Source organism: Mycolicibacterium austroafricanum (assembly GCF_902705885.1).
Lineage (GTDB): Bacteria > Actinomycetota > Actinomycetes > Mycobacteriales > Mycobacteriaceae > Mycobacterium > Mycobacterium vanbaalenii_A.
In genome coordinates, this window is the sequence record NZ_CACSIP010000014.1 from 57,672 (window position 1) to 111,304 (window position 53,633).

Below are 53,633 nucleotides of genomic sequence, written 5' to 3' on the forward strand. Positions count from 1 at the left end.
CCGGCCAGTAGAACTTGCCGTCACGCTCGACGACCTCGGCGGCCGGCACGTAGGCACCGCGGGCGTCGGTGTAGGCGAACGCCTGGATGTAGCCCTGGTTCACCAGTCGCCGGTAGGGCTCGCGGGAGCTGACGTGGCCCAGGTCGTAGAGCACCTTGTGCCAGAACCGCGAATAGAGCAGATGCAGCACGGCATGCTCGACACCGCCGACATACAGGTCGACACCACCGGGGTCACGGGGGCCGTGCTCGGCCGGTCGGGGCCCCATCCAGTACGCCTCGTTCTCCTTGGCGCACAACTCTTCTTTGTTGTACGGGTCGGTGTACCGCAGCTCATACCAGGAGCTGCCCGCCCACTGCGGCATCACGTTGGTGTCCCGGGTGTAGGGCTTGCAGCCGTCGCCGAGGTCGAGTTCGACGTTCACCCAGTCGGTGGCCTTCGCCAGCGGCGGTGACGGCTCACTGTCGGCGTCCTCGGGGTCGAACAACACCGGCGAGTAGTCGGGGACGTCGGGCAGCTCCACAGGCAGCAGTGACTCCGGCAGCGCGTGAGCGCGGCCGTCGGCGTCGTAGACCACCGGGAACGGTTCCCCCCAGTACCGCTGTCTGGCGAAAAGCCAGTCACGCAACTTGTATTCGACCCGCTCCCGGCCGCGCCCGTCGGCGGTCAGCCGCTCGGTCATCGCATCCTTGGCGGCGGCCACGTCCATCCCGTCGAGGAAACCGGAGTTCACCATGACGCCGTCACCGGTGTAGGCTTCGTGCGAAACATCACCTCCCGCAACGACTTCGATGATCGGCAGACCGAACTCGGTGGCGAAGTCCCAGTCCCGCTGATCACCGCCGGGCACCGCCATGATCGCACCGGTGCCGTAGCCGGCCAGCACGTAGTCGGCGATGAACACCGGGATCTGTTGCCCGTCCGCGGGATTGGTGGCGTACGCGCCCAGGAACACCCCTGTCTTTGCCTTGTTCTCCTGGCGCTCCAGGTCGGATTTGGCCCTGATCGCGCTGCGGTAGGCCGCGACCGCCTCGGCCGGTGTCGCCGCGCCGAAGGTCCACCGCGGGTCCACCTCCGACGGCCACGCCTCGGCGACCAGCCGGTCCACCAGCTCGTGTTCCGGAGCCAGCACCATGTACGTCGCGCCGAACAGCGTGTCCGGTCGGGTGGTGAACACCTCGATATCACTCGCGTTCGGTCCCGAACCTGCGGCGAAGAACACAGTCGCGCCGGTCGAACGGCCGATCCAGTTGCGCTGCATGGTCTTGACCTTCTCCGGCCAGTCCAGCACGTCCAGGTCTTCGAGCAGCCGATCGGAGTAGGTGGTGATTCGCATCATCCACTGCCGCAAGCGTTTCCGGAACACCGGGAAATTGCCGCGCTCGCTGCGACCGTCCGAGGTGACTTCCTCGTTGGCCAGCACCGTGCCCAGACCCGGGCACCAGTTCACCACCGAGTCGGCCAGATAGACCAACCGGTGTCCGTCGACCACATCGGCGCGCTCGCCACTGTCCAGGTCTGACCAGCTGCGTCCGTCACCGACGGATCTGGTGCCGGCGTCGAACTCGGCGATCAGGTCGGCGATGGGGCGGGCTCTACCCGCAGCCGGGTCGAACCACGCGTTGTAGATCTGCAGGAAGATCCACTGGGTCCACTTGTAGTAGTCCACGTCGGTGGTGGAGAAGCTGCGCCGGGAGTCGTGGCCGAGGCCCAGCCTGCCGAGCTGGCGCCGGAAGTTGACGATGTTGGCCTCGGTCCGGGTGCGCGGATGCGTGCCGGTCTGGATCGCGTACTGCTCGGCGGGTAGCCCGAAAGCGTCGAAGCCCAAGGCGTGCAGCACATTACGCCCCGTCATCCGGTAGAAGCGGGCGTACACATCGGTCGCGATGTAGCCCAGCGGGTGGCCGACGTGCAGGCCCTCCCCGGACGGGTACGGGAACATGTCCTGGACGAACATCTTGTCGGCGGGCACCGGGGCGCCGTCTGGGGGCGCCAACGAGCCGACGGGATTGGCCACGTCGAAGGTCCCCGACTGCACCCAACGCTGCTGCCACGCCTGCTCGATCTGGCCTGCCACCTCCGCGGTGTAGCGGTGTTGCGGGATGTCAGCGGCAGCGGCGGGCTGTCCGGACGAGCGCTCGCGCGAGGACTGCGTTCCAGTCGGCGTTTCGGTCACGCCACCAGGGTATAAGCCGCCCGATCTCGGATTTCCCGGCCTCGGCTTGGTCTCGGTTCCGTTGCGGATGCGTCAGGGGTTGGTTCCAGGTCGATCCCGGGCCTGGCAACCACGCGTCCGCCGTGGATACATTCGTCGCCTGACGCGGGAGCGATGTTCCCGGGCGGTTGGGGAGAGGACTCGGAGGAATTCAGTCGATGAGCGAAATCGCCCGCCACTGGCGGGTTCTGGCAGGCGGCATCGCTGCTACCGCAGCCGGTGCGATCGGTGTGCTGGGCGTTGCGGGAACCACGGCGTCGGCCCAGCCGATCGTCCCGCCGCCGCCGCAGCCCGCCCCGGCGACCGTGACGCAGACCGTCACGGTGGCACCCAACGCCACGCCACAAGCCGTCGGCCAGCCCGGTGTGACGACCGCCACCGGCCCCGCCGCGGTCCCCGCCGGCGTCACGGCTGCCGTGCCGGCCGCGCCCGCACCGCCGACGGTGACGATCACCCCGGCCACCTCCGGAACGCTCACCGAGTACTTCGCCGCCAAGGGCATCACCATGGAACCCCAGTCCAGCCAGGACTTCCGTGCGCTGAACATCGTGCTACCGATGCCACGCGGCTGGGCGACCATCCCCGACCCCAACGTGCCCGACGCGTTCGCGGTGATCGCCGACCGGGTCGGCGGCAACGGTCTGTACTCGTCCAACGCGCAGGTGGTCGTCTACAAGTTGATCGGGCAGTTCGATCCGGTAGAGGCCATCAGCCACGGCTTCGTCGACAGCCAGCAGCTACCGGCCTGGCGGTCCACCGACGCGTCGTTCGCCGACTTCGGCGGCATGCCGTCGTCGCTGATCGAAGGCACGTACCGGGACAGCTCCCTGACGCTGAACACGTCGCGGCGCCATGTGATCGCCCCGTCGGGGCCCGACCACTACCTCGTGTCGCTGGCGGTGACCACCAGCGTCGATCAGGTGCTGCCGGCCGCCGACGCCACCGACGCCATCGTCACCGGGTTCAAGGTCAGCGCGCCCACCGCAGCACCGCCGCCGCCAGCACCGGAGGCCGCCCCGGCGGGCGCCGCACCCGGTCAGCCGGCACCCCCAGCTCCCGCAGTCCCGCTGGTGGCCTCGCCACCGCAGCCTCTGGGACTGCAGGGATAAGACGACGTCCCCCGGGCGAAGCCTGGCGCCCGGGGGGCGCCCCAATCCGCAGGACGTATTCTGTGGCCCATGTTGGTGGCCGCGGTCCTGTGTCTGGTTGCGGCCGTCGTGACCGCCGCACAGGGCGTGTGGTCGCTGACCCGCCCGCCGTCGGCCGACTACGTCCGGCAGGTGCTGCGCGCCGTGGCGCCGGTCCAGTTGGCGGCCGCCGTCATGCTCGCCGCCGGCGCGGTCGTCGCGCTGGCGGCAGCGCCGCCGGTGACGACGGTCGTGCTCATCGTGTGTGTCATCGGCGCCGTGGGCACGGTGGCAGCCGGGTGCTGGCAGAGCGCCAAGGCCGTGGTGCGCAAGGAGCAGCGCACCCTGGCGGCCGCGGACGCGTCGAGCTGCGGCGGCGGCGCCTGTGCGACGTGCACGCTGTCCTGCGGGAGCGCTAGTTCCGGCTGATGTCGATCGGGTGCGTGGCCAGCAGGGACAACGGCATCGGCTGGCGCCGCAACACCTTGGACCACAGATCGACGCGAGGCTCGACCAGCACGTCGGCGGGCAACGCGGACAGCACGATCCAGTCGTCGCGTTCGATCTCGCCTTCGAGCTGCCCGATCGTCCACCCGGAGTAACCGGCGAAGATCCGCACTCCCTCGACCATCGGTGCGATCGTGTCCGGTTCGGCGTCGAGGTCGACCATCGCGATGCGGCCCTGCACGTGCCGCAGCCCCGGCATCTCGCCGGGGTCCACCCCGACACGCAACGTCGCCAGGCACAGCGCCGCGTCGCGCTTGACCGGGCCGCCGATGAACATCGTCTTCGGCTTGGTCGACAGCTTGGCCCACTGCGGCAGAACGTTGAACACCGCCGTCTCGCTGGGCCGGTTCAACACCACCCCCAGCGTGCCGCCGTCGTTGTGCTCGACGACGTAGATGACGCTGCGCCGGAACGTGGGCTCCAGCAGGTCGGTGTTGGCCAGTAGCAGTGTGCCGGCACGCACCCGGTGGGCCGCGGGCGCGACTCCCTCTCTGAAGTCCTCCGGATCCTCTGGGTGAGCCACCCGACCATCATGACACCACCGCTGGGCGATGGTGGCGAACAAGCGCCGCCCGCCCCCATATTTGTACTGTGGGCCGGTCCCTAAAAGATCCACCACGGACGCCGCATGTGACCGGCGCTCCCACTCACCCCAGGACGTGAACCCCGTGGCCGACGCCCGTGCACCCGTTGCGTTGTGGCGCACCGTGCGGGCCCTTCCCGAGTTCTGGCGGCTGCTGGAACTGCGTGCGGTCAGCCAGTTCGGTGACGGCCTCTTCCAGGCCGGCCTGGCCGGTGCGATCCTGTTCAACCCCCAGCGGGCCGCGGATCCGTGGGCGATCGCCGCGGCCTTCGCGGTGCTCTTCCTGCCCTACTCGGTGCTCGGGCCGTTCGCCGGCGCGCTGCTGGACCGCTGGGACCGGCGGCGGGTGCTGATCGGCGCCAACAGCGGACGGTTGGTGCTGGTGGTGGGCGTCGCCGCGTTGCTGGCCGCCGGCGTTGCCGACCTGCCAATCCTGTTGGGCGCGTTGATTGTCAACGGATTCACCCGGTTCGTCTCCTCCGGCCTGTCCGCCGCCCTGCCGCACGTGGTGCCCCGCGAGCGGGTGGTGTCGATGAACGCGGTCGCCGCGGCCACCGGGGCCGCGGCTGCGTTCTTCGGTGCCAACGCGATGCTGCTGGCGCGCTGGCTGTTCGGTGCCGACGACTCCGGTGCCGCCACAATCATTTTGAGCGTCACGGTGCCGGTGGCGCTGGCCCTGTGGCTGTCGGTGCGGTTCCCGCCGCGCTCGCTCGGACCCGATGACACGGCGCGCGCCGTGCACGGGTCCGTCGCCTACGCCGTCGCCACCGGGTGGGCGCACGGCGCACACACTGTGCTCGCGGTGCCCACCGTCGCGGCCACCCTCGCGGGGCTGTCGGCGCACCGGATGGTGTTCGGCATCAACACACTGCTGGTGTTGGTCATGGTGCGCCACAGCGACACCGCGGCGGTCGCCGGGCTGGGCACTGCGGTGCTGTTCGTCGCGGCCACCGGCTCGGGGTCGTTCCTGGCCACCGTCATGACGCCCGCGGTGGTCAAGAGGTGGGGCCGCTATACAGCCCCCAATGCGGCGCTGACGTTCGCCGCCGTGGTCCAGCTGTTCGGCGCGACGCTGGCGCTGCCGGTGATGGTCGTCTGCGGGTTCTTCCTGGGGGCCGCCGGCCAGCTGGTCAAGCTGTGCGCCGACGCCGCGATGCAGGTCGACGTCGACGACGCGATGCGGGGACATGTCTTCACGGTTCAGGACGCACTGTTCTGGATGGCGTTCATCACCGCACTTGCCGCCGCGGCCGCGGTCATCCCGCCGGACGGTCACGCCCCCGGGCTCGCGGTCGCCGGCACCGGCATCTACCTCGTGGGCCTGACCGTGCATGCCACGGTCGGCAGGCGATGAGCGCGAAGATCAGACGACCAGTGAGCGTTCGCGTGACGACGGCGCCGATAGGCTGGTCGGCATGGCCGGTGCAGCCCCCGTGGTCGACGATCTGCGCGCTGAGAGCGACGACCTGGACACGTTGGTCGGCGACCTGGAGCCGGCGCGGTGGGGTACCGACACTCCCGCGCCCGGGTGGACCATCGCCCATCAGATCGCGCACCTGCTGTGGACCGATCGGGTCGCGTTGACCGCGGTCACCGACGAGCCCGGCTTCGGGAAGGTGCTCGAGCAGGCGGCCGAGAACCCCACCGGCTTCGTCGACGCCGGCGCCGAGCAGCTCGCGACGCTGCCTCCCGAGCGGCTCCTGGACGAGTGGCGGTCCACCCGCGCCGCGCTGCACGACGCTCTGTTGACCGTGGCCGAGGGCCGCAAGCTGCCCTGGTTCGGGCCGCCGATGAGCGCGGCCTCGATGGCCACCGCCCGGTTGATGGAGACGTGGGCCCACGGCCTCGATGTCGCCGACGCACTGGGCGTGACCCGCCGCCCGACCGCCCGGCTGCGCTCGATCGCCCACATCGGGGTTCGAACCCGCGATTATGCGTACGCGGTGCACGGACTCACCCCGCCGGCTGAACCGTTCCACGTGAAACTGAACGCGCCCGACGGGTCGGTGTGGACCTGGGGGCCGGAGGACGCCGCGCAGCGGGTCAGCGGCTCGGCCGAACACTTCTGCATGCTCGTCACCCAGCGCCGGGCCCGATCGGCGCTGGACATCGTCGCGGTGGGCGCCGACGCCGAGCACTGGCTCACCATCGCGCAGGCGTTCGCCGGACCGCCGGGACCTGGCCGCTAGCCCTCTTCCCAACGGCGACTGCGACGTTTTGTACGTCCGATGCGGCGCGGCGGCGTACCGACACGCGCGCTCGCGCTAGAGGGTGGCGGCGCTGTCTGCCAGGCCGTCGCCGTCGCTGTCCGCGAGCCGGACATCCCAGCGACCGTCGCCGTCGGTGTCCACCCATGCCGTGCCGGCGCCCAACGCCCGGTCCGCCAGGCCGTCGCCGTCGGAGTCAACCAGCTGCTCCCCCGGCGACCCGTCACCGTCGAGATCGACCGGCACCACCGGACCCGCACCCGGATGTTCGGTGCCGTCGAGCCCGAACCAGCGCAATCCGCCACCACGATCGGCGCTGACCGCCCAGGTCCCGGTGCCGTCGTCGGTGAAGAACCCCTCCGGCAGCCCGTCGTCGTCACCGTCGAGCAGCACATGATCGGCCACCGCGTCACCGTCGAGGTCGAACAGCGTGTCGTCGGTGAGCCCGTCACCGTCGACGTCCACACCGTGGACCTGCGGGCCACCGTCGACCGTCCACATGGTGGCCGAACCATCCGGTTCCCCCAGGCAGTACTCCATGTTGATCAGACGCGCGGCGGGCCGTTCTCGTTCCACCACTCGCGCAGTTCCGCGACGGCCTCGTCATGGCTGAGGGGCCCACGGTCGAGCCTGAGCTCCTTGAGATGGCTCCATGCCCGCCCCACCAGCGGGCCCGCCGGAATGTTGAGGATCCGCATGATCTCGTTGCCGTCGAGGTCCGGGCGGACCCGGGCGAGATCCTCCTTGGCGGCGATCTCGTCGATGCGGTGCTCGAGGTCGTCGTAGTTGGCCTGCAACCGTGCCGCTCGGCGCTTGTTGCGGGTGGTGCAGTCGGCGCGGACCAGCTTGTGCAGCCGCGTCAACAGGGGGCCGGCGTCGGTGACGTAGCGGCGCACCGCCGAATCGGTCCACCGGCCATCGCCGTAGCCGTGGAACCGCAGGTGTAGGTAGACCAGCTGTGAGACGTCGTCGACCATCTGTTTGGAGTACTTCAGCGCCCGCATCCGCTTGCGCGTCATTTTCGCCCCGACCACCTCGTGGTGATGGAAGCTCACCCCGCCGTCGGGCTCATGCCTGCGCGTCGCGGGCTTGCCGATGTCGTGCAGCAACGCCGCCCAGCGCAACACCAGGTCCGGCCCGTCGGGACCCTCCAGATCGATCGCCTGGCGCAGCACCGTCAGCGAATGCTGGTAGACGTCCTTGTGCTGGTGGTGCTCGTCGATCGCCATCCGCATCGCCCCCACCTCGGGCAGCACCACCTCACCCAGCCCGGTCTGCACCATCAGGTCCACCCCGGCGACCGGGTCGGCGCCCAGCAGCAGCTTGTCCAACTCGTGGGCCACCCGTTCCGCGGTGATCCGCCCCAGCGCCGGCGCCATCTCCTCGAGTGCGCGGCGCACGCGGGCCGCCACTGTGAAGCCGAGCTGGGAGACGAACCTGGCCGCACGCAGCATGCGCAGCGGATCGTCGCCGAACGACACCTCCGGCGCCGACGGGGTGTCGAGCACCCCGGCGCGCAGCGCAGCCAGGCCGCCGAGCGGGTCGAGGAACTCCGCCGGCCCCGCCGGGGTGATCCGCACCGCCATCGCGTTGACCGTGAAGTCGCGGCGCACCAGGTCCTCGTCGAGGCTGTCCCCGAAGCGCACCTCGGGGTTACGGGAGACCTGGTCGTAGGAGTCGGCCCGGAAGGTGGTCAGTTCCAGCCGGTCGGCACCCTTGCCGACGCCGATCGTGCCGAACTCGATGCCGGTATCCCACAGCGCGTCTGCCCAGCCGCGCAGGAACCGCTGCATCTGCTCGGGGCGTGCGTCGGTGGTCAGATCCAGATCGGTGCCGAGCCGGCCGAGCAGCGCGTCGCGGACGCTGCCGCCGACCAGATACAGCTCGTGTCCGTTGTCGGCGAACAGCCGGCCGAGCGCGCGCAGCACCTCGCCGTGCCGGTTCAGCGACACCTGAGCAGCGGCCAGCAGTTCGGCTGCGTCTTCCTCGGAGGTGGGGTCAGGCACGTCCGAAGACCCTACTGGTCACAGCCGTGTCACCGACCGGCGAGTGTGGCGAGTGCTGCTGTTCATGCCAGCTACTATCGCTTGGGTGTCGGACGGCGAGCAGCCCAAACCCCGACGGCGCCGCGGCCGGCGCCGCGGCCGACGTGCGGCAGGCCCCCCCGAGGCCGCCGATGACCAGTCCAGCACTCACCGGAAACATCCTCCGCCGAACGGCTCCGGCGAGCAGTCCGCTCCGGCACCGAAACCCCAGAGATCGCGACCCCGACGGCCCCCGGAACGGCTGCGCACCGTGCACGAGACGTCGGCGGGAGGCCTGGTCATCGACGGTATCGACGGTCCGAAGGACAGTCAGGTCGCGGCGCTGATCGGCCGTATCGACCGGCGAGGACGGATGTTGTGGTCGCTGCCCAAAGGCCACATCGAGATGGGTGAGACCGCCGAGCAGACCGCCATCCGCGAGGTCGCCGAGGAGACCGGAATCCAGGGCAGCGTGCTCGCGGCGCTGGGCTCCATCGACTACTGGTTCGTCACCGAGGGCCGGCGCGTGCACAAGACCGTGCACCATTACCTGATGCGGTTTCTCGGCGGTGAACTCTCCGATGAGGACATCGAGGTCAGCGAGGTGGCCTGGGTGCCCCTGAGGGAGTTGCCGTCCCGGCTGGCCTACGCCGACGAACGGCGCCTGGCCGCGGTCGCCGACGACCTGATCGACAAGCTGCACACCGACGGGCCCGAAGCCCTGCCGCCACTACCCCGGACCACACCGCGGCGGCGCGGGCAGACCCACTCCCACACGCGTCGACACCGCAACGACCCCACCGCTCAACCACAGCCCGGCCGGCGGACGAACGGCTGCGGACCCGGGCCGTGACCGGCCCGCACGTACGGCTTCTCGTTGCGGTCGTCGCGCTGCTGTTGGCCGTCGCGCCTGGCGCCGCTCCCTACGTCGCCGGTGCCCAACCAGGCTCCACCGAGTTCCTGCAGGTGCAGATCGACAGCGTCACCCCCGACATCGTCACCACCACCAGCGAGCCGTTGGTGACGGTCACCGGCGAAGTCCGCAACGTCGGCGACCGCCCGGTGCGCGACGTCGTGGTCCGGCTCGAACGTGCCGCGGCCACCGCCACCTCGAGCGAACTGCGCACCGACCTCGCCGGCAACGTCGACCAGTACCAGCCGGTCGCCGACTTCATCACTGTGGCACCGGAAATGGCGCGCGGACAGGCTGTTCCGTTCCGGTTGGCCTACCCGATGCGGTCCCCCGACCAGCCGTCGCTGGACATCGAGGCCCCCGGCGTCTACCCCGTGATGATCAACGTCAACGGCACCCCCGACTACGGGGCGCCCGCCCGGCTGGACGACTCACGGTTCCTGTTGCCGGTGCTCGGCGTACCGCCGGTCGGGGGTTCGGATGCCAGCGCCAGCGAGGCCCTCGACTCCGCCGTGCCACCCGACACCACCAGACCCGTCGGGCTGACCATGTTCTGGCCGCTGGCCGACCGTCCCCGACTGGCCGCCGGCGCGCCCGGCGGCACCACCCCGGTCCGGCTGATCGACGACGTCCTCGCGACGTCGCTGGCCCCCGGCGGTCGGCTGGACACCATGCTCTCCGCCGTCGACTTCGCGACCGGCGTGGCGGTCGACTCCGGCGGAGCGCTCACCCGCGCACTGTGTCTGGCCGTCGACCCCGACCTGCTCGTCACCGTCAACGCGATGACCAACGGCTACGTCGTCAACGACGCCGCCGACGCAGGGCCGGGCACCCCCACCCACCAGGGCGCCGGCCAGCAGGCCGCCATCGACTGGCTGGCCCGGCTCAAGACACTGGCCCAGCGCATGTGCGTGGTGCCGACCACCTATGCGCAGGCCGACCTCGACGCGCTGCGCCGCGTCGCCGACCCCGGCCTGTCCGCGATCGCCACCAACGCCGGCGACATCGTCGACCAGATCCTCGGCATCACCACCATCCGGGGCGTCAGCCTGGTCGGGGACGGACCGTTGACCGGGCCCGCCGTCCAGTTGCTGTCCGACCAGGGACCGACCGTCGCGATCGGCGCCGCCGCCCTCACCGGGCCGGGCGATTCCGGCGGCGTCGCACCCGAGTCGGCCGACACCGCGCCGGTGCGCTACACCCCCAACGTCGTCGCGGCGCCCTTCGACCCGGCGGTCGGCGCCGCACTGGCCGGCGCGGGCACCACCCCCGAGTCGCCGTCGTATCTGGAGCCGTCCCTCGACCTGGCGCTCAAACAGGACTCCGAGGTCGCCCGGCGCCAGGACGCGCTGGGGGCGCTGCTGTGGCGGAGCCTGAACCCCGACATCGAGCCGCGCACCGAGATCCTGATGCCGCCGCTGATGTGGAACCTGACACCGCAGGATGCCCAGTCGATGCTGACCACGGTGGCCACCGGCATCCGGGCCGGGCTCGCCGAGCCCCGGCCGCTGCCCGCGGTGCTCGACGAGGCTCGCGCGACGGCCCGCTCCGAGCCGATGCCGGCGGGACCGCTGGGCAATCCGCGGGGACGGTTCGACGACGGCGTGGTGTCGGGCATCGCCGCGGTGACCGGCCGGCTCTGGGGTCTGACCGCCGCGTTGACCACCGACGAGCGCACCGGGCTGACCGGGCGTCAGTACACGGCCCCGCTGCGCGAGGATCTGCTTCGTGCACTGAGCCTTTCGGTGCCGCCCGACGCCCGCAACGGCCTGGCCCAACAGCGGCTCACGACGGTGGGGCGCACGGTGGAGAATCTGTTCAACGCAGTCTCGATCGTCAACCCGGGTGGGTCCTACACGCTGGCGACCGAACGCAGTCCGTTACCGCTGGCGTTGCGCAACGACCTGCCGGTGCCGATCCGGGTGCAGCTCGACATCGACGCGCCCCCCGGCATGACCGTCACCGACATGGGTGAGATCGTGCTGCCGCCCGGCTACCTGCCGCTCAAGGTGCCGATCGAGGTGCACTTCACCCAGCGGGTCGCTGTCGACGTCACGCTGCGCACCGCCGACGGTCTGCCGCTGGGCGAACCGGTGCGGCTGTCGGTGCACTCCAACGCGTACGGCAAGGTGCTGTTCGTCATCACGCTGTCCGCCGGCGCGGTGCTGATCCTGCTCGCGGGCCGACGGTTGTGGCACCGGTTCCGCGGCCAACCCGACCGTGCTGATCTGGACCGCCCCGACCCGATCGAGGTGGCGATGTCCTACCGCGACGACGAGGGCGCCGGCGACACGACGCAGGAACGGCGCACCGATCCGGTGACCCGGCGGTGGAAATGACCGGCCCCAGCCGGCGGGGCGGCCCCGCACCCCCGGTGCCACCCCGGCCGGTGCCGAAGCAACCCACCCCCCGCGCCGAACTCTCGGACTCGGCGGTCGTGTCCCGCTCATGGGGAATGGCGGTGGCCACGCTGGTGAGTCGGCTCACCGGTTTCGCCCGGATCGTGCTGCTCGCGACCATCCTCGGCGCGGCGCTGTCCAGCGCGTTCACCGTGGCCAATCAGTTGCCCAACATGATCGCCGCGCTGGTGCTCGAGGCGACGTTCACGGCGATCTTCGTGCCGGTCCTGTCCCGCGCCGAACGTGACGACCCCGACGGCGGCAGCGCGTTCATCCGTCGGCTGCTCACCTTGGTCGTCACGTTGCTACTGGTGGTCACCATCGTCTCCACGCTCGCCGCGCCGCAGCTGGTCGACCTGATGCTGGGCTCCGATCCGATGGTCAACCGATCGCTGACCGTCGCGTTCGCCTTCCTGCTGCTGCCGCAGATCATCTTCTACGGCCTGTCATCGGTCTTCATGGCAATTCTGAACACCCGCAACATCTTCGGGCCTCCGGCGTGGGCCCCGGTGGTGAACAACGTCATCGCGATCCTGACCCTCGGGCTCTACGTCCTGGTGCCGGGGGAGCTCTCTGTCGACCCCGTCGAGATGGGCAACGCCAAGCTGCTGGTGCTCGGCATCGGCACCACACTCGGCGTGATCGCCCAGGCCACAGTGCTATTCGTCGCGATCCGGGCCGAGCGGGTGAGCCTGCGCCCGCTGTGGGGTATCGACGATCGCCTCAAGAAGTTCGGCATGATGGCGCTGGCGATGGTGCTCTACGTCGTGGTCAGCCAGATCGGCTTCATCGTCGGCAACCAGATCGCCAGCGGCGCAGCCGCATCCGGTCCCGCCATCTACAACTACACCTGGCTGGTGCTGCAGCTGCCGTTCGGCGTCATCGGTGTCACGGTCCTGACCGTCGTGATGCCGCGGCTGTCCCGCAACGCCGCCGCCGACGACGGTCCCGCCGTGTTGGCCGACCTGTCCCTGGCCACCCGGCTGACGATGGTGACGCTGATCCCGATCGTGGCGGTGATGACGGTCGGCGGCCCGGCGATCGGCACCGCGCTGTTCGCCTACGGCAACTTCGGTGAGGTCGACGCCGGCTACCTCGGCATGGCGATCACGCTGTCGGCGTTCACCCTCGTCCCCTACGCCCTGGTGTTGCTGCAGCTGCGGGTGTTCTACGCGCGTCAGGAACCCTGGACACCGATCGTCCTGATCGTGGTCATCACCACGGTCAAGGTCGCCGCATCGCTGGCGGCCCCCCACCTCGCCGACGACCCGGACCTCGTCGCCGGCTATCTGGGAATGGCCAACGGGCTGGGCTTCCTGGCCGGTGCGATCGTCGGCTACCTGCTGCTGCGCGCCCGCCTGGACCCGCCCGGCGGACGGCTGATCGGATTGGACGTGGTCCGCACCATCCTGGTGACCATCGCAGCGTCGCTGGCCGCCGGCCTGACCGCCCACGTCATCGACCAACTCCTCGGGCTCGAAGAGTTGACCAGCCATTGGGGCGGCGCCGGCTCCCTGCTGCGGCTGGCCGCCCTCGGCCTGGTGATGGTGCCGATCATCGTCGCCGTGCTGCTGGCCGCCGGCGTGCCCGAGGCGAAGGCTGGCGTCGCCGCCGTGCAACGGCGCCTGCGACGCCGCCAGGCGGCAGCCGCGTCGCCACCGAAGCCCTCCGACCGGCCACGTCCCACCCCAGGCCTCACGTACCCTGATCGCAGGGATTCGTCCTCGACACGCCAGCGGCAGCCTTCCACACCGGTGCGGCGGGGGCCTTCGGCCGAGGTTGCCGACGATTGGAGGGGGAAAGGACTCGCGGTGAGCGACAAATCCACTGGCGGTTCTCCCCGGGATTCTGAGTCCGCGGCCACCACCCGATTCGAACGAAGCTCAGGATCCGATTCGACGGCTCGGCCGTCGGGATCCGATTCGACGGCTCGGCCGTCGGGATCCGATTCGACGGCTCGGCCGTCAGGATCCGATTCGACGGCTCGGCCGTCGGCCGACGACTTCCACCCCGACGTCCCCGACGCCCCCTCCCACGCGGCGCCGTCCGAGCAGGTCACCACCCAGACGCCGCGGCCAGCCCGCCCGGAATCGGCGCGGCCGCCCAAGCCTGATTCGGCGGCTCGGCCGCCGTCCGAATACGGGGGCGACCCGTCCCGCGAACCGCTGGCATTCGATCCGCCCCGAGAGCCGGCTCTCGAGACGGCGGTCGCCGCCGAAGACGCCCACCTGATCCCCGGAGCGATGATCGCCAACGGCCGCTACCGGCTCCTGGTGTTCCACGGCGGCCCGCCCCACCTGCAGTTCTGGCAGGCGCTCGACACCGCGCTGGACCGGCAGGTGGCCCTGACCTTCGTCGCCCCGGACGGCGAACTGCCCGAGCGACAGGTGAAGGAGATCCTGGACCGGACCCAACGGCTCAGCCGCCTCGACATGCCCGGCGTCGCACGGGTGCACGACGTCGTGACCAGAGGCTCCGGCGGACTGGTGGTCTCCGAATGGATCCGCGGCGGCTCCCTCGCCGAGGTCGCCGACACCACGCCCTCACCGATCGGCGGAGCCCGCGCCATCCAGTCCCTGGCGGCGGCGGCGGAGGCCGCCCACCGAAGCGGGGTGGCGCTGTCGGTGGACCACCCCAGCCGGATCCGGGTCAGCATCGAAGGTGACGTGGCGCTCGCATTCCCCGCGACGCTGCCTGATGCCACACCCGACGACGACATCCGCGGGATCGGAGCGGCACTCTATGCGCTGCTGGTCGATCGATGGCCGCTGCCTGAATCCGGTGAACCCAGCGGCCTCTCGCCTGCCGACCTGGACGCCGCGGGCCAACCCGTCGAACCCAGATCCGTCGACCGCGACATCCCGTTCCAGATCTCGGCCGCCGCATCGCACGCCGTCCAGGAGGGCGGCGGTATCCGCAGCGCGCCCACCTTACTGAACCTGTTGCAACAGGCGACGGCCATCGCCGACCGCACCGATCACCTCGCGCCGGTCGAGGATGCCGCGCCCGACACCCGCAACGGCGGCTGGCTCGGTCCAGCCGCCGACCCCGAGGCCGAAGCGCGCCGGCGCAAAGGGCTCATCGTCGGGCTGACCGTCGCGGCCGTGGTCGTCGTCGTCGCGGTGGTTCTGCTCGCGACGGTGCTGGGCCGGATCTTCGGCGACGTCGGCAGCGGCCTCGGCGGCGACGAACTCGGGCTGAACGCGCCGTCCTCCTCGGAGGAAGCCGATGCCGGCACCACCACCGACGGCTCGGTCATCGAACCTGTTCGCGCGACGGTCTTCTCACCCGAAGGTGAGGCCGATGCGCCGGAGCTGGCCGGCCTGGCCATCGACGGCAACCCCACCACCGTCTGGCCCACCGACACGTACTCCGACGCGGTGCCGTTCCCCAACTTCAAGAACGGGGTCGGGTTGATGCTGCAGTTGCCAGAACCCGTCACCCTCGCGTCCGTCACGATCAACCTCAACAGCACCGGTACCGCGGTCCAGATCCGGTCGTCGTCGACCGCGACGCCGTCGACGTTGGCCGATACCACCGCGCTCACCCAACCCACCACACTGCGGTCGGGTTCCAACACCATCGAGATCGACGACGCGTCACCGACGTCGAACGTCCTGGTATGGATCTCCACACTGGGCACCGTCGGCGGGGAGAGCCGGTCCGACATCTCCGAGATCACCCTCGAAGCCGCGTCCTGAGGCGGGCATCCCCAGCCGGGGCCCGACGTTGTCGCACGTCCGGCCGCCCACCCAAAACTGGTGTCCGACACCCCCCGCGACCCCGTTTAGTGTTCGCCTGTGGGGATTCTCGGGGGAGTTCGAGGGCACAGCGAACGGCGACGCACCGATGCCGAGCTGATCGCCGCGCACGTCGCCGGTGACCGCTACGCATTCGAGGAGTTGTTCTACCGCCACCACCGCCAGCTCTACCGGCTGGCTGTGCTCACCAGCCGTGACCCCGACGATGCCGCCGACGCCCTGCAGGATGCGCTGCTGGCCGCGCACCGCACCGCACGGACCTTCCGCAACGACTCGGCGGTGAGCAGCTGGCTGTACCGCATCGTCGTCAATGCCTGCCTGGACCGGTTGCGCCGCAACAAAACCCACGCCTGTGACGAGCTGGACGACCAGCTGTGCCGGGCCCCGGATCCGACGGGTCGGGTGGACACCGCGATCGTGGTGGAGCGCGCCCTGATGCGACTTCCCGTCGCGCAGCGGGCAGCCGTCGTCGCCGTCGACATGCAGGGATACTCGGTCGCCGAGGCCGCGCGCATGCTCGGGGTCGCCGAGGGGACCGTGAAAAGCCGATGCTCACGCGCGCGCACCCGGCTCGCGCAGTCGCTGGAGTTCTTCGCGGCCGGAGCCGCCACCGTCGAGTGAGCCGGTCCGATAACCTCGAACGATCTCAAGGGTAACGACCGGCCGGGGGCAGCGATGGACAGCGACGCGGGCCCACGGCCTGACTCCAGTCCCGACCCTGATCCGTTGCAGCTGACACCCGCACTCCTCGCCGATCTGCAGGCAGGCCTGCTCGACGACGCCACCGCCGCGCGGGTGCGCAGTCGGGCCCGCACCGATCCGGAGGCGGGGCGAGTGCTGGCCGGACTCGACGCCGTGCGCCGCGAGCTGGCCCACCTGGGTACCGACGAACACTCCGCACCGGCAGTCCCTGCGTCCGTCACCGCCAAGGTGGGCGCCGCGCTGCGCGCCGCCCCACGGCCGGACACCGCCATCGGCCGGCACACCCCGGCCCGGCCCCGGCTCACCGGGGTGCAACGGGCCGGCCTCGCCGCCGGAATCTGCGCCGCAGCCGCCGCGGTTGTCCTCGGCGTTGTCCTGTTGGCCCGTGACCCCGGACCCGCGTTCCCGGCGGGACCCACCGCGGCCCAGATCACCGCGGAATCGCCGGTCGGCGGCTTCCCGGTGCCTGACGGCCAGCTGCGCGCCGCACTGTCACAGCCGCAGGAGCTGGGGCCGCTGGCCGACCCGCAGCGCCTCTCCTCCTGCCTGACCGGCCTCGGCTACTCCCCCAGACCGCCGGTGCTCGGGGGGCGTCCGGTCGACGTCGACGGCCGTCCCGCGGTGCTGCTGCTGGTCCCCGGCAATACCCCGGAGCAGATCAGCGCCGTAGTGGTGGCTCCGACGTGCAGTGCCGCGCACACCGGGCTGGTCGCCGAGACGGTGCTGACGCAGCGGTGAGGTCGTCGGGTGGGAACAGCGCGGCTTACCCTGGTGTTCTAACAACGCGGTCGTATGAATGCTTGCCGCAGGCAGAAAGGCTCCCATGACCTCCTCCACCGTCCATGACGTCATCGTCATCGGTTCCGGACCGGCCGGTTACACGGCGGCCGTGTACGCGGCCCGGGCCCAGCTCAAGCCGCTGGTGTTCGAGGGCACCCAGTTCGGCGGTGCGCTGATGACCACGACCGAGGTCGAGAACTACCCGGGATTCCGCGACGGCATCACCGGACCGGAGTTGATGGACCAGATGCGTGAGCAGGCGCTGCGTTTCGGCGCCGACCTGCGCATGGAGGACGTCGACTCCGTCGACCTGGCCGGCCCGGTCAAGACCGTCACCGTCGGTGACGAGACGTATCAGGCCCGCGCGGTCATCCTGGCGATGGGCGCAGCGGCCCGCCACCTGGGCGTGCCCGGCGAGGACGCCCTGCTCGGCATGGGCGTGAGCACCTGCGCGACCTGCGACGGCTTCTTCTTCCGGGACCAGGACATCGCCGTGGTCGGCGGTGGCGATTCGGCGATGGAGGAAGCCACGTTCCTGACCCGGTTCGCCCGCAGCGTGACGCTGATCCACCGGCGTGATGAGTTCCGTGCGTCGCGGATCATGCTGGAACGGGCGCAGGCCAACGAGAAGATCCGGTTCCTGACCAACACCGACGTGACCGCCATCGAGGGCGACCCCAAGGTGACCGGGATCCGGCTGCGCAACGCCGTGACCGGTGAGGAGTCCGAACTGGCTGTGACGGGTGTCTTCGTCGCGATCGGCCACGACCCCCGCTCTGAGCTGGTGCGCGGTCAGGTGGAACTGGACGCTGCGGGTTATGTGCAGGTGCAGGGCCGCACCACCTCCACATCGATCGAGGGAGTGTTCGCCGCCGGCGACCTGGTGGACCACACCTACCGGCAGGCCATCACAGCGGCGGGCAGCGGCTGTGCGGCGTCCATCGACGCCGAACGCTGGCTCGCCGAAACCTCTTCCCTGTCAACGGATGACAACCTGATTGGAGCACAACAATGAGCGCTGCGGGTTCGCCTGGATCGGCCGGGGCGGCTGGATCTTCTGGATCGCCTGGATCTTCAACGGTGGCGGTGACCGACGATTCGTTCTCCCAGGATGTGCTGTCGAGCAGCACGCCGGTTCTGGTCGACTTCTGGGCGACCTGGTGCGGCCCGTGCAAGATGGTCGCGCCGGTCCTCGAGGAGATCGCCGCCGAGAAGGCCGGCGCACTGACCGTCGCCAAGCTGGATGTCGATGCGAATCCGGCAACCGCCCGCGACTTCCAGGTGGTGTCGATCCCGACGATGATCCTGTTCAAAGACGGTGAACCGGTCAAGCGGATCGTCGGCGCCAAAGGAAAGGCAGCGCTGCTGCGCGAGCTCTCAGAAATTGTCTGACGTGCTCTGACATCGCATTTCAACGACTCCACACCAGCCTGGGGTTTTCCGGATTCCCCCGTCGATCTGAGACAATGCTGGTTATGTCGAGTCTGCGTCGCGGTGACCGCGGGGGTGCGGTCACCGAAATCCGGGCGGCTCTTGCCGCGCTGGGCATGATCGACGATCCCGATGAACAGCTGACGACCGGCAAGCATGTGGCGGTGGACATGTTCGACGGTGAACTCGACCACGCCGTCCGAGCTTTCCAGCAGCACCGCGGGCTGTTGGTGGATGGGATCGTCGGCGAAGCGACGTACCGCGCCCTCAAAGAAGCCTCGTACCGGCTCGGTGCGCGCACGCTCAACCACCAGTTCGGGGCGCCGATGTACGGCGACGACGTCGCCACACTTCAAGCGCGACTTCAGGATCTGGGGTTTTACACCAACCTGGTCGACGGCTACTTCGGGCTGCAGACACACAACGCGCTGACCTCCTACCAACGCGAGTACGGATTGTATCCGGACGGGATCTGTGGCCCGGAAACGTTGCGCTCCTTGTATTTTCTCGGTTCCCGGGTCACCGGTGGATCACCGCACGCGATCCGCGAGGAGGAGTTGGTCCGCAGCTCCGGCCCGCTGCTGTCCGGAAAGCGGATCATCATCGATCCGGGCCGCGGTGGGGATGACCACGGCCTGATCATGAACGGGCCCGCCGGGCCGATCAGCGAAGCAGACCTTTTGTGGGACTTGGCAAGCCGGCTCGAAGGCCGGATGACTGCGATCGGCATGGAGACGTTCCTGTCCCGCGCCGCTGTGCGGGCACCTTCGGATGCGGAGCGGGCCGCCACCGCCAACTCGGTGGGCGCCGACCTGATGATCAGCCTGCGTTGCGCCACCCAGACCAGCCCGTCCGCCAATGGCGTGGCCTCGTTCCATTTCGGGAACTCACATGGTTCGGTGTCCACCATCGGACGCAACTTGGCGGATTTCATCCAACGAGAAGTAGTGGCGCGTACCGGTTTACGCGATTGCCGTGTGCACGGCAGGACGTGGGATCTACTGCGGTTGACCCGGATGCCCACCGTTCAGGTCGACGTCGGCTATGTCACCAACCCCGGCGATCGCCGCACCCTGGTGTCGCCCGAGTCGCGTGACTCGATCGCCGAAGGCATCCTCGCTGCGGTCAAACGGCTGTACCTACTCGGCAAAAATGACCGTCCCACAGGGACTTTCACCTTCGCCGAACTGCTCGCCCACGAGCTGTCCGTCGACCGGGCCCGTCAGGGTTAACTGCAGGGGTTCGAACCCGCTCCGACCGGCTGCTGTAGTTGGGCGCTCTGCAGCAGCCGTTCCAGCGCCGCCTCCACATCGGCTTTCCAGCCGAGACCCTGCTCGAGTTCCAGCCGCAGCCGCGGGAAGTAGGTGTGGTGTGACACCACCTCGAAGCCGACGTCGAGCAGCAGGTCGGCATCGAGCACGCACTGCTCGACCGAACAATCGCCCAGGGCTTCCAGTACCGGCGCGGTATCAGCCGGTACCCTCGCCGGATCGGAGAGTTCGCTGACCTCGGCGGTGCGGCCGAACGCCTCCAAGGCCCGCACCCCGCGACGAACCAGATCGCCGACCACCGCAGCGATCAACGTCCTGGCCATATCCTGACCACCCGGACCCGGTTCGACACCGAGGGTCGTCAACAGAACCGCGTCCGCGCTGACCGGGCCGGTCGGGAATCGTCCCGCCCGCGGCACACTGCGCGGTGGCGCGTAGAACACGTACCCGAGGCACGGGTCATCGGTCGACTCCGGCGCCGACTCGGCGAACTCCCCTGCGTCCCGGGAGTCGACGGCCAACTGTCCGCAGGAGCCCCACTCGAGCATGACCATCGATAGCCACGCTTCCTTCTCGAATTCCGGGTCGGAGAGACGGTCCTCGGTTCCCACCGTGGGCGGGTCCACCTCCCAGTACACGCAGCGCCGGGCATGCTTGGGTAGCTGCTCGAACGCTTCGAGTCGAAGAGGCGTGATACGTGCGGCCACTACACTCCCCTGGGTCCACGCCGCGCTGGAAGGCCCGGCTGCCCCTCCAGGATAGAAGGCGCGGCGAGCGCCGGCGCCGCCTGGCCACCGAATCCGCCCCGCGCCGGGTCTCCGGTCGAATTCAATTGCAGGACAAGGTTTTTCCCTGTCCCGGGGCGTTCTCGGCCTGCCGCGCCGACATCTGTGTCACAGTGACGTAATTCGCCGGTATGACCGTTCATTGCGCGGACGTGTTCATGATCTCCACAATCCGCTGAAGATCGTCCACCGACCCGAACTCGACGACGATCTTGCCCTTGCGCTTGCCCAGGCTCACCGTGACCTTGGTATCGAAAGCTGTGGAGAGCTGTTCGGCGACATCCTGCAGACCAGGCATGTGGATCGGCTTACGACGGGGCGCCGAGGGCGTCGTTCCTCCGTCACTGCGGTTGGCCAGCGTCACTGCCTCCTCCGTCGCGCGCACCGACAATCCCTCGGCGACGATGCGGGCGGCGAGTTCTTCCTGGGCGTCAGCCCCTGCCTCCAGCGACAGCAGCGCACGCGCGTGGCCCGCCGACAGCACGCCGGCCGCGACCCGTCGCTGCACCGCGATCGGCAGGCGCAGCAGGCGGATCATGTTGGTGATCAGCGGACGCGAGCGCCCGATGCGCGCCGCGAGTTCATCGTGGGTGACTTCGAACTCTTCCAGCAGCTGCTGATACGCGGCCGCCTCTTCGAGTGGGTTCAGCTGTACCCGGTGGATGTTCTCCAGCAGCGCGTCACGCAGCATGCTGTCGTCGGCGGTCTCGCGGACAATCGCCGGGATCGTCGTCACTCCGGCCTGTTGGGCCGCCCGCCACCGGCGCTCCCCCATGACGAGCTGGTAGCGCGGCGAGTCGTCATCCTCGGCCGCCGGCGCGGCGCGCACCACGATCGGCTGCATCAGTCCGAACTCGCGAATGGAGTGCACCAGTTCTGCCAGCGCCTCTTCGTCGAACGACTGGCGGGGCTGGCGTGGGTTCGGATCGATCCTCGACGGGTCGATCTCCCGGTACACCGCGCCCACCGAATTCTCCTCGGGTGGCGGCGGTGGACCCGACGCCGGTCCGCCGAAGACGGCGTCGGCGGCCGCGGCACCCATCCGCGGACCCATCGTCGCCGAATCGTTGCCTTCGCCATCGGCCGGCCCCGTGGGGATCAAGGACGCGAGGCCGCGGCCCAGTCCACTTCGCTTGCGAGCCGCGTTGTTCATCGATTCCCTCTTCTCATCGAGCAGGTCCGCGCCGGGCGTGCGCTCATCGGGCTTGTTCCTCCAGCCCGCGGTGCGCCAGTTCTCGACTCGCATCCAGGTAGCTCATCGCCCCCCGGGAGCCGGGGTCGAAGTCGATGATCGTCATGCCGTACCCCGGCGCCTCGGACACCTTGACGCTGCGGGGGATGACGGTGCGCAACACCTTGTCGCCGAAATGTGCTCGTACGTCCATCGCGACCTGATCGGCCAGCTTCGTCCGGCCGTCGTACATCGTCAGGACTACCGTCGTGACATCCAGCTCGGGATTGAGATGCGACTTCACCATCTCGATGTTCCGGAGCAACTGCCCGACGCCTTCGAGGGCGTAGTACTCGCACTGGATCGGAATCAACACCTCCGGAGCGGCCACCAACGCGTTGATCGTCAGCAAGCCGAGCGAGGGCGGGCAGTCGATGAAGACGTAGTCGAAGTCGTGGTGCTTCAGCTCGGCCAGCGCCGTTCGGAGCCGGCCCTCCCTCGCGACCATGCTGACCAATTCGATCTCGGCACCGGCAAGGTCGATGGTGGCGGGGATGCAGAACAGGCGCTCGTTGTGCGGGCTGCGCTGCAGTGCCGTCTCGACCGGGATGTCACCGATCAGGACCTCATACGACGACGGGGTCCCGGGTCGGTGTTCGATCCCCAGCGCCGTGCTCGCATTGCCCTGCGGATCCAGGTCGATGACGAGGGTCCGCAGACCCTGCAGCGCCAGCGCGGCGGCGATGTTCACCGCGGTGGTCGTCTTGCCGACGCCGCCTTTCTGGTTGGCGATGGTCAGGATGCGCTGGCGCGCGGGTCGCGGCGGCTGGCCTTGGGTGGCCGCCTGCATCAATCGCACTGCACGTTCGGCCTCAGCGCCGATGGGCGTATCCACGTCCGGGGAACTCCACGTTTCACGTGAAACATCGGCGGGGTCGTCCTCGGGTTCCCGGCTCTCGGGAACTGCCATCATCTGCGCTTCCTTCCCGGCGGCCGTTCGCTCCGCGGTGTCCCCTGCAACCCTACGACCACCGTCACGGGCGGATCCACGAATTGAGCGCCACATTTCATCACCTTCACCTCAGTCACGCCCAGTCCCGTCATTGCCCGGCGATGCTCTTCGATTTCTTCTTTCGCCCGCTCCCCTTTGATCGCCAGCATGCGACCACCGGGGCGTAATAGCGGCGTACTCCACTTCGCCAGCTTGTCGAGGGATGCGACCGCTCGCGACACCACCGCATCCACCTCCCCGACTTCGGCCCGAACCGCTCGGTCCTCCGCCCGGCCACGCACGACGACACAGGCGAGGTCCAGCTCGGCGATCACCTCACGGAGAAAATCGCTTCGCCTCAACAGTGGTTCGACGAGCGTCAGGGAAAGGTCCGGTCGGGCCAACGCCAACGGTATCCCGGGCAGGCCCGCTCCACTACCGATGTCGGCGATCCGCTCGCCGTGGCTGAGCAGTTCCGACACCACTGCGCTGTTGAGCACGTGCCGGTCCCAGACCCGATCGACTTCGCGGGGGCCCAGCAAGCCACGTTCGACCCCAGCGCCGGCCAAGATCCGCGCGTACCGATAGGCCCGGTCCGCCGCGTCGCCGAAGAGCGCTTCGACCGCGTCGGGCGGCGGGGCCACTTCAGCGTGTTTCACGTGAAACATCCTCCGAACATCCGCGGCGAACCAACACCACTCCGAACGAACTACATGGATGTAACTCCAGTCAGTCGGCGAGAACCACCACGCGCCGCGCCGGCTCCACGCCCTCGCTCTCGCTGTGCACGCCCTGCACTGCGGCGACCGCGTCGTGCACGATCTTCCGCTCGAACGGTGTCATCGGGGACAGCTCTTCGCGGTCCCCTGTCTCCAGAACCCGGCGCGCCACCTTGTCCCCCACGGCGGCCAGTTCCTCGCGACGGCGCTTACGCCACTGCGCGACATCCAACATCAGCCGACTCCGCTCGCCCGTCTTCTGGTGCACGGCCAACCGGGTCAACTCCTGCAGGGCGTCGAGCACCTCGCCCTTGCGCCCGACCAACTTGGTCAGATCCCCGCCACCGTCGATGCTCACCACGGCGCGGTCGCCTTCCACGTCGAGGTCGATGTCACCGTCGAAGTCCAACAGGTCCAGCAGCTCTTCCAGATAGTCGCCGGCGATCTCGCCCTCGGCGACCAATTTCTCCTCGAGATCCTCGCCGCCTTCGGCGCCGTCATCCGTGTCGGTCTCGATGGGATCGACGTCCTCGCTACGTTCGGCCGTCTCGACCGGAGCAGCAGTCTCCGAATTCGTCATGCAATCACCTCTTCCTCTTTCGCGGTCGCCCGCGCGTCAACGTTTGCGCTTCTTCGGCCGAGCGCCGGGTTTCGGAGTGCGGCTGACGGCGCCATTGCGCGCGGCTGGTTTCGCCTTCTGCGCACCACCCGGCGGATCCCGCCGGGCCGCACCCGCGTCGCTCGCACCCGCGTCGGTGGACCCATTGGTCTCGGTACCGTCGGGCACCGCGTCCGCGTCGCCGTCAGTCGTGGGCGACTGCGGATCACCGTCCGCCTCCGTGGCCGCGTTGGCGGCCGACTTCTTCTTGCGGCTGGGCTTGGATCCGGGAGCCGGGGCATTGGCCGCCCGGCGCTCCAACGCCTCGAGCTTCTTCTGCTCTTCTTCCTTCTCGATCTTGCCGAAGACGTAGTGCTGCTGACCGAACGTCCAGACGTTGTTGGCAAGCCAGTACAGGATGATCGCCAAGGGCAGGAACGGACCGCCGACCACAACACCGAGCGGGAAGACGTAGAGCGCGAGTTTGTTCATGATTGCGGTCTGGGGATTGGCCGCAGCTTCGGGGCTCTGCCGCGAAATCGAGGCCCGGCTGTTGAAGTACGTGGCGATGCCTGCCGCGATCATGATGGGCACCCCGACTGCGATCAGGGCAGTCCGACTGAATCCTCCGAACTGGGTGAATGCCTCGAGCCCCGACTTCTGAATCATGAAGGCACCTAGCGGTGCACCGAAGAAGTTCGCGTCCAGAAAATGCCCGACATCGGTGGCGCTGAAGACGTAATTGCCCAGGCTACGGTTTTCATCCACCGACAGGTTCAGGTGGCCGATGCCGAACCCGCCTGTTCGGTTGAAGGACCGCAGCACGTGAAACAGGCCGATGAACACCGGGATCTGCGCGAGCATCGGCAGGCATCCGAGAATCGGGTTGAAGCCGTGCTCGCGTTGCAGCTTCTGCATCTCCAGCGCCATGCGCTGGCGATCCTTGCCGTACTTCTTCTGAAGTGCCTTGATCTGTGGCTGCAGTTCCTGCATCTGCCGGGTGGTGCGGATCTGCCGGACGAACGGCTTGTAGAGGATCGCGCGCAGGGTGAACACCAGGAACACCACCGACAGCGCCCACGCGAAGAAGTTCGACGGTCCGAGTAAGAAGGCGAAGGCCTTGTACCAAACCCACATGATCGCCGACACCGGGTAGTAGATGATGTCGAGGCTCAACCAATTAAACACGCGTTTGACTCTCTCCTTGGTGCACCGTGCTGGGCCGGCGCTCGGCTACGTCACAGGCACCTTCGGCGGCTTCGCCGCGGTGCTCCGCGCGGTCGGTCTTTCGATCGGGTATCGGGTCCCATCCTCCGTTATGCCATGGGCCACATTTCAGCAGGCGGACGAGTGCCAGCCACCCACCCCGGATCAATCCGAACTCGGTGAGCGCCTCGACGGCGTACTGGCTGCACGTCGGCGTGAATCGACAGGTCGGCAGTCGCAACGGCGAGATGGTGTGGCGATAGAGCTGGATCAGGAAGACCACTGTCCGTGCGCCCCGCGACCGCGAGGTCACTTCGATTCTCCGGAACGCATCCTGATCTTCTGCAACGCCGTGCGAAGCTCCGCCTCCAGCCGAGGTGAGATCGCGTTGCGACTGCTCGGCAACGCACGGATCACCACGCGGTCCTCGGCATCGAGCTCATGGAGAATGGTGCGCGCGGCATGACGAAGCCGACGGGACACGCGATGCCTCTGTACTGCATTGCCTACTGCTTTCGACACGACCAGACCGATCCTGGGTCCAGGGTCTCCGGCCTTGTCGGCGCGGGTGTACAGAACCAGGTCCGGTTGTGCGGCTTTGGTGCCGCGACTCACCGTGAGGCCGAACTCGGCCGAGCGCGTCATCCGGTACTGCGCCGGAAGCACCGCGTCAGACCTTGCGCCGCATCACGCAGTCAGTGAGCGACGGCCCTTGCGGCGCCGGTCCGACACAATGGCCCGGCCGGCGCGCGTACGCATCCGCAGCCGGAACCCGTGCACCCTCGCCCGACGGCGATTGTTGGGCTGAAAGGTCCGCTTGCCCTTGGCCACGGCTGTCACTCCTTGTTGCGTCTGGCCGCCGCGATCCCGCCCCATGAACCCTCATGACAGGCGTGTCGCAGTCGGCCGCTGGTAAGTTCGTCCGTCTAACATTGCTAACCGGCGCGGCCTCCGGCAGTACCGGATCGCAGCCGTACCGCCACGTGCGGGCGACTGTTCGAGGGTACTGACGAGGATTCGCTGGGTCAAACCTGCGAAAACCCGCTCGGCGTATGGGCATGCCCACCACACCAACCACAGCTGTCACGCTCATCAGGAACTATTGAGCCCGTACCGAACTGGCACAAAAATCGCGTCTCCGCAATGTTGCAGAACTGTTGGCACTCGGAGAGAAAACTGTTAGCTTCTGGCAATGCCGATTCCACGCCGGAACGGCGAAAGACAACGAAGCGAGGCTGTCCACTCCGTCGCGAGCCCACTGGAAATGCAGGAATACACCTGCCCAATGACGAGCTCCGGCCAGCGGTAGCCACGCCGGTAGACAACCAGACGGCGATGAACGTCCTCTCTCCACAACCTGGGGATAACTTTGTGGACAGTTCGTTTCCGTCCTTTTGGCCGTCCCTGGGCCGGCCGCTAGGGGGTGCGGGTCGTTGACAACTGACCCCGATCCGCCCTTCGTCGCAATCTGGAACAACGTCGTCGCCGAGCTCAATGGTGTCGCCGGCGCGGCCAACGGGGTGCTCACGCCGCAGCAACGGGCCTGGCTCAAGCTGGTCCGTCCGCTCGTCATCACCGAAGGTTTTGCACTTCTGTCGGTTCCCACCGCCTTCGTCCAGAACGAGATCGAACGTCACCTCCGCGAGCCGATCGTCACCGCGTTGAGCCGCCAGCTCGGACAGCGTGTTGATCTCGGCGTCCGGATCGCAGACCCCGGCCCGGACCACAGCGACGACCTCCATGCCGGAATGCGCGAAGCCGTTGCCCCGGATGTCGACGACGTCGACGACGACGTCGACGAAGACCTGGCGGCCCGCGCCAGCGCCGAGGAGAGCTGGCCGTCGTACTTCTCCAAACGCGCCAACACCTCGCCGGCCGATGACACCGCCGTCACCCTCAACCGCCGCTACACCTTCGAGACCTTCGTCATCGGCGCCTCCAACCGGTTCGCCCACGCCGCGTCGCTGGCCATCGCCGAAGCACCGGCGCGCGCCTACAACCCGTTGTTCATCTGGGGCGAATCCGGGCTGGGCAAGACCCATCTGCTGCACGCCGCCGGGAACTACGCGCAGCGGCTGTTCCCCGGTATGCGGGTCAAGTACGTCTCGACCGAAGAGTTCACCAACGACTTCATCAACTCGCTGCGCGACGACCGCAGGGCGTCGTTCAAGCGCACCTATCGCGACATCGACGTGCTGCTGGTCGACGACATCCAGTTCATCGAAGGCAAAGACGGCATCCAGGAAGAGTTCTTCCACACCTTCAACACGCTGCACAACGCGAACAAGCAGATCGTGATCTCCTCCGATCGACCGCCCAAGCAGCTCGCCACCCTGGAAGACCGGTTGCGCACCCGCTTCGAGTGGGGACTGATCACCGACGTCCAGCCACCGGAACTCGAGACCCGGATCGCCATCCTGCGCAAGAAGGCTCAGATGGACCGGCTGGACGTCCCCGACGACGTGCTCGAGTTGATCGCCAGCCGGATCGAACGCAACATCCGCGAACTCGAGGGCGCGCTGATCCGGGTCACCGCGTTCGCCTCACTCAACAAGACAGCGATCGACAAGTCCCTGGCCGAGATCGTGTTGCGTGATCTGATCTCCGATGCGTCCACGATGCAGATCAGCACCGCCGCGATCATGGCGGCCACCGCCGAGTACTTCGAGACCAGCATCGAGGAGCTACGCGGCCCGGGCAAGACCCGCGCGCTCGCCCAGTCGCGCCAGATCGCGATGTATCTGTGCCGTGAGCTCACCGACCTGTCCCTGCCCAAGATCGGGCAGGCGTTCGGCCGCGACCACACCACCGTGATGTACGCGGAGAAGAAGATCCGTGCCGAGATGGCCGAGCGCCGTGAGGTCTTCGATCACGTGAAAGAACTCACCACCCGGATCCGCCAGCGCGCCAAGCGCTGACAATTCCCCTGCCGCAAACCGCAACGATCGTGGTTCTCTGCTGCCTCCTCGACGATGGATCCCAAAAAAACTTCCGCCCCGGTCGTCACACCAGTCACAGGATCTCCCTGTGCACCGACATGTGCACAACCTCGGGTCAATCGTCGAGCGGGCACCGGATCGGTCCACAACGCCGGCCCCATCCCCAGCCGCCCCCAGGTTGCCCACCGGGTATCCACATTGCGCCAACACCCCGTCATGCCCGTCTGCCTGCGGCGGACCACTGCTATCCCCAGACTCCACAGGACCTATTACTGTTGCTCTTAGATATCTATGGATTTCTTCTAGAAGAAGGCAGCTGGGGACACCCCGAACTTTTGTGCCTCGCCAGTCGTTACCCGCCCAGATGTCGGCCGCATCGATTAGCTTTCAAGTTGGGGCCGGAAGCTCTACGGTGGTTCATCGACAGCCGTTTCGGTCGTCGTAGCGCGTCCGGGGCGACGCGGCATGCGACGCCGGTAAACCGCTGATTATGGCTTTTGTCGGGTGTGCATCGAAGGGACGCTATGAACGTGGCGACGGCAGGTCTCACGGATTTGAAGTTTCGGCTGACCCGGGAAGACTTCGCTGACGCGGTTGCCTGGGTGGCACGCAACCTGCCGTCCCGGCCGACGGTCCCGGTGCTCGCCGGGGTGCTGCTCACCGGATCGGACGACGGTCTGACCATCTCGGGGTTCGACTACGAGGTCTCCGCCGAGGTGCAGATCGCCGCTGAAATCGCTTCTCCGGGAAGCGTTTTGGTTTCCGGACGGCTGTTGTCCGACATCGTCAGGTCGTTGCCGGCCAAGCCGGTCGACGTCAGCGTCGAGGGCACCCGGGTGTCGCTGACCTGCGGCAGCGCCCGTTTCTCGCTGCCGACGATGGCCGTCGAGGATTACCCGACCCTGCCCACGTTGCCCGATGAGACCGGGATGGTTTCCTCGGATCTGTTCGCCGAGGCCATCGGCCAGGTGGCTGTTGCCGCCGGCCGTGATGACACGCTGCCCATGCTGACCGGCATCCGGGTCGAGATCTCCGGTGAGAAGGTGGTTTTGGCCGCCACCGACCGTTTCCGTCTGGCGGTACGGGAGCTGACCTGGTCGACTGAGACCGCCGGGGTGGAAGCCGCGGTGCTGGTGCCGGCCAAGACGCTGGCGGAAGCCGCCAAGGCGGGAACCGACGGCGAAGAAGTGCATCTGGCGCTCGGGTCCGGTCCCACCGTCGGTAAAGAGGGACTGTTGGGGATTCGCAGCAGGGGCAAACGCAGCACCACGCGCCTGCTGGACGCCGAGTTCCCGAAGTTCCGTCAGCTGTTGCCCAGCGAACACACCGCCATCGCGACCATCGCGGTCGCCGAACTCAGTGAAGCGATCAAACGTGTCGCGCTGGTCGCCGACCGCGGAGCGCAGGTCCGGATGGAGTTCGCCGACGACGTGTTGCGGTTGTCGGCCGGCGCCGACGATGTGGGCCGTGCCGAAGAGGACCTGCCGGTGGAGTTTTCCGGCGATCCCCTGACTATCGCGTTCAACCCGACGTACCTCACCGACGGGCTCAGCTCACTGCATGCGGAACGGGTGACGTTCGGTTTCACTACCCCCAGCCGCCCAGCGGTGTTGCGTCCGGCGGGAGAAGATGGTGGCGACGCCGGTGGCACTGGACCTTTCCCGGCCGCTCAAACCGACTATGTCTACTTGTTGATGCCGGTGCGCCTGCCAGGGTGACCCGATGGCACCGACAGGAGAAGGGGCGTTGACATGCAATTAGGTCTCATCGGGCTCGGCAAGATGGGTTTCAACATGCGTACCCGTCTGCGCGAGGGAGGTCATGAGGTCGTCGGATACGACCCGAGGCCGGAGGTCTCCGATGTCGGATCGCTGGAGGAGCTGGCCTCGGCGCTGGAGTCGCCGCGCGTGGTGTGGGTCATGGTGCCGTCCGGCACCGTGACCGAGCAGACCATCTCGGCTCTGGCCGGGATTCTCAGCGACGGCGATCTGGTGATCGACGGCGGCAACTCGCGATACACCGAGGATGCGCCGCATGCAAAGGTTTTGGGGGACAAAGGCGTTGGGTTCATAGATGCTGGTGTTTCCGGCGGCATCTGGGGCCTGACCGAAGGTTACGGACTGATGGTGGGCGGCTCAGACGCCGATGTCGAACGCGCCATGCCGATCTTCGACACGCTGCGGCCGCCGGGGCCCGTCGAGGACGGCTTTGTTCACGTCGGGCCGGTCGGGGCGGGACATTTCGCCAAGATGGTGCACAACGGTGTCGAGTACGCCCTGATGACGGCTTACGCCGAGGGCTACGAGATGCTGGCCGCCGAAGACCTGGTGAAAAGCCCGCAGGCGGTCTATCAAGCCTGGTCGAACGGCACCGTGGTGCGCTCGTGGCTGCAACAACTGCTCGCCAGGGCGCTCAAAGAAGATCCGGGGCTCGCCGAGATCAGCGGTTACACCGAGGACTCCGGCGAGGGCCGGTGGACGGTCGAGGAAGCGATTCGGTTGCGGGTTCCGGTTCCCAGCATCGCTGCCGCCCTGTTCGCGAGATTCCTTTCCCGCCAAGATGATTCGCCGACGATGAAGGCGGTGGCAGCGCTTCGTAACCAGTTCGGCGGCCACGCTGTCAAGCGAGTGAGCGAGTCCGGGTGACCGGGGTGTATCCGTGCATGTCCGCCACCTTGCGCTGACCGACTTCCGGTCCTGGGAGCGCGTCGAACTCGATCTCGAACCGGGACGCACGGTGTTCGTCGGCCCCAACGGTTTCGGTAAGACGAATCTGATCGAGGCGTTGTGGTATTCGTCGACACTGGGCTCCCACCGGGTGGCATCGGATGCACCACTGATTCGTGCCGGTGCCGACCGCGCGGTGGTATCGACGATCGTGGTCAGCGACGGCCGCGAGCTCGCTGTTGATCTTGACATCACGTCGGGGCGGGCGAACAAGGCCCGGTTGAATCGGTCCCCGGTGAGGTCGGCCCGCGAGATCCTGGGTGTGTTGCGCGCGGTGTTGTTCGCGCCGGAGGACCTGTCGCTGGTGCGGGGCGACCCGAGTGAGAGGCGACGCTATCTCGACGAGTTGGCGACCACCCGACGTCCCCGAATCGCCGGGGTGCGGGCCGATTACGACAAGGTGCTGCGGCAGCGGACCGCCCTGCTGAAGACCGCGGCCGGCGCCCGGTTTCGTGGTGATCGCAGCGCGCTGGAGACCCTCGATGTGTGGGACGGGCACCTCGCCGCCCACGGGGCCCAATTGATCGCTGCCCGAGTGCAACTGGTGACCGAACTGGCTCCCGAGGTGGAGAAGGCCTATCAGCTGCTCGCGCCCACGTCCCGGCCGGCGACGATCCGCTACCGCAGCAGTGTGGACGTGGTCGAGAATGAGGCAGCCGCCGGCATCGCCGACGCCGAGGTCTTCGAGGCGGCGTTGCTCGATGCGCTGAGCCGCCGCCGGGAAGCCGAGCTGGAGCGCGGCGTGTGCCTGGTCGGACCACACCGCGACGATCTGGAGTTGCGGCTCGGCGAACAGATCGCCAAAGGCTTTGCCAGCCACGGTGAATCGTGGTCGGTGGCCCTGGCCCTGCGGCTGGCGGCCTACGAACTGCTTCGCACCGAGGGCGGGGATCCGGTGTTGTTGCTCGACGACGTGTTCGCCGAACTCGACAGTGCCCGAAGGGAAGCGCTCGCCACGGTCGCGGCCTCGGCGGAGCAGGTCCTAGTGACCGCTGCAGTACACGAGGACATCCCCTCCGACTGGGACGTGCGGCGGGTCGACATCACGATGCACGACGGCGACCACGGTCGGATCTCGGCGGTGAAGTGATGGATGACGAACACCTCGACGGAGACAGCGCCGACGACGGCCCGGTGGGGCCGCCGGCGGACCTGACGCGAATCAAGGGCATGGACCTGGTGCGGCGCACGCTCGAGGAGGCGCGCGGGGCGGCACGGGTGCAGGGCAAGAACGTCGGCCGCGGCCGGACTTCCCCCGCACCGCGGCGGGTCGCGGGCAACAGCAGGCGTCGCTGGTCCGGCCCGGGCCCTGACGGCCGCGATCCGCAACTGCTGGGAGCGGCCACCAGCGATCTGGCGCGTAGCCGGGGTTGGTCTGGTCGGGTCGCCGAGGGCTCGGTGTTCGGCCGGTGGCGTTCGGTGGTCGGTGAGCAGATCGCCGCCCACGCGACGCCGACGTCGTTGAACGACGGTGTGCTCACGGTGTCGGCCGAATCGACGGCGTGGGCGACGCAGCTGCGGATGGTGCAGGCCCAGCTGTTGGCCAAGATCGCCGCGGCGGTCGGCGACGGGGTGGTCACCTCGTTGAGAATCGTCGGACCGGTGGGGCCGTCGTGGCGCAAGGGTCCGTACCGGGTGCCGGGAAGGGGACCACGCGACACCTACGGGTGAGTCTCTCCTTACCACTGGCTGAGAGCGCCGACAAGGATTCATCCACAACTCTCAGGCGTCGGCACGTATCGAGATTCGAGAAATTCCGCAGACGGCGCAAATAGGTGTGCAGAAACGCCGCCTCAGAGTCAGTGCTGACAGTGCCTGACGGTAGACTCGGTGAGAGATCCGCGAGGGGCCGTCGCCCCCCGCATGCGAACCCCAAGGAGACGCGTTCAACGTGGCTGCCCAGAAGAAGAGTGCTTCAAATGAGTATGGCGCCTCCGCCATCACGATTCTGGAGGGCTTGGAGGCTGTCCGGAAACGTCCGGGCATGTACATCGGCTCTACCGGTGAGCGTGGCTTGCACCACCTTGTCTGGGAGGTCGTCGACAATGCCATCGACGAGGCCATGGCCGGCTACGCCACCAGGGTGGACGTCAGGATTCTGGCTGATGGCAGCGTTCAGGTCACCGACGACGGGCGTGGCATCCCGGTGGAGATGCACGCCAGCGGCGCGCCCACCGTCGACGTGGTCATGACCCAACTGCACGCCGGCGGCAAGTTCGGCGGCGAGAACAGCGGTTACAACGTCAGCGGCGGTCTGCACGGTGTGGGCGTCTCGGTGGTCAATGCGCTGTCCACCCGGCTGGAGGCCACCATCCTGCGTGACGGTTACGAGTGGTTCCAGTATTACGACCGCTCGGTGCCCGGCACCCTCAAGCAGGGCGGCCCGTCCAGCAAGACCGGCACCACCATCCGGTTCTGGGCCGACCCCGACATCTTCGAGACCACCGAGTACGACTTCGAGACCGTCGCGCGTCGTCTGCAGGAGATGGCATTTCTCAACAAGGGCCTGACCATCGACCTCACCGATGAGCGGGTCACCGCCGAAGAGGTGGTCGACGATGTGGTGAGCGACACCGCCGAGGCACCGAAAACCGCCGACGAGAAGGCTGCGGAAGCCGCCGGTCCGCACAAGGTCAAGCACCGCACCTTCCACTACCCCGGCGGTCTGGTCGACTATGTCAAACACATCAACCGCACCAAGACCCCGATCCAGCAGAGCATCATCGACTTCGACGGCAAGGGTCCCGGCCACGAGGTCGAGATCGCGATGCAGTGGAATGCCGGCTACTCCGAATCCGTCCACACGTTCGCCAACACCATCAACACCCACGAAGGCGGCACGCACGAGGAGGGTTTCCGCAGCGCGCTCACCACGGTGGTGAACAAGTACGCCAAGGACAAGAAGCTGCTCAAGGAAAAAGATCCCAACCTCACCGGCGACGACATCCGTGAGGGCCTGGCAGCGGTGATCTCGGTCAAGGTCAGCGACCCGCAGTTCGAGGGTCAGACCAAGACCAAACTCGGCAACACCGAGGTGAAGTCGTTCGTCCAGAAGATCTGCAACGAACAGCTCTCCCATTGGTTCGAGGCCAACCCTGCCGAAGCCAAGACCGTCGTCAACAAGGCGGTCTCGTCGGCGCAGGCCCGCCTGGCCGCCCGCAAGGCGCGGGAGTTGGTGCGCCGCAAGAGCGCCACCGATATCGGCGGACTGCCCGGTAAGCTGGCGGACTGCCGCTCCACCGATCCGGTTCTGTCGGAAGTGTATGTGGTGGAGGGTGATTCGGCCGGCGGCTCCGCCAAGAGCGGCCGCGACTCGATGTACCAGGCGATCCTGCCGTTGCGCGGCAAGATCATCAACGTCGAGAAGGCACGCATCGACCGGGTGCTCAAGAACACCGAGGTCCAGGCGATCATCACCGCGCTGGGCACCGGCATCCATGACGAGTTCGACATCTCGAAGCTGCGCTACCACAAGATCGTGCTGATGGCCGACGCGGACGTCGACGGCCAGCACATCTCGACCCTGCTGTTGACGTTGCTGTTCCGGTTCATGAAGCCTCTCATCGAGCACGGGCACGTGTTCCTCGCGCAACCGCCGCTGTACAAGCTCAAATGGCAGCGCAGCGAGCCCGAGTTCGCCTATTCCGACCGGGAGCGTGACGGTCTGCTCGAAGCCGGCCGGGCCGCGGGCAGGAAGATCAACGTCGACGACGGCATCCAGCGCTACAAGGGTCTCGGTGAGATGGATGCCAAGGAACTGTGGGAGACCACAATGGATCCGAGCGCACGGGTGCTGCGGCGGATCACGCTCGACGACGCCGCGGCAGCCGACGAACTGTTCTCCATTCTGATGGGCGAGGACGTCGAAGCCCGGCGCAGCTTCATCACCCGCAACGCCAGAGACGTTCGCTTCCTGGATGTTTGAGTCGACCTACGAGGGATCTGAATGACTGACACAACGCTGCCCCCCGGCGACGAAGCCGGCGACCGGATCGAACCGGTCGACATCCAGCAGGAGATGCAGCGCAGCTACATCGACTACGCGATGAGCGTGATCGTGGGCCGGGCGCTGCCGGAGGTCCGGGACGGGCTCAAGCCGGTGCACCGCAGGGTGCTGTACGCGATGTACGACTCCGGCTTCCGGCCCGACCGCGGGCACGCGAAGTCGGCGCGCTCGGTCGCCGAGACGATGGGTAACTATCACCCGCACGGTGATTCGTCGATCTACGACACCCTGGTCCGGATGGCGCAGCCGTGGTCGCTGCGCTACCCACTGGTCGACGGTCAGGGCAACTTCGGCTCGCCGGGCAACGACCCGCCGGCCGCCATGAGGTACACCGAAGCGCGCCTCACACCGCTGGCAATGGAAATGCTGCGTGAGATCGACGAGGAGACAGTCGATTTCATCCCGAACTACGACGGCCGAGTTCAGGAACCTACCGTTCTGCCCAGCCGGTTCCCCAATCTGTTGGCCAACGGCTCCGGTGGCATCGCGGTCGGTATGGCGACCAACATGCCGCCGCACAACCTGCGCGAGCTGGCCGAGGCCGTGTTCTGGTGTCTGGACAACTACGACGCCGACGAAGAGACCACGCTCACCGCGGTCACCGAACGGGTCAAAGGACCGGACTTCCCCACCCACGGTCTGATCGTCGGCTCGCAGGGAATCCACGACGCGTACACCACCGGCCGCGGTTCGATCCGGATGCGGGGTGTGGTCGAGGTCGAGGAGGACTCGAGAGGCCGCTCCCTGCTGGTCATCACCGAGCTGCCGTACCAGGTGAACCACGACAACTTCATCACCTCGATCGCCGACCAGGTCCGCGACGGCAAGCTGGCGGGCATCTCCAACATCGAGGACCAGAGCAGCGACCGTGTCGGGTTGCGCATCGTCGTCGAGGTCAAGCGCGACGCGGTGGCGAAGGTGGTGCTCAACAACCTCTACAAGCACACCCAGCTGCAGACCAGCTTCGGGGCCAACATGCTGTCGATCGTCGACGGGGTCCCCCGAACCCTGCGCCTGGATCAGCTGATCCGGCTCTACGTCGTCCATCAGTTGGACGTCATCGTCCGCCGGACCACCTACCGGCTGCGCAAGGCCAACGAGCGGGCCCACATCCTGCGCGGACTGGTCAAGGCACTCGACGCGCTCGACGAGGTCATCGCGTTGATCCGGGCCTCGGAAACCGTCGACATCGCCCGCGCCGGCCTGATCGACCTGCTCGACATCGACGACATCCAGGCGCAGGCCATCCTCGACATGCAGCTGCGGCGCCTGGCCGCCCTGGAGCGGCAGCGCATCGTCGACGACCTGGCCAAGATCGAGGCCGAGATCGCCGACCTCGAGGACATCCTGGCCAAGCCGGAACGTCAGCGCGCCATCGTGCACGACGAGCTCAAGGAGCTCGTTGAAAAGTACGGCGACGACCGCCGCACCCGCATCATCCCGGCAGACGGGGACGTCGCTGACGAGGACCTGATCGCCCGCGAAGAGGTCGTCGTCACGATCACCGAGACCGGGTACGCCAAGCGGACCAAGTCCGACCTGTACCGCAGCCAGAAGCGCGGCGGCAAAGGCGTCCAGGGTGCCGGGCTCAAGCAGGACGACATTGTCAACCACTTCTTCGTCTGCTCCACCCACGACTGGATTCTGTTCTTCACCACGCAGGGCCGGGTGTACCGCGCGAAGGCCTACGACCTGCCCGAGGCGTCCCGCACGGCGCGCGGCCAGCACGTGGCGAACCTGCTGGCGTTCCAGCCCGAGGAACGCATCGCCCAGGTCATCCAGATCAAGAGCTACGAAGACGCGCCGTATCTGGTGCTGGCCACCCGCAACGGCCTGGTGAAGAAGTCCAAGCTCGTCGACTTCGACTCCAACCGCTCCGGCGGCATCGTCGCGATCAACCTGCGCGACGGTGACGAGCTGGTCGGTGCGGTGCTGTGCTCGGCCCACGAGGATCTGCTGTTGGTCTCCGCGAAGGGTCAGTCGATCCGGTTCTCGGCGACCGACGAGGCGTTGCGTCCGATGGGTCGGGCGACCTCGGGTGTGCAGGGCATGCGGTTCAACGAAGAGGACCAGCTGCTGTCGCTCAACGTCGTGCGCGACGACACATACCTGCTGGTCGCGACATCGGGTGGCTACGCCAAGCGCACCGCGATCGAGGAGTACTCGTCGCAGGGACGCGGCGGCAAAGGCATCCTCACGATTCAATACGACCGCAGACGTGGCACCCTGGTCGGAGCGTTGATCGTCGACGACGACACCGAGCTGTACGCCATCACCTCCACCGGGGGTGTCATCCGGACCGCGGCACGTCAGGTGCGCAAGGCCGGACGGCAAACCAAGGGCGTGCGCTTGATGAACCTCGGCGATGGCGACACACTGATTGCCGTTGCGCGCAACGCCGAAGAAGATGCCGGTGATGACGCAGCGGACGGGTCGGACGACTCGTAACGCGACGCCCACTGCGCAGGCAGCAGGCACTGAGCTAAGGAGCCTCAGGTGAGCTCACCTAACGAGCCGGGATACCCGCGTGCGGGTGAGGGGTCCGGTGGGGCCAACGGCTCCGGGTCCGGACCCTCGTCCTCCGGCCACGAGGGTGGCTCGCCGGGGAATTCGACGACGAGCAATGCTCCGCCGTCGGGGGCCGGGCCGGCGCGCGGCGCCGCCTCGGGCGACGTCCCGCCGTGGCAACGGGGCCCGGTCACTCGTCGACAGCACCAGCAGCCCTCGGACGGACCTCCGTCCGGTGACGGTCCGCGGAGCAACCCGACGGGTCTGGATGCCCGGTTGAACCGCTTCATCGCAGGTTCGCCGGCGTCCGGCGGCGCCGCCTCGGAGGCGGACACCGGTGCGCGCAATGAGCGCACCGACGTGGTGCGCGCGGAGCCGGGTCGTCCCGAGCACGGCGCGCGTACCGAGGGTGGTTCGGGCGTCTACGCCAGTGAGATCCCGGACCTGTCGGGTCCAGTCCCCCGGCCGCAGCAGCAGCGCAAGCCGGCCGAGCGTCCGTCGTCCGAGCAGCCGGCGAGGGGGCAGGAGAAAGCGCAGGCACCTGGCAGGGTGCAGGTCGCGGCGCGGACGCACAAGGGGCCGGTGCGGGCGAGCATGCAGATCCGGCGCATCGATCCGTGGAGCGCGTTGAAGGTGTCGTTGGTGCTCTCGGTCGCGATGTTCTTCGTCTGGATGATCGCGGTGGCGTTCCTGTATCTGGTGCTCGGCGGCATGGGTGTGTGGAGCAAGCTCAACAGCAACGTCGGTGACCTGCTGACCAGCGCCAGCGGCAGCGCCGGGGGCGAGCTGGTGTCCAGCGGCACCATCTTCGGTGGGGCCGCGCTGATCGGGCTGGTGAACATTGTGCTGATGACCGCGGCGGCCACCATCGGGGTGTTCATCTACAACCTGACCACCGACCTGGTGGGCGGCGTCGAGGTCACTCTCGCTGACCGCGACTGAGGTGGCAGTCTTTCGGGTTTGGGCCACAGCTCACCGGTGCGGTAATCTCGTCGCTCGGCGCCCGCTCGCGGGCGTCCCCCGCTAGCGGTTCACGGGGCTATAGCTCAGGCGGTTAGAGCGCTTCGCTGATAACGAAGAGGTCGGAGGTTCGAGTCCTCCTAGCCCCACGGAAAGGTGTGCATCGATGAAGATGATGCTCCTGCTCGCCGCCGCAGTCGCAGCGGCCGCCGCACTGGTGGTGTGGCGGACCCAGCACGGCGCCGAGGTGTGGCACACCACCACCGACATGCCTTCCCGATAGGCACCCGGGGGCCTTAGCTCAGTTGGTAGAGCGCTGCCTTTGCAAGGCAGATGTCAGGAGTTCGAATCTCCTAGGCTCCACAAGCACGCTGACCCCCGCGTCAGCTCTCGAACTCGTCGATGAACGTGGTGATCTGCTCGATGCCTGGGCCGGGCCCGGTGGGGTCGGTCCAGGACTGCAGGGTGACCGTTCCCACACCGCGCAGCACGCGCAGATACTCAGTCACCTCGTCAGTCGACAATGTCTCGAGTCTCGCGGCGACCTCCGGCAGCACCGGCTTGAGCGCCGTGGCAATGCTCATGCCCCGGTCGGCGGCGGGGGCCCGGTTGAGCAGGCCGACGACGTGCTCGATGTCGGGCCGCGTCAGCCGGGGATAAACCGTCGCCAGATCCTCTTTCACGTCGTCCCTGGTGCTCATGTGCGCCTCTCGGTTGTCGAGCCCTCCAGCAGGCAGCCATACCCCGTGTGACCGGTCGGCTACACCTCAGCGTGCGGGCGGACATCCGCGGCGAGGTGACCCGGGATCTGCCTTCCGCTGCGACGAGATCCGAGTTCTGTAGACGTCGTCTCGCACTTCCACTGCAAAAGTCGGATCTCGTGGGATGTCGATGGTCCTCGGCAGCATTCCCGGGCATGAGCCAACCGCCGGCGTGAGGCAGCCACCTCCCCGACTCAGCACTCGACGACGTTCAGCGCCAGCCCACCCAACGACGTCTCCTTGTACTTGGCGGCCATGTCGGCACCCGTCTCGCGCATCGTCTTGATCGCGGTGTCCAGGCTGACGTGGTGGGTGCCGTCACCGCGCAGCGCCATCCGCGCCGCGACGATGGCCTTCACCGAGGCGACGGCGTTGCGCTCGATGCACGGGATCTGGACCAGCCCGCCGACGGGGTCACACGTCAGACCGAGGTTGTGTTCGATGCCGATCTCCGCGGCGTTCTCCACTTGGGCGGGTGTACCGCCGAGCACCGCGGCCAGTCCCGCGGCGGCCATCGAACACGCCGAGCCCACCTCCCCCTGACAACCGACCTCGGCCCCGGAGATCGAGGCGTTGGCCTTGAACAGCTGCCCGATCGCGGCGGCGGTCAACAGGAACTCGACGACCCGATCCTGCGTCGCGCCCGGCACGAACCGCCAGTAGTAGTGCAGGACGGCCGGAATGATCCCGGCGGCGCCGTTGGTGGGCGCGGTCACCACCCGGCCGCCGGCGGCGTTCTCCTCGTTGACGGCGAGGGCGAACACCGTGACCCAATCCATCGCGTAGAGCGGGTCGGCCGGGTCGGACTCGAGCGCGTCGGCGAGTGCATGGGCCCGCCGGCGCACCTTCAGGCCACCGGGCAGGGTCCCGCCGGTCTGCAACCCGTGCTCGACGCACTCGCGCATGGCCGACCAGATCCGCAGGAGCCCGTCCCGCAGCTCCGGCCCGTTGCCGAGGGCCTCCTCGTTGCGGGAGACGAGTGCGGCGATGCTGCAACGGTTTTCGTCTGCCATCGCGACGAGTTCGGTGCCTGTTCGGAACGGGAAGGGCAGCTCGGTGTCGTCGCGGGTACCTGCGGCGGCCTCGTCCTCGTCGACCACGAACCCGCCGCCCACCGAGTAGTACACCCGCCGCGCGAGGCTGGATCCGTCGCCGCGTAACGCAGTGAACACCATGCCGTTGCTGTGAAAGTCCATGGCTTGCGACGAAAGAACTATGTCCACCGTCGTGTCGAACTCGATGCCGCGCCCGCCGGGCAGCAGCAGCCGCCGTTCCGACGCGACCGTCTCGACCCGCGCGCGTGCGGAGGTGGGGTCGACTGTTTCCGGCTCGAACCCCTCGAGCCCGAGGACGACTGCACCGGGTGTGCCGTGTCCGGCGCCGGTGGCCCCGAGTGAGCCGAAGAGCTCTACCCGTAACCGGGACACGTCGGCGAGCACATCGTCTGCCGCCAGCCCGGCGACAAAACGCCGCGCGGCCCGCATCGGGCCGACGGTGTGCGAGCTCGACGGGCCGATGCCGATCGAGAACAGATCGAAGACCGAGACCGCCACGACCGGAGGGTGGTGACGCTACGGCCGCGGGGCGACGTCGACGCTCGGTGGCAGCGGGGACGGCTCCGGCTGCGCCGAGCGGCGGATGATCGTGAACGCGACCGCTCCCCCGGCCAGCACCGCGACGCCTACGCCGGCCAGCAGCAGCGGGCGGCGCCGTCCCCGGGAACGGCGCGCCTTGTCCAGTGCGTCGGGAAGACCTGCGACGACTTCCTGGGCGGCGGAGATCTCCGCCGCGATGGCGTCTTGGGCAGTGGCGAGATCGGCTTTCAGTTGCCGGGCGACCCGACCGCGTTCGTAGCGGTTGGTCACCCAGGCGGCCGAGGATCGGATCGAGTCCAGCCCGACGCCCACCGCTCCCCTGGTGACGTCCACCGGGCCGACCGCCGAGTACTTCAGGCCTCGGCCGAGCCGCTGACTCGGCGTCAAACGGACCACGGTCTTGGAGCTCATAACCCACCTCTTCCGGACGGACGGACGTCGCCTCACCAGCCTGCCACCTCTGCGAGCGCAAGGTGCCCGGATGGCCGGCAGACGGGGCGTGGCACACTGGCTTCCCGTGACGAGCTCCATTCAGACAGCGACCGCGACCCTGCACACCAATCGCGGCGACATCAAGGTTGCCCTCTTCGGAAACCACGCCCCAAAGACGGTGGCGAACTTCGTCGGTTTGGCGCAGGGCACCAAGGACTACAGCACCGAGAACGCCTCAGGCGGATCCTCGGGCCCGTTCTACGACGGCACGGTGTTCCACCGCGTCATCGACGGCTTCATGATCCAGGGCGGGGATCCGACGGGCACCGGTCGCGGCGGGCCCGGCTACCAGTTCGCCGATGAGTTCCACCCGGAGCTGGCTTTCGACAAGCCGTACCTGCTGGCGATGGCCAACGCCGGCCCCGGCACCAACGGTTCACAGTTCTTCATCACCGTCGGCAAGACGCCGCACCTGAACCGTCGGCACACCATCTTCGGCGAGGTCGTCGACCCCGAATCGCAGAAAGTGGTCGACGCCATCGCCACCACGGCGACCGACCGCAGCGACCGGCCGACGGAGGCCGTCGTGATCGAGTCGGTCACCATCTCCTGACCCCTGCCTGACCCCCCGCCGGAACGGTATTCCAGCCGCAAAATTCTGAGAAAAGCGCTGCTGGAATACAGTTCCGCGGCTAGGGGCGGTCGGCGGCGAACCCTGCCTCGGTCAGTGAGTCGAGCACCTGAAGTGGATCGGCGCCGAGGTCCCAACGGCTGAGCACCAGCAGCCGGTCGTCGGCGGTGTCGATCTCCAACAGGCGCACTTTTCGGCCGATCCGCCGGAACTCCGTGATCCGGATCAGCCGGATGTCGCTGCGCCCGAGTTGGCGGGTCCGCCACCAGCCGCGGTACACCAGAGATCCGTCGATGATTGCCAGTTTTGGTCGTGCGCGCCACGACATGACTGCAAACACCAGCAATCCGACCGCAGCGAGGCCCACCAGAATCCGACCGGGAGGGTCTGTGACCAGCGTCACAGTGCCTACGCCGAGGATGAGGCCCGCAACTCCCGCGCCGACCACCCCTGCGGTCGGTGGACCCCACTGTGTTTGCTGTGTGGACAATTCACACCCCTCTACCGCGCTGAACGCGGTTATCCACAAGTGCTATCCCCAATGGGGATGAATCACAAGCGTGTGATCCGGTGACCGCCAGGTTGCACGCAGGAGAACGCCACGCAGACAAGATGAATTCATCCAGCGGCGGGTTGGGGGTCACCGCCAGCGCATCGTGAGCAACAGCCCGGTGATCATGAAGGCAAACGCGATCGCGTAGTTCCACACGTTGAGGTCGGCCATCCACTGCAGGATGCTCGGCACCTCGGGCCCACTGCCGGCGAGCTGGAACACGATCAACCACACCAGCCCGATCAACATCAGGCTGATGAAGAACACCACGAACCAGATGCTCGACGGACCCGCCTTCACCTTGACCGGAGTCCGGCTCACCGGGTTGATGGTGAAGTCGTTCTTCTTGCGGACTTTGGACTTGGGCATGCGTACCTTCGGACGATCGGCGTCGGCAGTGCGACGATGTGTATGGCAAAGCCTAACGCAGCCCGCTCCGTCATCTGATGAGGAGACGAAACGATGGACACCCGCAGCCGTTCCCCGCGGCCACGGTCGGCCTGGCGTTTCGGCGTCCCGGTCGTGTGTGTGGCGGCCGGACTGCTGCTCGGTACCACCCACACCGTCGCCGGCGGCGACGAGATCCGGCGCAGCGAAGCACCACGCCTGGTCGATCTGGTCCGCGGGACGCAGCAGTCGGTCGACCGGTTGACCGCCCAACGCGACGCCATGGCCGCCCAGATCGACAACCATCACGGCGGCTCCCCCGGCAGCGCCGCCGCACTGGCCGCGATCACCCGTCGTGCCGATGTCCTGGCGGGTCAAGCGGGCCTGACCCCGTTGAGCGGCCCCGGTCTGGTGGTGACGCTCAACGACGCGCAACGCGACGCCGAGGGGCGCTTTCCCCGCGACGCCTCCCCCGACGATCTGATCGTGCACCAACAGGACATCGAAGCCGTCCTCAACGCGCTGTGGAGCGCGGGCGCCGAGGGCATCCAGATGCAGGACCAACGGATCATCGCGACGTCGGCACCCCTGTGCGTGGGCAACACGCTGCTTCTCAACGGCCGCACGTACAGCCCGCCCTATGTCATCACCGCGATCGGCGATGCCGCCGCGATGCAGCAGGCGCTGACCGAGGCGCCCATGGTGACGCTCTACAAGAGATACGCGGCGAGGTTCGGCCTCAGCTACACCGAAGAAGCCCGCGACGTGGAACTGGCGGGCTATCAACCGCCGGTCCGAATGGAGTACGCGAAACCAATAGGTCCGCTCGGCTACTGAATTGACGCACTTGTAAAAGTAGCTAACCGACACCTGATGAACGGCGGGCTGCTATACAAGATCCCATCAGGCCACCGGTGTGAGCTGCAACAGAGGGGCAGCATGCACCGGTGGCGGTTGTTTCGCGGGGTGGATTTCCCGACCGTGCCGACGCCCGAGTGAGTTAACCACGACCCATTCTCGGCAAATCGCAGCGTCCGCAGGCTCGACCAAAGGGAGATGAATGAACGGCACCGCGCGTCGTGTGTTGGCAGCAGCGATCGCCCTGCCCGCGGCGACAGTCGTCTCACACGCGCCGGCGGCTTCAGCGGCGACGGTGCTGGCCGTCGAAGGCACGTTGCAACCCACCCGGACCACCCAGACCGCTTTCAACGGAGCGTTCTGCGCACAGAACACCTGCCGATCGATCAACAACGCGCGGACGCCTTTTGATGTGCGACCGGGATCGCTTCAACTACAAGCAGCGCTCGACTCCACCCCAGGCGACGTCATTCTGATGGGCTTCTCGCTAGGCGCCGCGTCGATCTACGACCGGCTGCGCGAGTGGGAGGACGAGCCCGATCTGGCGCCGGACCCACAGCGCCTCCGGCTGATCGTCACGTTCGGCAATCCAGAGAACAAGTACGGCGGCGACGACCGCGGGAATCCGTATGCGGGTCTGCCTGAAGTTCAGCCCTACCCGCATCTGGACGTGACGATGCAGTACGACAGCGTCGCTGACCGCGCCACCCGTTGGGGGTGGTACTCCGCAGTCAACAGCGCGTTCGCCCGGCACTTCGACTACTTCAAACCGTCCGACATCAACGATCCGGACAACCTTGTCTACCGGGACGACGGCGGCACCACCTACATGCTGATCGAAGCCGATGTGCTGCCGATGTTGAAGTGGATGGCGGGCTTCGTCCCGGCCGAGCGAATGGCCGAACTCGACGCCAAGTACCGGCCGCTGGTCGAACGCGACTACGACCGCCCCGAGTACGTCGAGCAGGGCGCGGGCGCAGACTGGGGTAACGGCAACCTGCCGCCCGCCCTTGCCGGCGGCGACGACCCGGCGGGCCAGGACGAGCAACGGCTGGATGACTCTGGAAGTGAGACAACAACTCTCGGCGTCGAGTCACAACCATCGGATCATCAAGTCCTGACGCGGCGGACCGATTCCGACGCGGACGACGACGAGGCTGTCGACGAGATCGATGACGTGGAAGCGTCCGACCATGTCACCGAGTGGGATGTCGCCAGGCTCCGTGCAGGGGCGACGACTGACGATGACTCCGACGATGCCGGTCACGACGACGGCGGGGAAGCAGTGTCGGAGAACAAGAGCTCCGACAGCGCCGACGGTGCCGGCGCCGGCGCAGGTCAGGATGACGCTGACGCCGAAGACGCCCGCAAACGCGATACCGGGCCCGCCGCGCCCTGAACATCGGCTACAGGCGGGCTGGGCCTGTCTGGCGCGCAAACGATGCGAACGCCGACGGACTGGCGTCACAATCTCTTAAGGACATTCGCGTAGAAGTTGCTGCGGATCCGGATTAGGCTGTCGGTAGCCGGTGCATCGGCGACGACCAACCGCTCGAAACAAGGGCGTTAACCAGCATGATCTTTCCCCGAGGGTGCTCGTTGACCCAGGGGTCGGGCGAGACCGGCGGTCTTGAATCGCCTTCGCCACGATAGACCCACGCAAAGTGCAGCAGTTGGACCCGCGCACGTTCTGGGTACACCGCAGCAATGAAGCAGCGTCCGCCGCTGAATACCTGGGAAAGCGTGTCGTGAACCGATTCGCTGGCGTCCCGACGACTTCCGGAGGCTACACATGAACCGCCGCCACAAGCGTGCCCTCGCAGCGGCCGTCGCCGCCCTGTCCATGCCGGCCGTCATCGCACTCTCGGCGGTACCCCCCGCTCTCGCGGCTACCGTGCTGGCCGCCGAAGGGACAACGCGGGCGAGTGGCGAAGCGCAAACGGCGTTCAACGGCGCATTCTGCGCACCGAACACCTGCCGCTCGCTCGGCCCCGGGCCGGTGGCTACGAGCACCAGTGCCCAACAGATTCAGACAGGCGTGGACACCACCCCGGGCGACGTCATTCTCATCGGTTATTCACTCGGCGCCAGCGGCGTCTACGACCGCTTGCGAGAATGGGAGCGCAACCCCGAACTGGCACCCGATCCTGAGCGAGTGGTGCTGATCGTCACGTATGGAAACCCGGAGAACAAGTTCGGTGGAAACCAACGCAACAGGAGTGGCGCGGGCCTGTCGGCCGAGCAACCCTACGAGCATCTGGACGTGGTCGTGCAGTACGACGGGGTGGCGGATCGACCTACTCGCTTCGGGTTCTATTCGCTGATCAACAGCGGCTCGTCGCGACATTTCACGTACTTCGAGGACGATATCGACATCAACGATCCGGGCAACCTCGTCTACCGCGAGGGCAACACCACGTACATGCTGATCGAGGCGGAAACGCTGCCGATGTTGAGGTGGGTGGAGCCGTTTGTCTCGGACGAACGGATGGCTGAGCTCGATGCCCGATACCGGCCGCTCGTGGAACGCGATTACGACCGCCCCGACTTCATCGAACAGGGTGAGGGCGCGGATTGGGGCAACGGAACCCCGCCGCCGAGTGTGTCAGACACGGACAGCGACGTGAGCCGTCTTCCCGAGGGGGGATCACTGAGCGCCACGAATACCGCTGCGATCGAGGATGAATCGAGCGCGGAGACCCGCATGGCGCGAGCGTCGCGAACCGACGACGTATCCGGCGACGACGCCGCAGGTGACGCGGATCTGCCGACCGCACCGATCGAGGACACCGAGGATTCGGGTGCCGACGCTGAGGACCTGGCGGACACCGAGGATTCGGGCGCCGACGCTGACGAACCGGCGGACACCGGGGATTCGGGTGACGATGATGACGCCAAGACGAAACGCGACACCACGCGGACCGCGACCTCCGGCGACGACGATGACCGTGACCGTGACCGTGACCGTGACCGTGACAGCAGCGTCAGCAGCGACAGCGGACCGTCGTCGGACGCCGCCTGAGATCGGAGAGCGCATACCCCTGGCGGTAGCCTGTTGACCATGCAGGTCCTCGTCCTCGACAACTACGACAGCTTCGTGTTCAACCTGGTCCAGTACCTGGGTCAGCTGGGTGTGGACGCGAAGGTGTGGCGCAACGACGACGAGCGGTTGGCCACCGACGCCGACATCGTCCGCGTGGCCGAGGAGTTCGACGGTGTGCTGCTCAGCCCTGGGCCCGGCACTCCCGAGCGTGCGGGTGCCTCCATTCCTCTGGTCAATGCCTGCGCCGCTGCCCGCACTCCCCTACTCGGGGTGTGCCTGGGACACCAGGCCATCGGTGTCGCGTTCGGCGGCACCGTCGACCGGGCGCCGGAACTGCTCCACGGCAAGACCAGCACCGTGCACCACGCGAATACCGGTGTGCTGAAAGGTCTTCCGGATCCGTTCACCGCGACGCGGTACCACTCTCTGACGATCCTGCCCGACACCGTGCCCGCCGAACTCGAGGTCATCGCCCGGACCGACGGCGGCGTCATCATGGGGGTGCGGCACGTGGATCTGCCGATCCACGGCGTGCAGTTCCACCCCGAATCGATCCTCACCCAGGGCGGGCACCGGATGCTCGCCAATTGGCTCGCCTACTGCGGTGCAGCTCCGGCCGAAGAACTGGTGCGCCGCCTCGAAGACGAGGTCGCCGGCGCCGTGGAGGCCGCTACGAGGCGAAGTTCAGCGTGATCCTGGCGCCGTAGTTCACGTCCGAACCCGCCGACGGGCTCTGGGTCACCACCGCGTTGGTGCGCTGCCCGCTGTTCTGCACGTCACCACCCTTGTCCAGGATGCCGGTCCAGCCCAGCGCGCGCAGTCTCGGCTCGGCGTCGGTCCAGAACATGCCGGTCAGGTCGGGCATCACGAACTGGTTGCCGCGAGAGACCTGGATCTGGATCACCGTGTCCTCGGGAACGGTCTGCCCGGCAGCGGGTTCGGTACCGAGCACCCGGCCGGCAGGGCTTGTGCTGTCGACTTCGACCGCCACGGTGTTGGAAAAGCCGGACGCCGAGAGGACCTCCTGGCAGACCGTGGCGCTCTGGCCGACGCAGTCGGGTACGTCGGCCGTCGCCGGGCCCGAGCCGACGACGATCGTGATTTCGTTGGTGATCGCCGAGGTCTGGTTGGCGGGCGGCACCGTGGACAGCACCCGGTCCCGCTGCTCGGGGGTCGACGGCGATGCGGTGCGCCGGAAGCGTTCGAAGCCGGCGTCGGTGAGCTCTCTGACCGCGGCGCCGTAGCTGAGCCCGGACACGTCGGGCACCTCGCGCTGCTCCGGCCCGGTGGAGACGTTGAGGGTGATCTCGTCGCCGGCGGCGACCGAGGAGTTCGCGTCCGGATCAGTGCTGATCACGTGGTCCGGTGGCACCTCGGAATCCGGGTTCCGTTGCAGGGTGGTCCGGAACCCGAGGTTCTGCAGCGCAGCGATCGCGTCGTCGGAGACCTGGCCGCTCACGTCAGGGACCTGGATGGAGCGGGTCCCACCGCCGTAGGAGTTGATCGCGATCGTGACGACGACGGTCAGCACCGCGAGGATCGCCACCACCGCCAACCAGCGCCCGACCGAGCCGCGGCGCTCCGGTTCCTCATAGCGCGGCTGGTGGCGACCGACCGAGTCGAGCTGGTCGGTGCGGTCATGAGCCGAACCCGCTGACAGCAGCGACGTCCGTTCGGCGTCGGTGAAGATCTTCGGCGCATCGGGTTGCTCGCCGCTGTGCACTTTGACGAGGTCAGTGCGCATCTCGGCGGCTGTCTGGTACCGGTTGTCGGGATTCTTGGCGAGCGCCTTGAGCACCACGGCGTCCAGCTCCGGGGAGATGCCGCTGTGCCGCTCCGACGGCGGGACCGGATCTTCCCGAACGTGCTGGTAAGCCACGGCGACGGGGGAGTCGCCGACGAAGGGAGGCTCTCCGGTGAGCATCTCGTAGAGGACACAGCCCAGGGAGTACACGTCAGAGCGGGCGTCGACCTTCACGCCGCGGGCCTGCTCGGGGGACAGGTACTGGGCGGTGCCGATCACCGCCGCGGTCTGCGTGACGGGGTTGCCGGCGTCGGCCAGTGCGCGGGCGATACCGAAGTCCATGACCTTCACCGCGCCGGTTTTGCTGATCATGATGTTGGCCGGTTTGACATCGCGGTGGATGATGCCGTGCTGGTGGCTGAAGTTCAGCGCCTGGCAGGCGTCGGCGATCACCTCGATGGCACGTTGCGGCGGCATCGGCCCCTCGCTGTGCACGATGTCGCGCAGCGTCACTCCGTCGACGTACTCCATGACGATGTAGGGCAACGGTCCGCTCGGTGTCTCGGCCTCCCCGGTGTCGTACACCGCGACGATCGCGGGGTGGTTGAGCGCGGCGGCGTTCTGCGCTTCCCGACGGAACCGCAGATAGAAACTCGGGTCTCGGGCCAGGTCGGCGCGCAGCACCTTGATCGCGACGTCACGGTGCAGCCGTAGGTCGCGGGCCATGTGGACTTCGGACATGCCGCCGAAACCCAGGATCTCACCGACTTCGTAGCGGTCGGAAAGGTGCTGTGGGGTTGTCATCGCAGTATCTGTTCTGAGGATGGTCGGTGCAGCGTCACCGTGGGAGGTGCCGCGCTGTCGAAGTGTCGGGATACCCAATATCCGTCGAGTCCATGACCGTTGATTCCGGCTGCGGCGGCACCGGGGGTCTCCGGTGGCGGCGGCGGCAACGTCTCCGACGTGGGCGTTTCGGTGACCGTCGACGGTGGTGGCGCCTGGTCCCGGCGGTCCTGCGCATTGAGAACGATCAGGATGGCGATGACGATGGCGAGGGCACCCAGCACCCCGGCGGCCCACAACAGCGCGCGCTGACCCGACGAGAAAGTGCGTCGTGCCGGCGGTGCCGAGCGATGGTGGCTTCCGGTGGTGCGGGGCCGTGCGGCGGCGGTGGCGGCGGCGCGGCCGGTGGCCTCGGCGGGGGGCCGGGCCGCAATGGCCGGCGGCACCGCGGTCGGGGCGGCGCGCCCGATCGACGGGGCCGCGTTGGGTCGGGGTGGCCGGCGTCCGGAACGCACAGCCGCGACGGCATCGGCGAACGTTCCGCCGGATTTGTAGCGCATCCCGGGGTTCTTCACGAGGGTGATCTCGATCAGTTCACGGACGTTGGGCGGCAGGTCGGCGGGCAGCGGTGGCGGGTTCTCCTTGATGTGTTTCATCGCCACGGTCAGCGCGCCGTCGCCGGTGAACGGCCGTTTGCCCGACACCGATTCGTAGCCGACCACTCCCAGCGAGTAGACGTCGCTGGCGGCGGTCGCGTCGTGGCCGAGGGCCTGTTCGGGCGCGATGTACTGCGCGGTGCCCATCACCATGCCGGTCTGGGTGACCGGCGCGGCGTCCACGGCCTTGGCGATGCCGAAGTCGGTCAGCTTCACCTGGCCGGTCGGGGTGATCAGGATGTTGCCCGGCTTGACGTCGCGGTGCACCAGGCCCGCGGTGTGGGCGACCTGCAGCGCGCGGCCGGTCTGCTCGAGCATGTCCAGCGCGTGCCGCAGCGACAGCCTGCCGGTCCGCTTGATCACCGAGTTCAGCGGTTCGCCGTTGACCAGCTCCATCACCAGGTAGGCGGTGCGGCCCTCGCCGTCCATGTCGGTCTCGCCGTAGTCGTACACGCCGGCGATGCCGGGGTGGTTGAGCATCGCGACGGTGCGCGCCTCGGCGCGGAACCGCTCGACGAACTCCGCGTCGGTCGAGTACTCCGCCTTGAGCACCTTGATGGCGACACGGCGACCCAGCCGGGAGTCGACACCCTCCCACACCTGGCCCATTCCGCCGGTGGCGATCAGTCGTTGCAGCCGGTAGCGGCCCGACAGGGTCACTCCGACTCTTGGGCTCATTTCTCGCCTCCGGCTCGGCGGCTCATGAGGCCCCCCGCAAGGCAGCGGCGATGGTGGCGCGCCCGATGGGCGCCGCGACCGCACCGCCGGTCGCCGAGAGACGCTCGCCGCCGTCCTCGACGACGACCGCGACGGCGACCTTGGGTGCCTGAGCGGGCGCAAAGGCGATATACCAGGCATGCGGCGGCGTGTTGCGCGGGTCCGTACCGTGCTCCGCAGTGCCGGTTTTGGATGCGATCTGCACGCCGGCGATGGCTCCCTTCTGCTGAGTCACCTGCTCGGCGGCGACCATCAAGTCCGTAAGTGTATCCGCGACCTGCTCGGTCACCGCTCGTCGCTCCTCGGTGGGCACCGTGCTGGCGATGTTGGACAGGTCGGGGCCCCTCAGGCTGTCGACCAGATACGGCCGCATCGTGATCCCTTTGTTCGCGACGGTCGCTGCGATCATGGCGTTCTGCAACGGCGTCAGCGCGACGTCCTTCTGACCGATGCTCGACATTCCGAGCGCCGCGGCGTCGGGGATCGGCCCGAGCGTCGATTCGGCGACCTGGAGGGGAATGGTGGGCGGCTCCACGTCGATGCCGAACGCGCGTGCGGTGGAGCGCAGGGCGTCGGCCCCGGTGTCCATGCCGAGTTCGACGAAGGCGGTGTTGCAGGAGTTGGCGAACGCATTGCGCAGCGTGGTCGTCGCACCGCCCCCGCAGGATGTCCCACCGAAGTTCTGCAGCGTCGCGGTGCTGTTCGGCAGCGGGATCTCCGACTGTGCGGTCAGCTCGGTGTCTGGAGTGGCCCCAGCCTGCAGCGCCGCCGCGGTGGTCAGCACCTTGAATGTCGACCCCGGCGGGTAGGTCTCGGAGATCGCCCGGTTCAACAGCGGCGACTCCGGGTCGTCCCGCAGCTGCTGCCAGGCGGCCGCCTGCTCTTCGATGTCGTGGGTGGCCAACAGGTTCGGGTCGTAGGACGGCGACGAGACCAACGCCAGGATCCTGCCCGTGGACGGTTCCAGGGCGACGACCGAGCCCCGGCACGGTCCGTCACAGCCGTCCTGCATGGCCTCCCAGGCGGCCTGCTGCACCTCCGGGTTGATCGTGGTGGCCACGTTGCCGCCCCTGGGATCCCTGCCGGTGAAGAAGTCGGCCAGGCGGCGTCCGAACAGACGCTGGTCGGACCCGTTGAGAATGGTGTCCTCGGCGCGCTCTAGACCGGTGCTCGAATAGCTCAGCGAGTAGAAGCCGGTGACCGGTGCGTACGTCATCGGGTCGGGATAGACCCGCAGGAACCGGAACCGGCCCTCCGTCGACACCGAATAGGCCAGCAGTTCGCCGCCGGCCGAGATCTGGCCGCGCTGGCGGGAGTATTCGTCGAGCAGCACCCGTTGGTTGCGCGGATCCGACCGCAGCCCGTCGGCGGTGAACACCTGGGTCAGCGTGGCGTTGGCGAGCAGCAGCACCACCAGGGCCATGATCATCACCGAGATGCGGCGCAGTGAGGTGTTCATACCTTCTCGATCACCTCGGTGCTCGCTGCCGCGATGGGCCCGCCCGGCAGCGGGCCGGTGCCGATCGGCCTGCGGGCGGCGTGCGAGATGCGCACCAGGATCGCCAGCAGCAGGTAGTTGGCCACCAGTGAGGAGCCGCCGTAGGACATCCACGGAGTCGTCAGACCGGTCAGCGGAATCAGTTTGGTGACCCCGCCGACCACGATGAACAGCTGGATCGCCAGCGTGGTGGCCAGCCCGGCGGCCAGCAGCTTGCCGAAGCTGTCGCGCACCGCGATCGCGGTCCGCAGACCGCGGATGATCACGATGGTGTAGAGCATCAGCACCGCAGCCAGCCCCACGAGCCCGAGCTCTTCGCCGATCGCGGCGACGATGAAGTCGGTGGACGCGGCGGGCACGGTGCCGGGCTGGCCGTTGCCCAACCCTGTGCCGAAGATGCCTCCGGTGGCGAAGCTGAACAGCGACTGGACCATCTGGTAGCCGGCGCCCTCGGGGTCGGCGAACGGATCCCGCCAGGTCTGCACCCGAACCCGGACGTGGTCGAAAAGGTAGTAGGCCGCAACGCTTCCCGCGGCGAACAACGCCAGCCCGAGTACCACCCAGCTGAACCGTTCGGTGGCGATGTACACCATCACCAGGAACGACGCGTACAGCAGCAGCGAGGTGCCGAGGTCTTTCTCGAAGATCATCACGCTGATCGAGGCGATCCACGCGGCCAGCAGCGGAGCCAGGTCGCGCGGCCGGGGCAGATCCATGCCCAGCACGTGCTTACCGGCACTGGTGAATAGGTTGCGCTTGGACACCAGCACTGCGGCGAAGAAGATCAGCAACAGGATCTTCGAGAACTCCGCAGGCTGAATCGAGAAGCCGGGCAACAGGATCCAGATCTTGGCGCCGTTCTGCTCGGACATCGAGCTGGGCAGCAACGCGGGGATCGCCAGCAGGATCAGGCCGGCGAACCCGCACACGTAGCCGTACCGCGACAGCAGCCGGTGATCGCGCAGGAAGATCACGACGGCGGAGAAGCCGAGGACTCCGACAAGGGTCCACAGCATCTGCTGGTTGGCGGTGCCGCCCAGCCCCTGTGACGTGTTCTCACCCTCGGCGAGGTCGAGGCGGTGAATCATCACCAGCCCCAAACCATTCAGCAGCGCCACCACCGGAAGCAGCAGCGGATCGGCGTAGGGGGCGAAGCGGCGGATCGCCAGGTGCGCGCCGGCGAACAACGCCAGGTAGGCGACGGTGTACTGCGCCAGATCCCAACGCAGACCCTGCTCCTGGGTGGCCTCGACGAGCAGCAGCGCGACCGTGGTGATCAACGCGGCGAAGCCGAGCAGGAACAATTCGGCGTTGCGGCGGGTCGGCTGTACTGGTTTCACCGCGATGGGAGCTTGCGGCTGTGTCGTCATGACACTTCCCGGCAGTTCGTTCCCGGCTCAGGTGGTGGGGGCGGCAGCGCGGTGACGGTCGGCGACGGCGGGGGCG

Annotated in this window: 47 protein-coding genes and 2 tRNA genes (1 of these 49 only partly in view); 27 read left to right on the forward strand and 22 right to left on the reverse strand. The window is 67.8% G+C overall.

Annotated elements, in window-relative coordinates:
- Positions 1-2,176 carry the 5' portion of a leucine--tRNA ligase gene (gene leuS, locus BEMPMBAN_RS11440; RefSeq protein ID WP_200845946.1) on the reverse strand. It extends 725 nt beyond the left edge of the window, so the window shows 2,176 of its 2,901 coding nt (coding positions 1-2,176); the start codon lies at positions 2,174-2,176; its stop codon lies beyond the left edge, outside the window.
- Positions 2,177-2,373: 197 nt separating this feature from the next.
- On the opposite strand from leuS, the gene BEMPMBAN_RS11445 reads away from it, so the two are divergent.
- A complete protein-coding gene (locus BEMPMBAN_RS11445; protein ID WP_159230502.1) occupies positions 2,374-3,324 on the forward strand; it encodes an LpqN/LpqT family lipoprotein in 951 nt (316 codons plus the stop codon).
- Between the two features lie 69 nt (positions 3,325-3,393).
- Positions 3,394-3,771, forward strand: coding sequence for a hypothetical protein (locus tag BEMPMBAN_RS11450; protein ID WP_159230503.1), 378 nt, complete (start codon positions 3,394-3,396; stop codon positions 3,769-3,771).
- On the opposite strand, the gene BEMPMBAN_RS11455 is transcribed toward BEMPMBAN_RS11450, so the two are convergent.
- A complete protein-coding gene (locus BEMPMBAN_RS11455) occupies positions 3,758-4,372 on the reverse strand; it encodes a YqgE/AlgH family protein (protein WP_159230504.1) in 615 nt (204 codons plus the stop codon). The two genes, BEMPMBAN_RS11450 and BEMPMBAN_RS11455, sit on opposite strands and share 14 nt — an antisense overlap.
- 145 nt (positions 4,373-4,517) lie before the next feature.
- Between BEMPMBAN_RS11455 and BEMPMBAN_RS11460 the strand changes: the two genes are divergently transcribed.
- Complete coding sequence (locus BEMPMBAN_RS11460) at positions 4,518-5,786, forward strand: MFS transporter (protein WP_159230505.1); 1,269 nt, start codon at positions 4,518-4,520, stop codon at positions 5,784-5,786.
- Between the two features lie 61 nt (positions 5,787-5,847).
- Positions 5,848-6,621, forward strand: a complete 774-nt coding sequence (locus tag BEMPMBAN_RS11465; protein ID WP_159230506.1) for a TIGR03084 family metal-binding protein — start codon at positions 5,848-5,850, stop codon at positions 6,619-6,621.
- 75 nt (positions 6,622-6,696) lie between these two features.
- On the opposite strand, the gene BEMPMBAN_RS11470 is transcribed toward BEMPMBAN_RS11465, so the two are convergent.
- Complete coding sequence (locus BEMPMBAN_RS11470) at positions 6,697-7,179, reverse strand: pullulanase (protein ID WP_159230550.1); 483 nt, start codon at positions 7,177-7,179, stop codon at positions 6,697-6,699.
- Between the two features lie 5 nt (positions 7,180-7,184).
- Positions 7,185-8,645: a CCA tRNA nucleotidyltransferase gene (locus BEMPMBAN_RS11475; protein ID WP_159230507.1), complete on the reverse strand. Its 1,461-nt coding sequence runs from the start codon at positions 8,643-8,645 to the stop codon at positions 7,185-7,187.
- Positions 8,646-8,730: 85 nt separating this feature from the next.
- Between BEMPMBAN_RS11475 and BEMPMBAN_RS11480 the strand changes: the two genes are divergently transcribed.
- From BEMPMBAN_RS11480 to BEMPMBAN_RS11515, 8 genes are all read left to right on the forward strand, one after another.
- Positions 8,731-9,516 carry an NUDIX hydrolase gene (locus BEMPMBAN_RS11480; RefSeq protein ID WP_200845947.1) on the forward strand — a complete coding sequence of 262 codons (786 nt, stop codon included), beginning with the start codon at positions 8,731-8,733 and terminating at the stop codon, positions 9,514-9,516.
- Positions 9,513-11,915, forward strand: coding sequence for a DUF6049 family protein (locus tag BEMPMBAN_RS11485; protein WP_159230509.1), 2,403 nt, complete (start codon positions 9,513-9,515; stop codon positions 11,913-11,915). Before BEMPMBAN_RS11480 ends, BEMPMBAN_RS11485 begins: the two co-directional genes overlap by 4 nt.
- On the forward strand, positions 11,912-15,676 hold the full coding sequence (gene murJ, locus BEMPMBAN_RS11490) for a murein biosynthesis integral membrane protein MurJ (protein ID WP_159230510.1): 3,765 nt from the start codon (positions 11,912-11,914) through the stop codon (positions 15,674-15,676). Before BEMPMBAN_RS11485 ends, murJ begins: the two co-directional genes overlap by 4 nt.
- 99 nt (positions 15,677-15,775) lie before the next feature.
- On the forward strand, positions 15,776-16,357 hold the full coding sequence (sigM, locus tag BEMPMBAN_RS11495) for an RNA polymerase sigma factor SigM (protein WP_159230511.1): 582 nt from the start codon (positions 15,776-15,778) through the stop codon (positions 16,355-16,357).
- Between the two features lie 54 nt (positions 16,358-16,411).
- Complete coding sequence (locus tag BEMPMBAN_RS11500; RefSeq protein ID WP_159230512.1) at positions 16,412-17,176, forward strand: RsmA family anti-sigma factor; 765 nt, start codon at positions 16,412-16,414, stop codon at positions 17,174-17,176.
- An 85-nt stretch (positions 17,177-17,261) separates the two neighbouring features.
- Entirely contained in the window at positions 17,262-18,233 is a 972-nt protein-coding gene (gene trxB / locus BEMPMBAN_RS11505) for a thioredoxin-disulfide reductase (protein WP_159230513.1), read from the forward strand.
- The gene (trxA, locus tag BEMPMBAN_RS11510; RefSeq protein WP_159230514.1) at positions 18,230-18,610 is read left to right on the forward strand and encodes a thioredoxin; all 381 of its coding nucleotides are present in this window, start codon (positions 18,230-18,232) and stop codon (positions 18,608-18,610) included. The genes trxB and trxA overlap by 4 nt, the downstream gene beginning before the upstream one ends.
- Before the next feature lie 83 nt (positions 18,611-18,693).
- The gene (locus BEMPMBAN_RS11515; protein ID WP_159230515.1) at positions 18,694-19,881 is read left to right on the forward strand and encodes an N-acetylmuramoyl-L-alanine amidase; all 1,188 of its coding nucleotides are present in this window, start codon (positions 18,694-18,696) and stop codon (positions 19,879-19,881) included.
- On the opposite strand, the gene BEMPMBAN_RS11520 is transcribed toward BEMPMBAN_RS11515, so the two are convergent.
- From BEMPMBAN_RS11520 to rpmH, 9 genes are all read right to left on the reverse strand, one after another.
- Positions 19,878-20,627 carry an acetyltransferase gene (locus tag BEMPMBAN_RS11520; protein ID WP_159230516.1) on the reverse strand — a complete coding sequence of 250 codons (750 nt, stop codon included), beginning with the start codon at positions 20,625-20,627 and terminating at the stop codon, positions 19,878-19,880. The two genes, BEMPMBAN_RS11515 and BEMPMBAN_RS11520, sit on opposite strands and share 4 nt — an antisense overlap.
- Before the next feature lie 217 nt (positions 20,628-20,844).
- A complete protein-coding gene (locus tag BEMPMBAN_RS11525; protein WP_159230551.1) occupies positions 20,845-21,858 on the reverse strand; it encodes a ParB/RepB/Spo0J family partition protein in 1,014 nt (337 codons plus the stop codon).
- Between the two features lie 43 nt (positions 21,859-21,901).
- Entirely contained in the window at positions 21,902-22,849 is a 948-nt protein-coding gene (locus BEMPMBAN_RS11530; protein WP_159230517.1) for a ParA family protein, read from the reverse strand.
- The gene (gene rsmG, locus BEMPMBAN_RS11535) at positions 22,846-23,526 is read right to left on the reverse strand and encodes a 16S rRNA (guanine(527)-N(7))-methyltransferase RsmG (protein WP_159230518.1); all 681 of its coding nucleotides are present in this window, start codon (positions 23,524-23,526) and stop codon (positions 22,846-22,848) included. Before rsmG ends, BEMPMBAN_RS11530 begins: the two co-directional genes overlap by 4 nt.
- Positions 23,527-23,596: 70 nt before the next feature.
- The gene (locus BEMPMBAN_RS11540) at positions 23,597-24,166 is read right to left on the reverse strand and encodes a Jag family protein (RefSeq protein ID WP_159230519.1); all 570 of its coding nucleotides are present in this window, start codon (positions 24,164-24,166) and stop codon (positions 23,597-23,599) included.
- A gap of 36 nt (positions 24,167-24,202) precedes the next feature.
- On the reverse strand, positions 24,203-25,372 hold the full coding sequence (gene yidC / locus BEMPMBAN_RS11545) for a membrane protein insertase YidC (RefSeq protein ID WP_159230520.1): 1,170 nt from the start codon (positions 25,370-25,372) through the stop codon (positions 24,203-24,205).
- Entirely contained in the window at positions 25,365-25,703 is a 339-nt protein-coding gene (gene yidD / locus BEMPMBAN_RS11550) for a membrane protein insertion efficiency factor YidD (protein WP_159230521.1), read from the reverse strand. Before yidD ends, yidC begins: the two co-directional genes overlap by 8 nt.
- Positions 25,700-26,056 (reverse strand): ribonuclease P protein component, encoded by a 357-nt coding sequence (gene rnpA, locus BEMPMBAN_RS11555; RefSeq protein ID WP_159230522.1) that lies wholly within the window; start codon positions 26,054-26,056, stop codon positions 25,700-25,702. Before rnpA ends, yidD begins: the two co-directional genes overlap by 4 nt.
- 21 nt (positions 26,057-26,077) lie before the next feature.
- Positions 26,078-26,221, reverse strand: coding sequence for a 50S ribosomal protein L34 (gene rpmH / locus BEMPMBAN_RS11560; protein ID WP_014818477.1), 144 nt, complete (start codon positions 26,219-26,221; stop codon positions 26,078-26,080).
- 602 nt (positions 26,222-26,823) lie between these two features.
- Here rpmH and dnaA point away from each other — a divergent pair.
- From dnaA to BEMPMBAN_RS11610, 10 genes are all read left to right on the forward strand, one after another.
- On the forward strand, positions 26,824-28,308 hold the full coding sequence (dnaA, locus tag BEMPMBAN_RS11565) for a chromosomal replication initiator protein DnaA (protein WP_159230523.1): 1,485 nt from the start codon (positions 26,824-26,826) through the stop codon (positions 28,306-28,308).
- Positions 28,309-28,853: 545 nt separating this feature from the next.
- Positions 28,854-30,047 carry a DNA polymerase III subunit beta gene (gene dnaN, locus BEMPMBAN_RS11570; protein ID WP_159230524.1) on the forward strand — a complete coding sequence of 398 codons (1,194 nt, stop codon included), beginning with the start codon at positions 28,854-28,856 and terminating at the stop codon, positions 30,045-30,047.
- Between the two features lie 33 nt (positions 30,048-30,080).
- Positions 30,081-30,974, forward strand: coding sequence for a phosphogluconate dehydrogenase (NAD(+)-dependent, decarboxylating) (gnd, locus tag BEMPMBAN_RS11575; RefSeq protein ID WP_159230525.1), 894 nt, complete (start codon positions 30,081-30,083; stop codon positions 30,972-30,974).
- Between the two features lie 13 nt (positions 30,975-30,987).
- Positions 30,988-32,145, forward strand: coding sequence for a DNA replication/repair protein RecF (recF, locus tag BEMPMBAN_RS11580; protein ID WP_159230526.1), 1,158 nt, complete (start codon positions 30,988-30,990; stop codon positions 32,143-32,145).
- Complete coding sequence (locus BEMPMBAN_RS11585; protein WP_159230527.1) at positions 32,145-32,726, forward strand: DUF721 family protein; 582 nt, start codon at positions 32,145-32,147, stop codon at positions 32,724-32,726. The genes recF and BEMPMBAN_RS11585 overlap by 1 nt, the downstream gene beginning before the upstream one ends.
- Positions 32,727-32,946: 220 nt before the next feature.
- Complete coding sequence (gyrB, locus tag BEMPMBAN_RS11590; RefSeq protein ID WP_159230528.1) at positions 32,947-34,980, forward strand: DNA topoisomerase (ATP-hydrolyzing) subunit B; 2,034 nt, start codon at positions 32,947-32,949, stop codon at positions 34,978-34,980.
- 21 nt (positions 34,981-35,001) lie between these two features.
- Entirely contained in the window at positions 35,002-37,509 is a 2,508-nt protein-coding gene (gyrA, locus tag BEMPMBAN_RS11595) for a DNA gyrase subunit A (protein ID WP_159230529.1), read from the forward strand.
- Positions 37,510-37,557: 48 nt separating this feature from the next.
- Complete coding sequence (locus BEMPMBAN_RS11600) at positions 37,558-38,511, forward strand: DUF3566 domain-containing protein (protein WP_159230530.1); 954 nt, start codon at positions 37,558-37,560, stop codon at positions 38,509-38,511.
- Between the two features lie 93 nt (positions 38,512-38,604).
- Positions 38,605-38,678 (forward strand) — tRNA-Ile (locus tag BEMPMBAN_RS11605).
- 141 nt (positions 38,679-38,819) lie between these two features.
- Positions 38,820-38,892 (forward strand) — tRNA-Ala (locus BEMPMBAN_RS11610).
- 20 nt (positions 38,893-38,912) lie between these two features.
- On the opposite strand, the gene BEMPMBAN_RS11615 is transcribed toward BEMPMBAN_RS11610, so the two are convergent.
- The 3 genes from BEMPMBAN_RS11615 to cwsA form a co-directional block, all read right to left on the reverse strand.
- Entirely contained in the window at positions 38,913-39,230 is a 318-nt protein-coding gene (locus tag BEMPMBAN_RS11615; RefSeq protein WP_159230531.1) for a hypothetical protein, read from the reverse strand.
- Positions 39,231-39,484: 254 nt separating this feature from the next.
- Positions 39,485-40,843 carry an L-serine ammonia-lyase gene (locus BEMPMBAN_RS11620; RefSeq protein ID WP_159230532.1) on the reverse strand — a complete coding sequence of 453 codons (1,359 nt, stop codon included), beginning with the start codon at positions 40,841-40,843 and terminating at the stop codon, positions 39,485-39,487.
- A gap of 18 nt (positions 40,844-40,861) precedes the next feature.
- The gene (gene cwsA, locus BEMPMBAN_RS11625; RefSeq protein ID WP_159230533.1) at positions 40,862-41,296 is read right to left on the reverse strand and encodes a cell wall synthesis protein CwsA; all 435 of its coding nucleotides are present in this window, start codon (positions 41,294-41,296) and stop codon (positions 40,862-40,864) included.
- A 70-nt stretch (positions 41,297-41,366) separates the two neighbouring features.
- Between cwsA and BEMPMBAN_RS11630 the strand changes: the two genes are divergently transcribed.
- A complete protein-coding gene (locus tag BEMPMBAN_RS11630) occupies positions 41,367-41,930 on the forward strand; it encodes a peptidylprolyl isomerase (protein ID WP_200845948.1) in 564 nt (187 codons plus the stop codon).
- A 79-nt stretch (positions 41,931-42,009) separates the two neighbouring features.
- Here the strand turns inward: BEMPMBAN_RS11630 and BEMPMBAN_RS11635 are convergent, their stop codons facing one another.
- Positions 42,010-42,438: a PH domain-containing protein gene (locus tag BEMPMBAN_RS11635; RefSeq protein ID WP_159230535.1), complete on the reverse strand. Its 429-nt coding sequence runs from the start codon at positions 42,436-42,438 to the stop codon at positions 42,010-42,012.
- Positions 42,439-42,588: 150 nt separating this feature from the next.
- A complete protein-coding gene (gene crgA / locus BEMPMBAN_RS11640) occupies positions 42,589-42,870 on the reverse strand; it encodes a cell division protein CrgA (protein WP_159230536.1) in 282 nt (93 codons plus the stop codon).
- Between the two features lie 93 nt (positions 42,871-42,963).
- Here crgA and BEMPMBAN_RS11645 point away from each other — a divergent pair, with 93 nt between their 5' ends.
- The 4 genes from BEMPMBAN_RS11645 to BEMPMBAN_RS11660 all read left to right on the forward strand — a co-directional run bounded on the left by BEMPMBAN_RS11645 (position 42,964) and on the right by BEMPMBAN_RS11660 (position 47,482).
- Positions 42,964-43,725 (forward strand): DUF881 domain-containing protein, encoded by a 762-nt coding sequence (locus BEMPMBAN_RS11645; RefSeq protein ID WP_159230537.1) that lies wholly within the window; start codon positions 42,964-42,966, stop codon positions 43,723-43,725.
- Positions 43,726-43,948: 223 nt separating this feature from the next.
- Complete coding sequence (locus BEMPMBAN_RS11650) at positions 43,949-45,145, forward strand: PE-PPE domain-containing protein (protein ID WP_234897416.1); 1,197 nt, start codon at positions 43,949-43,951, stop codon at positions 45,143-45,145.
- A gap of 393 nt (positions 45,146-45,538) precedes the next feature.
- Complete coding sequence (locus BEMPMBAN_RS11655) at positions 45,539-46,768, forward strand: PE-PPE domain-containing protein (protein WP_159230538.1); 1,230 nt, start codon at positions 45,539-45,541, stop codon at positions 46,766-46,768.
- Positions 46,769-46,807: 39 nt separating this feature from the next.
- Positions 46,808-47,482: an aminodeoxychorismate/anthranilate synthase component II gene (locus tag BEMPMBAN_RS11660; protein ID WP_159230539.1), complete on the forward strand. Its 675-nt coding sequence runs from the start codon at positions 46,808-46,810 to the stop codon at positions 47,480-47,482.
- Here BEMPMBAN_RS11660 and pknB read toward each other — a convergent pair.
- The 4 genes from pknB to BEMPMBAN_RS11680 are packed head-to-tail and all read right to left on the reverse strand — an operon-like array spanning position 47,460 to position 53,557.
- Positions 47,460-49,337: a Stk1 family PASTA domain-containing Ser/Thr kinase gene (gene pknB / locus BEMPMBAN_RS11665; protein WP_159230540.1), complete on the reverse strand. Its 1,878-nt coding sequence runs from the start codon at positions 49,335-49,337 to the stop codon at positions 47,460-47,462. The two genes, BEMPMBAN_RS11660 and pknB, sit on opposite strands and share 23 nt — an antisense overlap.
- Positions 49,334-50,650: a protein kinase domain-containing protein gene (locus tag BEMPMBAN_RS11670; RefSeq protein WP_159230541.1), complete on the reverse strand. Its 1,317-nt coding sequence runs from the start codon at positions 50,648-50,650 to the stop codon at positions 49,334-49,336. The genes pknB and BEMPMBAN_RS11670 overlap by 4 nt, the downstream gene beginning before the upstream one ends.
- Before the next feature lie 22 nt (positions 50,651-50,672).
- Entirely contained in the window at positions 50,673-52,148 is a 1,476-nt protein-coding gene (gene pbpA, locus BEMPMBAN_RS11675; RefSeq protein WP_159230542.1) for a D,D-transpeptidase PbpA, read from the reverse strand.
- A complete protein-coding gene (locus tag BEMPMBAN_RS11680; RefSeq protein WP_159230543.1) occupies positions 52,145-53,557 on the reverse strand; it encodes a peptidoglycan glycosyltransferase RodA in 1,413 nt (470 codons plus the stop codon). The genes pbpA and BEMPMBAN_RS11680 overlap by 4 nt, the downstream gene beginning before the upstream one ends.
- Positions 53,558-53,633: the final 76 nt, after the last annotated feature.

Excerpts from the sequence above, each read along its gene's own strand:
- BEMPMBAN_RS11630 (WP_200845948.1), top strand. The coding sequence starts at position 41,367 with ATGGCCGGCAGACGGGGCGTGGCACACTGGCTTCCCGTGACGAGCTCC.
- BEMPMBAN_RS11645 (WP_159230537.1), top strand. The coding sequence starts at position 42,964 with ATGGACACCCGCAGCCGTTCCCCGCGGCCACGGTCGGCCTGGCGTTTC.
- BEMPMBAN_RS11450 (WP_159230503.1), top strand. The coding sequence starts at position 3,394 with ATGTTGGTGGCCGCGGTCCTGTGTCTGGTTGCGGCCGTCGTGACCGCC.
- BEMPMBAN_RS11445 (WP_159230502.1), top strand. The coding sequence starts at position 2,374 with ATGAGCGAAATCGCCCGCCACTGGCGGGTTCTGGCAGGCGGCATCGCT.
- BEMPMBAN_RS11500 (WP_159230512.1), top strand. The coding sequence starts at position 16,412 with ATGGACAGCGACGCGGGCCCACGGCCTGACTCCAGTCCCGACCCTGAT.
- dnaN (WP_159230524.1), top strand. The coding sequence starts at position 28,854 with ATGAACGTGGCGACGGCAGGTCTCACGGATTTGAAGTTTCGGCTGACC.
- crgA (WP_159230536.1), bottom strand. The coding sequence starts at position 42,870 with ATGCCCAAGTCCAAAGTCCGCAAGAAGAACGACTTCACCATCAACCCG.
- murJ (WP_159230510.1), top strand. The coding sequence starts at position 11,912 with ATGACCGGCCCCAGCCGGCGGGGCGGCCCCGCACCCCCGGTGCCACCC.
- BEMPMBAN_RS11615 (WP_159230531.1), bottom strand. The coding sequence starts at position 39,230 with ATGAGCACCAGGGACGACGTGAAAGAGGATCTGGCGACGGTTTATCCC.
- gyrA (WP_159230529.1), top strand. The coding sequence starts at position 35,002 with ATGACTGACACAACGCTGCCCCCCGGCGACGAAGCCGGCGACCGGATC.
- BEMPMBAN_RS11515 (WP_159230515.1), top strand. The coding sequence starts at position 18,694 with ATGTCGAGTCTGCGTCGCGGTGACCGCGGGGGTGCGGTCACCGAAATC.
- pbpA (WP_159230542.1), bottom strand. The coding sequence starts at position 52,148 with ATGAACACCTCACTGCGCCGCATCTCGGTGATGATCATGGCCCTGGTG.
- BEMPMBAN_RS11660 (WP_159230539.1), top strand. The coding sequence starts at position 46,808 with ATGCAGGTCCTCGTCCTCGACAACTACGACAGCTTCGTGTTCAACCTG.
- BEMPMBAN_RS11655 (WP_159230538.1), top strand. The coding sequence starts at position 45,539 with ATGAACCGCCGCCACAAGCGTGCCCTCGCAGCGGCCGTCGCCGCCCTG.
- pknB (WP_159230540.1), bottom strand. The coding sequence starts at position 49,337 with ATGACAACCCCACAGCACCTTTCCGACCGCTACGAAGTCGGTGAGATC.
- BEMPMBAN_RS11540 (WP_159230519.1), bottom strand. The coding sequence starts at position 24,166 with ATGACGAATTCGGAGACTGCTGCTCCGGTCGAGACGGCCGAACGTAGC.
- cwsA (WP_159230533.1), bottom strand. The coding sequence starts at position 41,296 with ATGAGCTCCAAGACCGTGGTCCGTTTGACGCCGAGTCAGCGGCTCGGC.
- gnd (WP_159230525.1), top strand. The coding sequence starts at position 30,081 with ATGCAATTAGGTCTCATCGGGCTCGGCAAGATGGGTTTCAACATGCGT.
- trxA (WP_159230514.1), top strand. The coding sequence starts at position 18,230 with ATGAGCGCTGCGGGTTCGCCTGGATCGGCCGGGGCGGCTGGATCTTCT.
- trxB (WP_159230513.1), top strand. The coding sequence starts at position 17,262 with ATGACCTCCTCCACCGTCCATGACGTCATCGTCATCGGTTCCGGACCG.
- BEMPMBAN_RS11650 (WP_234897416.1), top strand. The coding sequence starts at position 43,949 with ATGAACGGCACCGCGCGTCGTGTGTTGGCAGCAGCGATCGCCCTGCCC.
- BEMPMBAN_RS11585 (WP_159230527.1), top strand. The coding sequence starts at position 32,145 with ATGGATGACGAACACCTCGACGGAGACAGCGCCGACGACGGCCCGGTG.
- BEMPMBAN_RS11525 (WP_159230551.1), bottom strand. The coding sequence starts at position 21,858 with ATGAACAACGCGGCTCGCAAGCGAAGTGGACTGGGCCGCGGCCTCGCG.
- BEMPMBAN_RS11670 (WP_159230541.1), bottom strand. The coding sequence starts at position 50,650 with ATGAGCCCAAGAGTCGGAGTGACCCTGTCGGGCCGCTACCGGCTGCAA.
- BEMPMBAN_RS11465 (WP_159230506.1), top strand. The coding sequence starts at position 5,848 with ATGGCCGGTGCAGCCCCCGTGGTCGACGATCTGCGCGCTGAGAGCGAC.
- BEMPMBAN_RS11470 (WP_159230550.1), bottom strand. The coding sequence starts at position 7,179 with ATGGAGTACTGCCTGGGGGAACCGGATGGTTCGGCCACCATGTGGACG.
- BEMPMBAN_RS11530 (WP_159230517.1), bottom strand. The coding sequence starts at position 22,849 with ATGATGGCAGTTCCCGAGAGCCGGGAACCCGAGGACGACCCCGCCGAT.
- BEMPMBAN_RS11680 (WP_159230543.1), bottom strand. The coding sequence starts at position 53,557 with ATGACGACACAGCCGCAAGCTCCCATCGCGGTGAAACCAGTACAGCCG.